General features: G+C 49.3%; 48 protein-coding genes. 18 read left to right on the top strand and 30 right to left on the bottom strand.

Annotated elements, in window-relative coordinates:
- Nucleotides 1-97 precede the first annotated feature (97 nt).
- Nucleotides 98-1456 (top strand): hypothetical protein, encoded by a 1359-nt coding sequence (locus tag EKK48_00240; protein ID RTL45807.1) that lies wholly within the window; start codon nt 98-100, stop codon nt 1454-1456.
- A gap of 11 nt (nt 1457-1467) precedes the next feature.
- Here the strand turns inward: EKK48_00240 and EKK48_00235 are convergent, their stop codons facing one another.
- From EKK48_00235 to EKK48_00215, 5 genes are all read right to left on the bottom strand, one after another.
- Nucleotides 1468-2394, bottom strand: a complete 927-nt coding sequence (locus EKK48_00235; protein ID RTL45806.1) for a hypothetical protein — start codon at nt 2392-2394, stop codon at nt 1468-1470.
- A 21-nt stretch (nt 2395-2415) separates the two neighbouring features.
- Nucleotides 2416-3543 carry an acyltransferase gene (locus EKK48_00230; protein RTL45805.1) on the bottom strand — a complete coding sequence of 376 codons (1128 nt, stop codon included), beginning with the start codon at nt 3541-3543 and terminating at the stop codon, nt 2416-2418.
- Nucleotides 3544-3734: 191 nt separating this feature from the next.
- Nucleotides 3735-4052 (bottom strand): hypothetical protein, encoded by a 318-nt coding sequence (locus EKK48_00225; GenBank protein RTL45804.1) that lies wholly within the window; start codon nt 4050-4052, stop codon nt 3735-3737.
- Between the two features lie 155 nt (nt 4053-4207).
- Nucleotides 4208-4483: a PqqD family protein gene (locus tag EKK48_00220; protein RTL45803.1), complete on the bottom strand. Its 276-nt coding sequence runs from the start codon at nt 4481-4483 to the stop codon at nt 4208-4210.
- Nucleotides 4484-4569: 86 nt separating this feature from the next.
- On the bottom strand, nt 4570-5916 hold the full coding sequence (locus EKK48_00215; GenBank protein ID RTL45802.1) for a hypothetical protein: 1347 nt from the start codon (nt 5914-5916) through the stop codon (nt 4570-4572).
- Nucleotides 5917-5998: 82 nt separating this feature from the next.
- On the opposite strand from EKK48_00215, the gene EKK48_00210 reads away from it, so the two are divergent.
- Nucleotides 5999-6205: a hypothetical protein gene (locus EKK48_00210; GenBank protein RTL45801.1), complete on the top strand. Its 207-nt coding sequence runs from the start codon at nt 5999-6001 to the stop codon at nt 6203-6205.
- A gap of 9 nt (nt 6206-6214) precedes the next feature.
- Entirely contained in the window at nt 6215-7219 is a 1005-nt protein-coding gene (locus EKK48_00205; GenBank protein ID RTL45800.1) for a hypothetical protein, read from the top strand.
- Here EKK48_00205 and EKK48_00200 read toward each other — a convergent pair.
- The gene (locus EKK48_00200; protein RTL45799.1) at nt 7191-8579 is read right to left on the bottom strand and encodes a glycosyltransferase family 1 protein; all 1389 of its coding nucleotides are present in this window, start codon (nt 8577-8579) and stop codon (nt 7191-7193) included. The two genes, EKK48_00205 and EKK48_00200, sit on opposite strands and share 29 nt — an antisense overlap.
- A gap of 824 nt (nt 8580-9403) precedes the next feature.
- Between EKK48_00200 and EKK48_00195 the strand changes: the two genes are divergently transcribed.
- Nucleotides 9404-10576, top strand: coding sequence for an acyltransferase (locus tag EKK48_00195; GenBank protein ID RTL45798.1), 1173 nt, complete (start codon nt 9404-9406; stop codon nt 10574-10576).
- Between the two features lie 53 nt (nt 10577-10629).
- Here EKK48_00195 and EKK48_00190 read toward each other — a convergent pair whose 3' ends face one another.
- The 3 genes from EKK48_00190 to EKK48_00180 form a co-directional block, all read right to left on the bottom strand.
- A complete protein-coding gene (locus EKK48_00190; GenBank protein RTL45797.1) occupies nt 10630-11301 on the bottom strand; it encodes a hypothetical protein in 672 nt (223 codons plus the stop codon).
- A 55-nt stretch (nt 11302-11356) separates the two neighbouring features.
- Nucleotides 11357-11626, bottom strand: coding sequence for a hypothetical protein (locus EKK48_00185; GenBank protein ID RTL45796.1), 270 nt, complete (start codon nt 11624-11626; stop codon nt 11357-11359).
- Nucleotides 11627-12238: 612 nt separating this feature from the next.
- On the bottom strand, nt 12239-12601 hold the full coding sequence (locus EKK48_00180) for an HU family DNA-binding protein (GenBank protein ID RTL45795.1): 363 nt from the start codon (nt 12599-12601) through the stop codon (nt 12239-12241).
- A gap of 152 nt (nt 12602-12753) precedes the next feature.
- Here EKK48_00180 and EKK48_00175 point away from each other — a divergent pair, with 152 nt between their 5' ends.
- Genes EKK48_00175 through EKK48_00165 form a run of 3 tightly spaced genes read left to right on the top strand, consistent with a single transcriptional unit; the run spans nt 12754 to nt 16300 of the window.
- Nucleotides 12754-14457 (top strand): PucR family transcriptional regulator, encoded by a 1704-nt coding sequence (locus EKK48_00175; protein ID RTL45794.1) that lies wholly within the window; start codon nt 12754-12756, stop codon nt 14455-14457.
- The gene (locus tag EKK48_00170; GenBank protein RTL45793.1) at nt 14454-15167 is read left to right on the top strand and encodes a class I SAM-dependent methyltransferase; all 714 of its coding nucleotides are present in this window, start codon (nt 14454-14456) and stop codon (nt 15165-15167) included. Before EKK48_00175 ends, EKK48_00170 begins: the two co-directional genes overlap by 4 nt.
- The gene (locus tag EKK48_00165) at nt 15164-16300 is read left to right on the top strand and encodes an ABC transporter ATP-binding protein (protein RTL45792.1); all 1137 of its coding nucleotides are present in this window, start codon (nt 15164-15166) and stop codon (nt 16298-16300) included. The genes EKK48_00170 and EKK48_00165 overlap by 4 nt, the downstream gene beginning before the upstream one ends.
- Here EKK48_00165 and EKK48_00160 read toward each other — a convergent pair.
- Nucleotides 16263-17279 (bottom strand): glycosyltransferase, encoded by a 1017-nt coding sequence (locus tag EKK48_00160; protein ID RTL45791.1) that lies wholly within the window; start codon nt 17277-17279, stop codon nt 16263-16265. The genes EKK48_00165 and EKK48_00160 overlap by 38 nt on opposite strands.
- A gap of 181 nt (nt 17280-17460) precedes the next feature.
- On the opposite strand from EKK48_00160, the gene EKK48_00155 reads away from it, so the two are divergent.
- Entirely contained in the window at nt 17461-19158 is a 1698-nt protein-coding gene (locus tag EKK48_00155; GenBank protein ID RTL45790.1) for a hypothetical protein, read from the top strand.
- On the opposite strand, the gene EKK48_00150 is transcribed toward EKK48_00155, so the two are convergent.
- Entirely contained in the window at nt 19155-20390 is a 1236-nt protein-coding gene (locus tag EKK48_00150) for a glycosyltransferase (GenBank protein RTL45789.1), read from the bottom strand. The two genes, EKK48_00155 and EKK48_00150, sit on opposite strands and share 4 nt — an antisense overlap.
- A 7-nt stretch (nt 20391-20397) precedes the next feature.
- Nucleotides 20398-21459: an extracellular solute-binding protein gene (locus tag EKK48_00145; GenBank protein ID RTL45788.1), complete on the bottom strand. Its 1062-nt coding sequence runs from the start codon at nt 21457-21459 to the stop codon at nt 20398-20400.
- Between the two features lie 329 nt (nt 21460-21788).
- Between EKK48_00145 and EKK48_00140 the strand changes: the two genes are divergently transcribed.
- Nucleotides 21789-22061, top strand: a complete 273-nt coding sequence (locus tag EKK48_00140; GenBank protein ID RTL46237.1) for a hypothetical protein — start codon at nt 21789-21791, stop codon at nt 22059-22061.
- A gap of 82 nt (nt 22062-22143) precedes the next feature.
- On the opposite strand, the gene EKK48_00135 is transcribed toward EKK48_00140, so the two are convergent.
- Entirely contained in the window at nt 22144-22893 is a 750-nt protein-coding gene (locus EKK48_00135; protein RTL45787.1) for a class I SAM-dependent methyltransferase, read from the bottom strand.
- 168 nt (nt 22894-23061) lie between these two features.
- Between EKK48_00135 and EKK48_00130 the strand changes: the two genes are divergently transcribed.
- The 3 genes from EKK48_00130 (at nt 23062) to EKK48_00120 (ending at nt 29212) form a co-directional block, all read left to right on the top strand.
- Nucleotides 23062-26796 (top strand): diguanylate cyclase, encoded by a 3735-nt coding sequence (locus EKK48_00130; protein RTL45786.1) that lies wholly within the window; start codon nt 23062-23064, stop codon nt 26794-26796.
- Between the two features lie 400 nt (nt 26797-27196).
- Nucleotides 27197-28360, top strand: a complete 1164-nt coding sequence (locus EKK48_00125) for a glycosyltransferase (protein ID RTL45785.1) — start codon at nt 27197-27199, stop codon at nt 28358-28360.
- A complete protein-coding gene (locus EKK48_00120; protein ID RTL45784.1) occupies nt 28361-29212 on the top strand; it encodes a hypothetical protein in 852 nt (283 codons plus the stop codon).
- 322 nt (nt 29213-29534) lie between these two features.
- Here the strand turns inward: EKK48_00120 and EKK48_00115 are convergent, their stop codons facing one another.
- From EKK48_00115 to EKK48_00095, 5 genes are all read right to left on the bottom strand, one after another.
- The gene (locus EKK48_00115; GenBank protein ID RTL45783.1) at nt 29535-30488 is read right to left on the bottom strand and encodes an SDR family oxidoreductase; all 954 of its coding nucleotides are present in this window, start codon (nt 30486-30488) and stop codon (nt 29535-29537) included.
- Entirely contained in the window at nt 30488-31894 is a 1407-nt protein-coding gene (locus EKK48_00110; protein RTL45782.1) for a UDP-glucose/GDP-mannose dehydrogenase family protein, read from the bottom strand. Before EKK48_00110 ends, EKK48_00115 begins: the two co-directional genes overlap by 1 nt.
- A 172-nt stretch (nt 31895-32066) precedes the next feature.
- Nucleotides 32067-33455 (bottom strand): phosphomannomutase/phosphoglucomutase, encoded by a 1389-nt coding sequence (locus EKK48_00105; protein RTL45781.1) that lies wholly within the window; start codon nt 33453-33455, stop codon nt 32067-32069.
- Nucleotides 33456-33497: 42 nt separating this feature from the next.
- Entirely contained in the window at nt 33498-33968 is a 471-nt protein-coding gene (locus tag EKK48_00100; protein ID RTL45780.1) for a hypothetical protein, read from the bottom strand.
- Between the two features lie 6 nt (nt 33969-33974).
- Nucleotides 33975-34928: a hypothetical protein gene (locus EKK48_00095; GenBank protein RTL45779.1), complete on the bottom strand. Its 954-nt coding sequence runs from the start codon at nt 34926-34928 to the stop codon at nt 33975-33977.
- A 466-nt stretch (nt 34929-35394) separates the two neighbouring features.
- On the opposite strand from EKK48_00095, the gene EKK48_00090 reads away from it, so the two are divergent.
- On the top strand, nt 35395-36630 hold the full coding sequence (locus tag EKK48_00090; GenBank protein RTL45778.1) for a hypothetical protein: 1236 nt from the start codon (nt 35395-35397) through the stop codon (nt 36628-36630).
- A 135-nt stretch (nt 36631-36765) separates the two neighbouring features.
- Here the strand turns inward: EKK48_00090 and EKK48_00085 are convergent, their stop codons facing one another.
- The 8 genes from EKK48_00085 to EKK48_00050 form a co-directional block, all read right to left on the bottom strand.
- Nucleotides 36766-37071, bottom strand: a complete 306-nt coding sequence (locus EKK48_00085; protein RTL45777.1) for a tetratricopeptide repeat protein — start codon at nt 37069-37071, stop codon at nt 36766-36768.
- 134 nt (nt 37072-37205) lie between these two features.
- Nucleotides 37206-37415: a hypothetical protein gene (locus EKK48_00080; GenBank protein RTL45776.1), complete on the bottom strand. Its 210-nt coding sequence runs from the start codon at nt 37413-37415 to the stop codon at nt 37206-37208.
- Nucleotides 37415-38533 (bottom strand): ABC transporter permease, encoded by a 1119-nt coding sequence (locus EKK48_00075; GenBank protein ID RTL45775.1) that lies wholly within the window; start codon nt 38531-38533, stop codon nt 37415-37417. Before EKK48_00075 ends, EKK48_00080 begins: the two co-directional genes overlap by 1 nt.
- Nucleotide 38534: 1 nt before the next feature.
- Nucleotides 38535-39503 (bottom strand): ABC transporter permease, encoded by a 969-nt coding sequence (locus EKK48_00070; protein ID RTL45774.1) that lies wholly within the window; start codon nt 39501-39503, stop codon nt 38535-38537.
- Nucleotides 39504-41591, bottom strand: coding sequence for an ABC transporter substrate-binding protein (locus EKK48_00065; GenBank protein ID RTL45773.1), 2088 nt, complete (start codon nt 41589-41591; stop codon nt 39504-39506). It lies immediately after the preceding gene.
- Nucleotides 41592-41611: 20 nt separating this feature from the next.
- Nucleotides 41612-43597 carry an ABC transporter substrate-binding protein gene (locus EKK48_00060; protein ID RTL45772.1) on the bottom strand — a complete coding sequence of 662 codons (1986 nt, stop codon included), beginning with the start codon at nt 43595-43597 and terminating at the stop codon, nt 41612-41614.
- A 186-nt stretch (nt 43598-43783) separates the two neighbouring features.
- Complete coding sequence (locus tag EKK48_00055) at nt 43784-46276, bottom strand: serine/threonine protein kinase (GenBank protein RTL45771.1); 2493 nt, start codon at nt 46274-46276, stop codon at nt 43784-43786.
- Nucleotides 46277-46386: 110 nt separating this feature from the next.
- Nucleotides 46387-47319: a hypothetical protein gene (locus EKK48_00050; protein RTL45770.1), complete on the bottom strand. Its 933-nt coding sequence runs from the start codon at nt 47317-47319 to the stop codon at nt 46387-46389.
- Nucleotides 47320-47900: 581 nt separating this feature from the next.
- On the opposite strand from EKK48_00050, the gene EKK48_00045 reads away from it, so the two are divergent.
- From EKK48_00045 to EKK48_00030, 4 genes are all read left to right on the top strand, one after another.
- Nucleotides 47901-48827 (top strand): hypothetical protein, encoded by a 927-nt coding sequence (locus EKK48_00045; GenBank protein ID RTL45769.1) that lies wholly within the window; start codon nt 47901-47903, stop codon nt 48825-48827.
- A 62-nt stretch (nt 48828-48889) separates the two neighbouring features.
- Nucleotides 48890-49204, top strand: coding sequence for a hypothetical protein (locus EKK48_00040; protein RTL45768.1), 315 nt, complete (start codon nt 48890-48892; stop codon nt 49202-49204).
- Nucleotides 49205-49687: 483 nt separating this feature from the next.
- Nucleotides 49688-51127, top strand: coding sequence for a PLP-dependent aminotransferase family protein (locus tag EKK48_00035; protein ID RTL45767.1), 1440 nt, complete (start codon nt 49688-49690; stop codon nt 51125-51127).
- 59 nt (nt 51128-51186) lie between these two features.
- Nucleotides 51187-52536: an FAD-binding oxidoreductase gene (locus tag EKK48_00030; protein RTL46236.1), complete on the top strand. Its 1350-nt coding sequence runs from the start codon at nt 51187-51189 to the stop codon at nt 52534-52536.
- 41 nt (nt 52537-52577) lie between these two features.
- Here the strand turns inward: EKK48_00030 and EKK48_00025 are convergent, their stop codons facing one another.
- From EKK48_00025 to EKK48_00010, 4 genes are all read right to left on the bottom strand, one after another.
- On the bottom strand, nt 52578-52964 hold the full coding sequence (locus EKK48_00025; GenBank protein RTL45766.1) for a type II toxin-antitoxin system PemK/MazF family toxin: 387 nt from the start codon (nt 52962-52964) through the stop codon (nt 52578-52580).
- Nucleotides 52965-53020: 56 nt separating this feature from the next.
- Entirely contained in the window at nt 53021-53266 is a 246-nt protein-coding gene (locus EKK48_00020) for a hypothetical protein (protein ID RTL45765.1), read from the bottom strand.
- A gap of 228 nt (nt 53267-53494) precedes the next feature.
- Nucleotides 53495-54025: a redoxin domain-containing protein gene (locus EKK48_00015; GenBank protein ID RTL45764.1), complete on the bottom strand. Its 531-nt coding sequence runs from the start codon at nt 54023-54025 to the stop codon at nt 53495-53497.
- 160 nt (nt 54026-54185) lie between these two features.
- Nucleotides 54186-55433, bottom strand: a complete 1248-nt coding sequence (locus tag EKK48_00010) for a hypothetical protein (protein ID RTL45763.1) — start codon at nt 55431-55433, stop codon at nt 54186-54188.
- 289 nt (nt 55434-55722) lie between these two features.
- Between EKK48_00010 and EKK48_00005 the strand changes: the two genes are divergently transcribed.
- Complete coding sequence (locus tag EKK48_00005) at nt 55723-57597, top strand: hypothetical protein (GenBank protein ID RTL45762.1); 1875 nt, start codon at nt 55723-55725, stop codon at nt 57595-57597.
- Nucleotides 57598-57671: the final 74 nt, after the last annotated feature.

The following is a 57671-nucleotide window of genomic DNA, read 5'->3' as shown; positions in this document are numbered from 1 at the left end:
CAACTACCCCTTTGTATCAGTTATGTTTACACTGCATTGCGTTCCGACAGGACAAATACACCTTCTGCAGACATGCGCTTTGACGCACTTTTGAGAGATGGACTTAACGAAATATTTGTTTAGGCAAAGTGGGAGCTCGTGGCGCATTTTTACGATGCCCGCGGTGAATCAACTCAGCCTTGCAGAGCGTTTGATGGCGTTTATGCTTGGACGTAGCTCATCGACCGACGCCATTCTGGCAAGCCAAACTGCCGAATCAGCCAATCTTTTTTTGCAAATGTTAATTGAGAACGAGCTGGGTGGTTACGTTCTGGAATCTATTTATTTGCTTAAGTTGGAAGCAATATTTCGCAAAATTTTCGTCACCCTGGATGGTGGCGAAGTTGATCTGTTTACGGCGATCTCACGTCAGTCAGCTCTCGAGGCTATCAAATTCGAAAAGTTCGACAACAAATTTGTTGATTTTCTTGATCTAACCGCAGCGCTTGGTTCGGAAATTATCTGGCTGAAAGGCATTGTCGCCAGTCGCACCTGTTACAGGGAACCAGCTCAAAGGCTTTCTGGTGATTTTGATTGTTTTTTGCAATCTCGATATTTGACTCACCTGAACGAAATTTTGGTCGCTGCTGGTTTTCACGTCATTCTTGATGACTACGGCTTTTGTAATCAGCTGGGAGTTGGGCCTGTTCTGGCTCTGGATAGTCTATTTCTCGTACCGAACGAAGAATTAGTGCCATCGGCGGTGGTTGGATATTTCAAGAATCGCTGTCCGATCGTTGATATCAAATTCAATCCACTCGATCGTGGTTTGAAAATGATTGAATTGGATCGCTTTCTCTCAGAAGTTGAGAGTGTTCCCTGGCGCGGTCGAACCTTTCTCTCACCCGGATTGCTAGATCAGCTTTTGATTTCGCTTACTCACCTGGAGAAAGATAGATTTATTGGATGGAAACAATTGTTGGACATCAAATTGCTAGCCGAAAAAATAAATCTGCATCCTCAAGGCTGGAAAGAATTTGTCAGACGATGTCAGGTTGAGGGCTTATCAACGGCATGCTGTGCTGGTCTGAGTTTGGCGCGCGAACGGCTTGGCCTGAGCGGAATTGATGACGTGATTAGCGAGACCGGCGCCACTGGTCAAAATATTTCGAAGCGCCTGCTTGCATTTACGGTCACACCACTTTTTTATTGGAATACAAGCAGCTTACCGATGTTGCTTGCAAACGCGGCGGTATCCGACGATTCGACGCGGAAGATGAATGTGCTCAGGCGTTCGTTTTTCCCCGATAAGTCTTTTCTTTCCGCTTACTATCTGGCAGGCCGAACAATGAACTTCGTTGATTATTTGCGAGCCTTGATCCTGCACTGGTTCGTTATATTATTGCCGGGCGGTGTGGTGCGCCGCACCTTTGGGCAGTTGATCTGGCCTGAAAGACAAATCGGATCGTCAGGCTGAGTGCTGTGCTTTCAGTGTGAGAGCTCAAACACAGTCAGCTCAGGACGTGAGCAAAATCGCAGTCGGGGAAAATGCCCTTCCATGCCTATTCCCCGATTAGTGTAGATATACGTGTTTCCTAGTTTGTGTAATCCAGCGTCGTACTTCTTGCCCTGTTTAGATTGAGTGATCAGGGCACCATAGAATGGCAGAGCAATTTGTCCACCGTGAGTATGTCCGCAAACATACAGATCGACATTATCTGTCTGTTTGTCCATGATGATGTCTGCATCTGGATTGTGATACATGACAATGGTCGGCATGTTTTTAGGAGCTGACTCAAGCACTGACTGGCATGAGGCGCCGGAATCTGCTCCGGCGATGCAAATATTGACGCCATCTACGTTTACGACCTTATGTCCTGACAAAATTTCGAGCTTGCTTTCCTCCAAAACGTTGACCGGGTGGAAAGCAAAATCCCAATCGCCTTTCACCGCAAAAGTTGGAGCAATCTTGGCAATTTTTGCTGCGAATTCGTTGAAGTTACTCTGTCCTTCTAAGGAATTCATTGCGTCGCCTGAAAAGAGAATGATTGCCGGCTTCTCCTTTTCAATTTCTCTTACAACGCGATCTTCCAGTCGTTTCACCTTGTCGCAATGCATGTCCGAGACTTGCACTATTTTGATCGGCGCATGATCTGCAGGAAAGTTGGCGAGCCCAATTTTTACGTGAGTGACTTCTAGCCAGTAAGGTTCTACGAAATACGCATATGCAATACAGGCAAAACTGAAGCCTGTAAGGATGAGCACAAGTACGCCGGTGGCACCTAACTTTGGCCGAATTTTCTCGGGCACAATGAAGGGGCGCAGCAGTATGAAGGCTGCGGCAATATAAAGGGCGGCTACACTTCCCATCACCGCTAATATAACGATCCAGTCTTCAGCTCTTGCAACGTGCATGTGGTTACCGTAAGTGTGTGCTTATTTGTGGAGTAAGTGCAGCACCGCACCAACAGTCAAAAGTAGTGGTGACACTGCCGCCAAAATCAAATCGATTGAACGATGCTTAAACTTGTTTTGCAGAGCCAGTATCCGTTTCTCGAATAATTCCCAGCTCAATGCACCGAGCAAAATCGACAGAGCGGCACTGATTGCAAATGACAATGGAACGAAGTGCTGGAGAGCAAATTTGCTCAAATACCAATATATCACCAGACAGACAGGCAGATGAATCAAATAGATTCCGTAACTTACCTTTCCTACATAAGCCAGAGGGTTGAGTGCGGGAGCGTCTTTGCACTTTGTAGTGCATAGCCAGACGATCAGCGCGCATGCTGTTGAATAGAGAGGACCATAAGGACAGAATCTGCCCAATACTGAGGCTGCAAGCAACACTGCTGCAGAGCAGAGAATAGTCGGCGTTTTGAATCTGTTTAGAAAGGCAGTCACTGGTCCGAAGTTCATCGCCATCAAAGAGCCGATGATTAATGATATGAAGGCTGCATTGCAGAAATATGGCTCGTTGGATCCTAATGAGGCGTATCGCACCATATATAGTGACGTTGCGATGAGGAATACTTGTCGTAGCATCTTACTTTTGGTTGCGATAAGAAGTAGCGGCAAAAGGCAATAAAACTGCTCTTCGACCGAGATACTCCAGAGGTGATTGATGCCAATGCCGTCGCCATGATTGTGGGTTAGTGTCACAAAGAATGGAAACTCGGACAACGTCTTTGCCACCATAGAGCCGTGATTTTTCAAGAAGACGCCCGTTTTCATGAGTAATGCGCAGGGCAGCAGCACGGCGAAGTATGCAGGCAAGATTCTCAAGCAACGGCGCTTCAGGAAACAAGTGATGTCGACGTGCCCATGTTCCTTTTCGTCGCGCAACAAAATGGATGTAATCAAATAGCCACTCAAGACGCAAAAGAGCCCTACACCGTAAGCTCCAATGCTCCATCCGCCGTCAGTGGTGTATTTCTGTGTATGGCTGAGTATGACGATAAGGCAAGCGATTGCTCGCAGGCAGTCAAGCGCTTGCACCCGTTGATTTGTATCGCCGACGGGTGCTGTTGTTTCATTTTGAATAGTTTCTGTGACCGCAATCATCTCTAGGTGTTCATCGATGAGATAACACTCTATCACCAAACCCTTGAGAACACACAAGTGTAGCTCAAGGGCTGATTTATTGATTTGATCCGCTATGCCACGCGAATTTATACTGAACCAATTGATGGACAGTCAGCTCAAACGCCTAGTGAAATCCAGTGCCGCTTAGTTTCTAAGCAGCTTTCCGCAAACTAACCCCAGCCGCCGTTGTCTTCGGGAGCTTGAGGAGCTTGTTTCTGGGTGTTGCTAGGAACTGTTTTTCCAGCAGGTCCGGTGGTACCACCAGTTGCTGGATTTCTCAGTGGCGCATGGCTATCATGGAAGTGCTGCGTACTGTTTACCGCGAGTGCGGGAGGTACGAGGAACTTATCGATGATTTTTGGTGCTGCTACAAGGGAGCCTGCTAGAGCTGCCTTTTGTACCAGCTTAGTAAGGAATTCTTTGCGGCTAAGACTTTCGTCGCAAGCAGTTGTATTGACATCTGCTTCTTGTCTCAAATTATCAGGCATTTCGTTTATCCATTTCACTAGGAAGCATTTTCGAACAGATTAACTATAGTACTTCGACTTTTAACCTGCAACTATCTCCGAAGTCGATCTTGAGCGCATGACAAGTGTCTGGCATTGAAAGTCCCTGTTCATCAGGGTTTGCGGACGCTTAGAAATTAAGCACTTGTATCGGAAACGAGACCACCCTGTGCAAAATCATTTAACAGTTCGCAAATAGCAGGCTGAATCTCGGCGGCTGTTGAGTCGGAGCTGTAAGCCAGAACCTGGCTCACTATCTCGTCAACGGAATGCTCTCCATCGCAGAACTCCCAGGCAATAGCAGCCAGAGGAGTAATTGTGTGGGCCCAATCACTTTGCTTACTGAAGATCACAACATGACCATCAGGAAGCATTTTCGTTTGGACATCAGGATTTCGTTTAGGTCTCATCATGCAATTCTCACCGATGCTTGGTTTTGCCCCAGTTTACGATGTCAGCATGATCTTTTGATGAGAGGGACTAAAGCTTTTCTGGACTTCTAAGTGCGACTGAGCAGATTTGCGACTTCAAAAGATTTGATTGAAGTGCCTTTGTCGCTGTGCGTCATAGACCATACAAAGCCGGAAGAGGTGTGAACGGATGGTGGCAAATCATAGCCTCTGCTGATCGCATCGAGATTCTCAACAAAATCAAGCCCAGGCACGTCTACGATCAGATCAGGAAGCGACAGCCTCGTAACGGTTTTTCGTGTCTCAGATGTTTGTTGATCAGCATCGATATAAATAGGATTACAAATCAACTTTTTGAAGGTCGGGAATCTTCTAAACTCCGACGCCAGCAGGTTTGCAACGATATCCACCTGGGTACGAACGGCAGATGAATCGATGCTGCCTTCAGAAAAGCGTTCACTGTCATTTATATATACGGCTCCGCGAATCGGCGACGCGCACTTGGTTTTGGCGAGGAGTATTTGTTTGTCGGCTGATACCAGCGGTGGGCCGTTTTCATCCTGAATCAGCATGAACGCTTGTTGGCGAAGTTGAGCCTGCTTCGATTTTTGATCGATGGTGGCTTTTTCTTGCAAGCCCCGATCTTCAAAGAAGTCGTTGAGGCTAAATATCTCTTTGCAAGTGGTGTGAGAAAAGGCCGAAAGAAAAATGAAGCGGCTGGAATGCGACAAAATTTGACTCAAACCTTTGTCGAGTTTTGCCAGCATTGACCTGATTTGAGCCGAACAAATCAGGGTCGCATCCAGAAAGCCATTGCCGAGCAGATGAATCAATTGATCGAATATAGTGATTCTGTATACAAACGATTTCCAGTTCGATTCAATGAGTGCCGTAGCGCATGCCAGTCTGTTCAGTTCACACTCGATGAACCTGGTCACCGCTAAGTGATCAGCCATGGCAAGCCCCATACTTAGAATCGGTCTTGGTTTGTAGTCGGCGAATGTTTTGTCTCTTTGTAATGATGCTGGAGAGACATGCGTGACAACGGCTGAACTTGCTTCTGCGAGCCAGATTCTTTCATGCTCTCGCGGTTCGAGCAGAGGCACATTGATAACGATATTTCTTTGTTCTGCTGCAACTTCAGGCAGCAAGGTTACTGGACAGAGCAGATCATTCTCGCGAAACAAGCGCAACTCGTTCAATGATTTTTGAAGGGTGGCGTAGCCCACACAGCCATTGCTATACCACGGTTCGCCGGTCAAAATTTCTGCCCAGATCGGATGGGCGTCGGAGAATGGTGTGGCATCGAGTTGTTGCAGGTGCCCATTTTTCAGGAGAGCGGCGCATAGCGGCATCAGTGCTTGTAGCTGTTCGAATTGCCCGAGCGACAATCCGTCCAGGGCAATAATGGCAACTCGTTCTTCTATCTCTGGCATAAAGCTCTGGTGCAACCGTTTTTTTATCTGGTTTAGTTTAGACTAGACTATTCAAATGAGTTGAGTTTTCATGGAAGGCACTATGAGTGGTGACGGCGCTTCTGAAAAAGTACTTTCACGTCAAGAAGAAGCCGATGAGCTGCCCTTTTTTTTGCGTGCCTGGTGGCTGCGCAATTTTATTGAAAATGAAGGTCTGGTGTGGACCAAAGAATCAGGAGTAACGTCTCCCCTCTGGTCGCTGCACTCTGATCCTCTGTGCGACGTCGGTACCGTCGATCAAAGCTATTAGTTGGTTGTGATGTCGAGTAGAGTACTTATTTTGTCGTCGCCCGAAGATGCCCACGCCGTGCGGGTGGCACAACATTTGAGCGAATGGGACGCGAGCGTCACTTACTGGAAATTTGAACCGTTCGTCCATGATTGCAAGCTTGAATTTGTTACGGATGAGGGCCAACGCGTCTTTAGGTTCAATCAAGATGGTCGCTCTATAGACGTTTCGTCTTTTGATTCGATCTGGTTCCGGAGACCAGGAGCCCCACAATCAAAACGCTTTTTTCAGCCATGGGTATCTGCAGTTGTCGAAACCGAGGCTCACAACGCTTTGTATGGCATGCTTTACTCCATGCCCTGTCTCTGGGTGAATTACCCGGCTCGTGATGCGGCGGCTTCGTTAAAACTCTTTCAGCTTGAGGTGGCGAAAACCCTGGGCATATCTGTCCCGGAAACCATCGTCACAAACGACCCTGAGTTTGCGAGAGCCTTTTACGAAAAGCACAAAGGGCAAGTGATCTATAAGTTGGTGACGGAGAAGAGCAATTTTTTTCTGCCCCAATTCGAGTTTCCGCATGGTATTCCTACCTTGCCCGTGCGAGAGGTGGATTTAGCTCATCTCGATCAGGTCCGTCACGCACCACATTTGTTTCAGCAGAAGATTGAGAAAAATGCCGACATCAGAGTTACTGTGATTGGTAAAAAGCTCTTTGCTTTTCATATTGAAAGTCAGTCCGGTTCTGGAAAATTGGATTGGCGAACCGACTACGATGTGCCCATGCGAGTCTGTGAATTGCCAGATCAGCTCTCGGAGAAGTGTTTGCAATTGCTGCGCCGGCTCGGGCTTAATTACGGGGCGATAGATTTTTGTCTGGATACCGAGGGGCGTTATGTCTTTCTGGAAATCAATCCCGCCGGCCAATATATGTGGCTTGAGAATTTGACTAAAGTGCCCCTGTCGAAAGAGCTAGCCCTTCTCCTTGCCGGAAAAAGCGAAGCTCTGGTCAGCTATGAATCGGCCGCGTTTGCTTAGCGGTTGATGTCAGTTTGCTGTAGGCCTGCTCAATGCCGCGAGCGGTTTTTTCAATGGTGAAATTCTGAAGAACGTGTTGTCGTCCAGCTTCACCTAATGTCGAGGCATAGTTCGGATCTGAAATCAAGCGCTTCAAAGCTTCTGTGATTGCGTCGGCATTATTCATCGGTACAAGCAGACCGACTGACTGACTATTTACGATTTCCGGTACGCCACCGCCATTGGTTGCAACGACGGGTCTGCCGGCCGACATTGCTTCAACGATAACTTGTCCAAAGGGTTCTCCGGTTGTTGACGCATGCACTACTATGTCCAACTCGTCTAGTACCTGGGCGACGTCTTCTCTGAATCCGGTAAATTCGACAACCTCGTCTAGCAGCAGATCTGTTGCTAATTGTCGAATCTGCTTTTCATAAGCCTGTTCATCAAACATTGCCGAACCGACAATTTTGAACCGAACTTCCGGAAACTGGCGGTTGATTTGCTGGGCGGCCTGCAGAAAAATGTGTTGCCCCTTCCAGGGACTGATTCTGCCGATGATACCAATCGTGGTGTTACCATCTTTTCGTTTGCTCATCTGCCTGTGCAGCAGCGCCTGGGCTAACGGTGTACCATCATGAACGACGATCTCATGCCCGTTCGTTTTCACCTGGTTGTCATTGAGGGATGAGAGAGTGGCATAGGAGTTGGCGATGACGAGATCTGGAATGATTTTGGCTGAGAGTTTAAATGTGGACGCTACTTTGGCCGGTAAATAGTCACCGTCGATGCGGTCACGAATGTGCCAGATCAGCGGAACTCCAGCTAATTTTGCTGATATCCCGGCAATCACGTCAGATTTCAATGAATTGGTGTGAACAATGTCGATTTTGTTTTCGCGTATGAACTTGAAGACTTTCCAGATTTGCGATACGACAAGCTCAATTTTTTTCAGTTTGAAGATGGAATTAACGCCCAGAGATTCTTTCCGCGTTTCCAGCACTTCGTTATCCATCTCTAAAAGATGTGTGGTTACAGAAGAGTCAGTGAGAAGTGATTGCAGTGGACCTTTCGAAAATAGCAATACATGCGGCTCGACTGCACTACGGTCGATGACTCGCAACAGGTTCAATAATGCAATTTCGCCCCCACTCAGCTTCGCTGTGTGATCGACATAGAGAACACGCAGTGGTCGGTGTGTCTCAACCATAAATGACCAGTGCACCGTTCTGCACAAGTCCGTGTCCTTGCAGGGTGATTCGTTCGTCGGAACTCTCCCAGTCACTGGTGATTTGCATTTGATGGTAATGCTTGCCATCGTGGATGGTAGCAGTACCTGGTTTATAAGAGTGATAGTAAGCTTTTTCGTCAGAAAGGGCATCAGATTTCGCGAACTGCTCGTCGCTCAGTTGAGTAACTTCCCAGATATTGAGACCGGTGCCTTGACGCGGTGCGGTAATTGGAAGGGTGAATGACATTGTGCTGTCGAAGTCGGCAGAGCCTGGCGGGTCCCAATTCAAATCGAGATATTGCAAATCGACGTGCACGTTGTAGGCAATTTTGGAGAAGTCTGAAGGACCGCAATAAATGTTGAAACCGGGCAAGGCAAGGTCGTCTCGAAAGACAACTGGGCGTTTGAATTGAGCGGAGAAGGCTGTCAAAAGCTTCTCATAGAGCCAACCAAAGTGCCTCTTGAGGATCGGATTCATCTGTTTTGCGGTGGCATAGTAGAGAGCTTGCGGCTTGTAATAGGAAATACCTGCACCGAACCGATAGCGCTCTTCGTCCCACAGCGGTTTGAGTTCGTGAACAGAAAGTCTGACTCGATCGCACTCGTCGGCGCTCAAAACTGGAATTTCTTGAAGTAGTTGCAGTTGCATGGGTTCGACCGAAACTGAAAATGAGTTGGAATCAGAGTTGCGATTCCGCCTGATCTCATGGCTCCTCGCCCTGTTCTCGTGGCTTCTCGCAGTCATCTATGATCGCGCTTATCCCGACTCTTGTGTTTGGCTGTAACGAAGATGAGTAGTTTATTACCTCTCGAATTGAGGACACTACTCCGGTCACCGGTGAGCCAAACCGTATCGGACTCCTCTGTTGACAACATCAATAAATGCTAATCTACTCTGGCATTCCGTTTGAGCAGGTTCTCATGATTTTGGTCCAAGAATCATGCGAGCATAATTCGTTCTAAAGGATGTTTCAATGCCTACTGTCGAAAAGTCCACCGTTGTCGCCAAAATACGACCCGTTGCGCCTGGTTCCATCGCCAACAAGAGTCAATCTGCGTCGACGAGCCATCTGCCAGCCCTGGACGGTTTGCGTGGTCTGGCAATAGCGCTCGTTTTGATTACGCACTGCGAGAATGCTCTTCACTGGACACCACAGTCTGATTTTTTTGTGAAAGCTGTGCACAAAGTCGTTTGTTTCTCGACTTGCGGAGTTGACTTGTTTTTTGTTCTGTCAGGTTTTCTGATCACAGGAATTTTGCTTCGTTCTAAAAATTCTGCCAACTATTTTAAAAGCTTCTATGTTCGTCGCGCTTTGCGAATATTCCCTTTGTACTATCTTGCATTAGCCCTGATTTGGTGTGGCATAAAAATTTGGGGCGAGCCCCCCGACGCACTCATGGGTATGCCTGCCGACAGAACCTGGCTCTGGTTCTACGGTACAAATATCTTGATGACGCTCAGACACACCTGGACCTATTCTTCACTGAATCATTTCTGGTCGCTGGCGGTTGAAGAACACTTCTATCTGGTGTGGCCTTTTCTGGTGATGGCTTTGGAGACTGGACCATTGCTTTGGTTCTGTCTCGCTGCTGTGCCAGCCTCATTGCTTATTCGGGCTGCTTTCGTGTATCCACTGCACAACGAACTTGCTGCTTACGTACTTACTATTTGTCGGGTCGATTCACTTCTCATTGGTTGTTTCATTGCCATAGTCGCTTATTTAAGAGGACCTGAAATACTTAAAAGATCCGCCGTTGCAGTGGCTCTCGGCATGGCTGTGCTGGTGCCTATTTTCATCGGTGTCGTGCCGCATGCGTCGAATACAGATCGTATTTGGGGTCCAACAATATTTGCCCTATTGTTTGCTTCATTGTTGGTTTTGACTCTGACAAGGACGGAGTGCAAGCACTTCTTCGAGAATCGTGTTTTGAGGGTCTTGGGAAAGTACAGCTATGGACTTTATATTTACCACTTTATAGTTATCGTAGGGCTGGAACACCTCTGGAGCTGGAACGCACTACCACCGGTGCCAAATTATTTGCTCTTTCTTTTTGTTGCCTCGGCCTGCTCTATGCTTATCGCTGTAACCAGCTATCAGCTCTACGAGGTGCATTTCCTCAAGTTGAAGAAATACTTTCAGGCTTGAATTTGGATGCACACTGCGTAGTTTGACATGGGATGAATCTGATGGAAGTGGTGCTACTTGATGAAGTACATCTTGTTTGGCAACTTTTCGCAGTCGAGCGCGTATCCGCCTGCCAGATCTGAAAATTGATCGCCTATGTTCATGACGATTTTGAAGCCCATCTGTTCGATCTGTTTGCGCACGGCTGTCTTGTATTCTTCTGCCGGAGGTCCGCCGTGGTGGTCTCTAAGATAGAGACCGTCGTAAGAGACCTGGTCTTTGACTAAATTGATAATCGTCGGTTTTCGATCTGGTTCCGGTCGTCCGGTGATGAGAAATACGGCAAATCCTTCCTGCCTGCACCACTTGAGCAGCTCATAAGTCGGCTTCAAGACCGGCGCTTTCGACTCCTTAACCCATTGATCGAATACGTCCCAACTCCTGACCGGATGGAGCCTGAAATGGGGACGATTGTCGAGGAGCGTTTCATCAATGTCTGAGACAACAGCCAGATTGTTTTCGCCGGGATGTTCTCTTTTGTAGTTCGTACAGAACTTTTTCGCTGAGTTGATGGCGTTAGTAAACTCTCTTCTGTACTGAGTCGTCTCTGTAAATTTCAGCCCCTCTTCGTAACTGCTCGTCGAAGTAGGCGCGGGCGGTACCGTAATTTCAGAGCAAGGACAAGCTATCGCTGAGCTGTGCAGCGATAAAAGAGCAATTGAAAAAGAAAGAAGCATCTTACGCATGTGCAGATCGTATCAAGCTGCACAAGCATTGAGGGGCGATGTAACGAATTCTCGTTCAGCCTCGACCAGACATGTTTACGCCGCGACCGGCTGCATAGGTTTGGCTTCCGGCAACAATCTTCTCTTTACGAGTTGATTTGCGAATTTCTATGGTGCATTGTTCCATTGGTGATTCGACCGGGCAACCTTCGTATGCGCCCCAGTATGTCGAACCGACTTTTTTCTTTGGACCTTTTGATTCCGGCAGAAAGCGATGTGGTTCGGAAACAACCAGAAGAAGCACGAATGCCACCACGCCGACTAATGCAAACAGAAAAATATCCATAAATCACCGTTATGAGACAAAGGTCTGTCACCGAACCCGTTTCTCAGCTGGAAATCAGACGCCGACCTTTCGGTCGAATCCCGTATGGTCGGGTGGCGCTTGATTTGCTGGAGAAATCAAGTGATCGTAGATTAAGCTATTGATTAGGGTCTGTCCATGGTGATTTCCTCACCTGAACCAAAATTCACGAACAAAAAAGGCACGGCTTTGAGACCGTGCCCTTGAGAATGCTGTAAATGCGGCTAGCGCTTCATTATTTCCACTAGATCACTGTACATTCCGGCTATTTCGGCAGTGATTTTAGAAGTCAAAGGGTTTTCCTGAGAGTGTTTGGTAAATTCTTCTGCTTTTAGCTCGAAGATGCCGATCAGGCGCTGGTTGAAGTTCTTGACGTGTTCGTTCATTGAATTGCTTTCTAGGCAGGCTGGGTTGCTAATGGAGAGGCGTGACTCGCTTTCGAGAGTGAATTAATTCTGTCTCAAAAGCTCGCTAACCACAATAGGAAAATTGAAAAAAGTGGCTGCCCATCTCACATTTAATCAGTGATATATCGGACGTATGCATAAAGGGCTCCTTTCGGAGCCCTTTTGCGCAATTTCTCAGTCGCTGTTGTTAGCGCTTTTTGGCTTTGGAAGCCTTGCTTGCTGTTTTCTTCTTGGGAGACTTCGTTCCCGGAGCCTGGTAGCTCTTAAGTTTGGAACGACCATCAACAACGTCCTTCAGCTCCTGACCGGCGCGGAAGGCTGGTACACGGCTGGAAGGGATGCGTAGCGGTGCCAACGTTCTAGGATTCCGGCCTGTTCTGGCTTGACGGGTGCGCCGTTCAAAAGTGCCAAAGCCGACCAGGGTGACTTTTTCACCCTTGCTCAAGGCGCCTGTGATCGAATGCAGAATGCCCGTTAAGGTCATTCCCACTTCGGTCTTGGGTTGTCCTGTCATTTCCGCGATTTCGCTGATTAGCTCAGCTCGATTCATTTTGTTTCCTCCTTTTGGACACAAAACCAGCTAGAGGGCTTCCAAACGCGGATGTTATCACTGGCTAATGTCTTCTTTCAAGGGCTACCAGGCTAGATCTGCAGAATTTTAGAGGCGAGTGTATATGCGCAGATGTCGATTTAACGCGGACCATGCTCGATAATGGTAGTGTCGATGGCGAGAAAGATATGCTCGACGCTCAGTTATCTCACCAACCCACTCTGCGCCAACTCCTCAACACTGAGGCGTTGGCAGAAGCACAGGTGATTTACGGGGAAGATTTGATAGATCGTCCTGTGGTGCAGGTCGTCTCTGCTTTGAGTCCGCCACCTCGCCCGGGCTCCCTCGCTGTCTGTAGGATTGAGACATTGCTCGGTCTCGAGGCCAGTGCTTTGAGCGGGCTGTCGGCATTGGCTGTGATTAAGCCAAGTTCCGCCGACAGTCATACGCCGGTAAATGCTGGTACGGCGGCTGTGCCGAGTCCTTCGCCGGTCAACCTGGGCGGTGCCGATGCTGCGCTGAAAAGAATCTCCAAGCTGTGTACAGAGGAAGAAGTACCACTAATTCTCATTCCGGGCTTTGGCGATCCAACCCAGGTGGCTGAAGATGTTCGGCTTTCATTCTTACGCGAGCTGAAATTGACCAGTGCGCGTTTGCAATCAGCATTGCTGTCCCTTCTTCTGGATGAAGGTTTGGAAGGGCTTGTTGAGGAGTTCAGTAATCGACTCAACAGACCGGTCGTGGTTGAGACTGCCGACTTCAAAGTTTTAGCTTCCCGCAATATGGGTGCAACTCCGGTCAGTCAGCAGCGCTCACTGGAAGAAGAGGCATCGAAAGCGGTGCGCCGGCGTGTGTCGATTCATGAGAAGTCGCAGAATCAAGATTTCTTTCTCGCTCCTATAAAAGTAGGCAGGAGGTTAGTTCTTCCAGTATTGCTGAGTGATACGTTGGTCGGATATATAGCAGCAATGGTGCGCCCCAACGATGATCTGGAAATGATTGGTGAATACTTGCAGGCTGCAGCGGTTGCCGTCATGGTCGAATTCAGTCAACGCAGGCGTGATGGAACTGTATTCACTGTCACCCAGCAGAGCCTTTTGAAAGATTTGTTGTCGGGCAACAGCCTCTCGGCCTCAGACCAGGAGAGATTGGAGCGCTACTATGGCTTCGATCTTTGTGACGGTCTTTGTACTTTCGCTGTGGAGTCCGCCGTCACCGGTGGCAGTGGCACAAACAAGAATTTTCTGGAAGACGGATTTGCATCGACTGAGATTGAAGGCACGCGCGTATTCGTTGTTCCGTTCTTCGAAAAGAATGGTACTACCTGGCAGCAAGAAGCGCAGAGTCTGATTGAGAAGATTAAGGTCACTGCAGGCGGTATTGTCAATTCGAAAATTCAGCTGGGTGCGGCGAGAATAGTTCAGACAATTGTTGATCTGCCCGAAGCTTATCGTGAAGCCAGGCAGGCCTTGATCATAGGTTCTATGGTGCATGGTGATAAGGATTTTGTTATTGGTTATGGTGAGCTGGGAATCAGACGACTGCTCTACCTGATGATCGATCATCCTGAACTCGATCGTTTCTACGAGGAAAACCTGGCGCCACTTGAAGCATATGACACCGAGTGGGAGAGTGAACTGGTCGAAAGTTTGCGAGTCTATTTAGATCAGGGAGCAAATCTGAATTCGGCTGCCCGAGCACTTTTCATTCACCGTCATACCCTCCGTTATCGACTGGAACAGATTGCTGACATTCTCAAGGTTGATATTGATTCGCAAGAAGTGTTGCTCAATTTGCAAATTGCTTATTTGATTCGCGATATGAAAAACAACATAAGAGGCAAGGGGAGAGCATGAACGGCACCGGTGCTTATGTAGGTTCAGAACTGGATCTATTTGCTAAAGCGATTCGATGGAAAAAGTATTTTCGTTCGACTTTCAGCCGGTTTTTAAAGGGGGACGTGCTCGAGGTTGGAGCTGGCTTGGGCGGAACGACCGAAATATTATGTGACGGTTCGCAGAACAGTTGGTTATGTCTTGAACCAGATCAAGAAATGACTGAGTCGATAAGAAGAAAGATTTCCGCTGGTGAATTGCCTGCTTGTTGTCGGGCCCAGGCCGGTTTTCGCAGCGAGTTACCAGAGACTGCGCTGTTCGATGCGATCTTGTACATTGATGTGCTTGAGCACATTGAGAACGATAAAGAAGAAGCATTGGGAGCAGTCGGTCATTTGAGAACCGGTGGACATTTGATTGTTTTATCGCCCGCGCATCAGTTCCTTTATTCGCCGTTCGACAAAGCAATTGGGCACTACCGGCGGTATTCTTTAGAGGAACTGCGGTCTGCCATACCAGCCAGCCTGGAGCCGGTTTCGCTCCGTTATCTCGATTCTGTCGGGCTGTTCGCCTCTCTCGGAAATCGCATGTTGTTGCGCCAGTCCATGCCCACTGAAGACCAGATTTTGTTTTGGGATAGAGTTCTAATTCCTGTTTCACAGATAGTCGATCCTATCTTGGGATATCAGTTTGGCAAGACAGTCGTTGGTATTTGGAAGAAAGGGGCATGATCGAAAGCAAGACTGTTGAGAGCGGACCTCGATCTGCGACAACAAATGCCGTTGAAGTAGTGCACGTAACGAAGAGGTTTGGCTCAAATCTGGCCGCCAATGATATCAATCTGGCGATCGGTGACGGTGAGTTCTTTAGTTTTTTAGGTCCGTCTGGTTGTGGTAAAACAACGCTTCTGCGCATGATAGGTGGATTCGAACATCCGACAGAAGGCACCATATCCATCGCTGGTGTGAACATGTTGTCTGTGCCGCCGCACAAGCGTCCTGTCAACATGGTCTTTCAAAATTATGCGCTTTTCCCTCATTTGACAATAGGAGAGAATGTTGCATTTGGCCTTAAAACAAAGAAGATGCTCTCGAGTTCTGAAATAGCTCAGCGCGTAAAGGATGCGCTTGAGTTGGTTCGTTTGGGACAGTTTATCGACCGATTGCCGGCACAGATTTCAGGCGGGCAGCAGCAGCGTGTGGCTCTTGCGCGGGCGATAGTCAACGATCCCAAAGTGTTGTTGCTTGATGAGCCACTCTCGGCTCTAGATCCACAGATTCGAGAAGAGATGCAAGTCGAGTTAGCGCGCCTGCAAAAACGTCTTGGTATGACTTTTATTATGGTTACTCACGATCAAAACGAAGCTCTTGCTCTTTCCAGTCGGATTGCGGTTTTCTGTCAGGGCAATCTAGAGCAAGTGGCCACGCCCGAGATGATTTACAAATCTCCTGCGACTTTGTTTGTAGCGAAATTCATCGGGCAGACCAATGTCATTGAAGGTGAAATCGTTGATTCTGTCGACCAGTGTTACAGGCTTTTGACTGCGACTGGTTTGGAGCTTTGTGCCACCATAAGAGGTGATCGGCTTCCAACTGGCACAAGAGTAGCTGCACTGGTTAAACCAGCTGCCGTTAACTTTGTGGATGACGATTTCAGTCCGTCACAAACCGGAAAAGTTTTGCCGGTGCAGATTATTAACCGCAGCTTCCAGGGCACCTGTACGGAGTATATAGTCAGTGTTAATGGTGGCACCGAGTTGAGGCTGTCTGCAGTCAATCCGATAGTTGAATCTGACAGAAAAACGTTGGACGGCAACGCTCGAGTTTTTATCTCGGCTGATGCGTGCGATGTACTGCCTTTGTGATTGTGCCTGCGTTTGACGATTCTCGTTCAGCACGTAATTCAGCTTGATTGGAAACAAAAATTGGCGATGTCAACTCTCGCAAGCTTAGTGCCTTCGTCTGGTTCACGATCTGGAAGAAGATGCACGAAGTCGCTGCGATCAAGGCGGTTAGACCTACGAGCACCGCAGTTGATACCAGCAGCAGCGGATAGTTCTGTCCGGAAACCAGGAGGACCGTATAGATTCCTGCAAGGCAAGATACTGCCGCGAAGAGAAAGAATGACAGGATAATCGAACGGATTGCGATGCGCTCTGAGAACGGCAATAACATTCTAAATCCATGCGAAACGAGACTGACTAGCGTCATTTTGCTTGTGCCGTGATACCGAGAACCTCTGGCCAGCGGTATGTTGTAACGATTGATCGGTAAGGCTAGCAAGGACGAGGAATAGCAATAGTCAAAGAATGGGTGGAAGAGAATGTTTTTCACTACCCAGCCTCTGTAGGCGGCGAAATTTCCATTGCGCACGACTGTGCCTGTGAGAGTGCTGAAAAACAGCTTGAAAAAGAAGTAAAGCGTTTTGAACAGCAGGCTTTCGTTGCGCTTCGTTCTTTGAGCCAGGCATACCGAATGCAAATTGTGCTCGTGTTCGAGTAACGGATAGAGCAGGCTTGGAATATCTTCCGGTCTATCTTCGCCATCGCAGTCGAGTGTGACGACAAAGTCCTCCTCTGCAATCGATAGGGACATCTTCCTAAGACCGAAGACGAGGGCTCCCTGGTGACCCAGGTTGTACGGAGCTGTCACCACTTGGACGTCTGGACTACCGGTTAGCGCTTCCAGCTCAACATCTTGCCCGCCAGAATCGTCGATTACGACGAAACGCAAAGACAAATGTGGCAGCTCTTTGGAAGCGATTAATTTTGCTCTTTTTTGCAGCTCTGCAAAAGACTGATAGTCGTAGAAGCAGGGCACGAATAGCCAGAGAACTTTGCGCATAGTCGATTGAGATCCAGGTCGATTTTGTGCCAGATGACAAGCTTAGGGCATATCAAGCGGAATAAGACTCATTTTGGCATAGTTGTTACATGTAACTGGATGAAAAGAGTTCAATTGAAGAATCGGTCCGGATAGTACAAAATCACCTGCTCAGGGAAAATATTGCCGCAGGTTTTGACTTTTGCAAGTTCAACTAAAAACAAAGTCCGTCGTCACCGATAATGAGTCTTCTTTAAGAGTTGATTCCGCTCCGTCAAAAATCGAGTGGTTCTTATCGATTTTCGTTGGTCTAGTTGTGGCTGCGGCGATTTACGGCTCGATTTTCTCGCACTATTTCAATGCTCCGGCCGGAAGATTCTTCTCTGGAGCGATTCAATTCGATCAGCAGTACTACATGGTGCTGGCTCGTTCCGTTTTTGATTTTGGAAATGGAATTGTTTATTCGAATCCGTTTTCATTAAGTCCCACTCAGTTCTACTACTCTCATTTATTCATCTTGGCCGTCGGCTGGCTGCATCATCTGACCAAAGTAGATATTTCGGTGTTGTTTCACTCTATTGGCGCTATTTGCACCGTAACGATGTTTGTCAGTCTGTTTGCGTTCGTAGCCTCGATTGAAAAGTCGAGGAAGTGGCGTACCTGGATGTTTCTCTTCTGTGGTCTCTCCGGTGGTGTCGGCTGGGTGTTCGCCCTTGCTCAGCAGTTGAAGGCTGGTGTCGCTGGCGCACCACTGCAAGATTTTGGCGATCTGACTTTGAACGCGTTGCTACAACGCGGGGAGTGGTTAGATAGTGTCGCTCAGAGCGGAATTTTTGCTAACGAAGCTTACTATCACACTCTTATGTTCGCAGGGCTTGCCTTGCTGGCGAAAAACAGAGTGCGCAGCTTCGCCTTGTGCCTAGCCATCATGTGGTGGTCACATCCGTTCTATGGTGTTGAATTGACAGCTATCGCTGCGTGTTTTGTGATGTTTACTTGCCTGGAGGCTCCTTCCAGCGCTTTTGCCACCTTGAAGAAATACGCGGTCTGCGCGGTGCCCACCGTTCTGGGATTGGGATACTATCTGGGTTTTCTAAACACAATTGCCGAGCATCGCGACCTCGTAGAGTACTGGAAAACGATCAATTGCAAAGTGACTCTCAAGTCGTATCCGGCTCATTACCATTTCTTCTTGCTTTTGCCACCGCTTCTGGTGCTAACTAACCGCACGCGAGCCAGATGGTTGTGGGTAACAAATGAAGGTCGATTGCTGAGTGCGTTTGTGCTCAGTGTATTTGCGCTCATGAATCACAACTGGATCATGGTCACCACTCAACCCGCGCACTTCTCTCGCGGATATTTGCTGGTTGGTCTGATCTTGCTCTCTTTCAAATTGCTGCAACAGCTGCCCCAGTCCAATTGGGCTGCTAGAGTTGTCTGCTCCAATGTTTTCCTGGCTTTGTGGCTTGTCTTTTCGATCCCGGACAATGTCATCAACATCTATAAATGGACTTACAACCTGACCGGTTATCATCCGTATACAACCACTGCGACGAGTTGGATGCCAAACCAGCTGGAAGATGTTCGTAAATACTTGCTTGCCTCGAACCAGAAGGCGCCTCTGATTGCAAGCAAAATTGAATATCAGTACATGCAGCAATATCTGATGCGCACGACTGGTTCGCGCTGTTATGTCTCGCATGTAGCCACGCCTTCCTTTCAGGAAAAGACTGCGGATATGATTCGCTACATGGGCGGAAACGATCCAGGCTTTATAGATCGGTACCATCCGGACTATTTGATTATGAACGCGAACGATGAGTCGCACCATGCAAACGATCCAAGAATCAAGCTCTTGATTCGTGGCACTGATTTCGCCTTCTACAAAGTGTTGCCCTAGACTGGCGCGGCTGCGGGATTCCAGTTCAAAATCTGCTCAACAGCATCGACGCGCTTATCCCACGTCTGCTCGCCAGCCCAAGCTACTCGAGCCCTGCTGCCAGCGCTGGCGTTGCCCGTGCCGGCGTCCCCGTTGCTCGGGGCATTGACGGTAATCTGTTTACTTTCCTCAATTGCCACGGTTACCAGGCTTGTGAATCGACCGGTGTTATCGGCAATATGAATCAGGTCCCTTAAGTCTCTGAAGCCGGCACAGGCTGTTGAAACGATCGGCTTGCCGGTAGCCATGTATTCATACATTTTGATTGGGTCGAGCGATTCTGTAAATGGACTCACCACATGTGGTGTTATACAGATATCGAATGCGCTCATATATGCTGGCAGCTGTTCGTAAGGGCGCGCCCCAAAAATGTGCACGTTTGGCAACTCTGTCAGTCTGCGGGTGTTTTCGGCGGTGAGAGAATTCGGTCCGATGAAAACGAAGTTGATAGACCGCAGTTTGCCGGCGCTCTCAATAACCAACTCAACATCCAGCCTGTCTTCGTGAAGAGTGCCGATGTATCCAGCTATCGAACCTTCCAGCTTCATCTCGGACGGTGTTGCTGTCTGGACAAGCGATTCCGGCAAGTAGGGTTTTAGTTTTACACCGTTTCGAATCAGGTGAATGCTCTTGCTTCGGTCCCGCTTGTTCTTCAGGAGGTCCTCGCTGCAAACGATTACTTCATCGGCGTTGTGCAGCATCCATTCATCGTCTGCTTTCACTTGCGCCAGTATATGTGGTGGCACAGAGGCATGCGACCAATCATCGGTGATGTCGTAGATCAATTTTGTGGAATTCTCATAGGGCAGAAGATGGCAGTATGACTGATTGTTGACCCAGGTAATGTAATTCTTCCATCCCAGTTTTTTGATTGCTGCCGATACACACTGCACGAAGAGGCGTTCATTAAGCTTACGTCCGACAACATTTGGCAGCGGTTTAAAAGGTTTCAGCGCATACAGCTTCATCTCCTTGCCTGCTGGTCTGAAGAGCGTGCCGAGCGGGGCGTTAACCGATTTGATTCCCTGTATGTTCCAGAGATCTGTAGGTGGACCTACCCAGAGAATTTCAGCTTGCGGGTGCCGTGCCAGTAGTTGAGCGCAGATGATCTGGTTGCGGCGCCAGACGTTGTCCCAGTGTTCGAGTGAGATGAAGAGAATTTGCTCGCTCTGCCGTTCTTGTATTGCTGTCATTCGACCCTCAAGAGCATTTCAGTTCGGTCCAGAACTGATCGTAGATAAATATAGCTTTTCCTATGTCGCCCAGCTCTTCGCAATTTGCCATTACATCTGGTGGCGGGTAGAGGTTTGGATCTTTTGCAACATTGGTTGGAATCAGTTTGAATGCTGCCTGATTGGGAGTAGCATAACGCGTGTAAGAGGCAGTAGCGGCAGCAACTTGCGGCTCCAGCATGTAATTGATCCATTTGTAAGCGTTTTCAACGTGTGGCGCGCCGTTGGGAATGCAGAGACTGTCCAGCCAGATGGAAGTGCCGTTTTGAGGAATTACATATTTGACGTCCGCATTCTCTCGCTGGGCTTGATAGGCATCACCACTGTAAACCAGCGACAACCAGCTGTCGCCTGACGTCAGCTGAACGATCACTTGATCTGAGGTATAACACATGGTCAAAGGTTTTTGGGAGATCAGTGCCTCTGCGCCAGACTTGATCTGGCTCGGCTCGGTGGAATTGAATGAATTTCCCTGCCGCTTCATAGACATACCAATCGTCTCTCTAGCATCGTCAAGAAGCGTCATGCGATGTGCAAATTTATCGTTCCAAAAAATGTTGGTATCGACAGGCCAGTCTTTCTTCGCTATTGCAGCTGAGTTGAAGCCGATGCCCGTTGTTCCCCAGGTGTAGGGAATGGAGTGCTCAAGCCCGGGATCGAATTTGGGATTGCGGAATCGCTCCATTATGTTTCCGAAATTCCTGATTCTGGAATGGTCGACAACATCTAGCTTGTTCAATTTCTTCAGTTGCTTGACCATGTAACTTGTCGGCACGATGATGTCATAGTCAGACGCACCAGCTTGCAACTTCGCCAGTAATGCTTCGTTTGAAGCAAAAGTGTCATAGACGACCCTGATACCATAGCGGCGTTCAAATTCAGGAATTGTAGAGGGATGCAAATAGTCGGCCCAGCTGTAAATGTTGAGCTGGTTTTTTGTTTTGATTTGACTCTTGTTCTGACTGCATGAGGAAAGCCCGACACCAAATGCGGTGCTAAGAGTCGCTTTGAGAAATTGCCGCCTGTTCATCTACGTCAAACTCTGCCAGGAGCAATATTTTAAGACACACAACCATCGCTGTGTCTGTTGACAAGCTCGTCCGCAGTGCGCGCTGTAGGTCACTTACAGTCGACATGAAAAGCCCTTAAAACCCACCAGATTTCATCTTGGACCTGGAATATTGAACCCAAATCCGTGTCGTCCCGATCGCTCAAAAGCGCCATCAATAGAGACATTCTCCAAATTGCTCGCGTGACACGATGTTGAGGACCGACCCAATTAACTGAGGCAGTGGAACCAGACTTCAGAGCGTTCCGTCATCGAGCCTGTCGAGGAGGACCAAAGTTATGCAGCAAAATATGGAACAGAAGTTTGAACCGCCGGTTGGTGAAGGGCAGCAAAACGTAGAGACAAAGTCTGCCAAGAAGCGAGGCGAACGTGGATTCGCAGCGATGGACCCGGCCCAGCAGAAGTCGATCGCAAGTAAAGGTGGACAGGCTGTCAGCCAGAATCGCGATCATATGTCCCAGATCGGACGTAAGGGTGGCGAGGCCGTAAGCCAGAATCGGGAGCACATGTCAGCGATTGGACGCAAAGGCGGCGAAGCCGGCGGTAAATCTGGCAATCGCTAAGCTATAGCCGTTTTTATGCTGGAAGCACACCGTCCGTGTGCTTCTTTTGCTTGTCATCATATTCACCAAATATGGTGTGAGACTATTTACCCAGGTGGGCGCAGACAAAGCGGCTTCCTGAGCCGAATTCTTCGAATTTTGTGATGGTCCAGTCTTTAAACAGCTTTTCCAGTTCTTTGTCCGGGAAATAGCGTAACAACATACCCTGTCGTGCTTTATCCGTATAAATGTGGGAGCCGTCAGCCAGTTCGAAATATTCCCCGGGTCCGGTTCCTACTTTGTCAAAGCAGCCGATGAATCCGCCCCTCGGAGTGAGAACTGTCTTCAGCTTGGCTATAGTTTCTTCCGCCAGATCGTATGTGAAGTGCTCAAAAATTGAGTTTGCCACGATTGCGTCGAATGAGCCCGGGGCGTAGTCCATTGTGGCTATGTCGCCGATGTCGAACTGTATAGTCAGATTTTCCTGTTCGGCCCATTGTTGACCGAGTTCCAGGGCATGCGCCGCTACATCGATGCCGGTCACTTTGAATCCCTGTCTGGCCAGAAAGATTGAGAGCCAGCCGCTTCCGCAGCCCAGGTCCAGAACGCGCTCCACTTTTCGCTCCAGAAGCCAGGCTGGAATCGATGGCAGGTAGGGCAAGTCCGGCATTTGCGTGTATGGAGTTTTCACCCCATTCCAGGCTCTATTCCAGAATTCGATGTTGTTTCTGTAGTTTTCTGACGACAAGAGAGCGTCGATTTTGCTCGTCGTTGCTGGCGTCGCGGAGTTGTCGCTTGTCATCTCGATGCTCTTAAGAAGGCGCAGAATCGCTACCTGCGCGAGGTTGCCCATGGTAGCACGGTAAAACTATACGCACTTAAATCGCCGGGGTCGAGGTTTACGTCTGATAAAGCACAAATTTTGACACTAAAATATGGATTGAAACTGTGTCTGTTTGGGTATCTAAAGTTATGGCGAGGGTACAATTACAGATTGATTAGTAGCTGTTAAGGTGGGCTTATGGCGGAGCCAGGCCGAACACAACTGCAGATGATGCTGGTTCAGCAAGCCGGTCCCGGCGCGCTGCCATTAAGCATTCTGGCGCAGGCAAAATTCTTACCGTTCATCAGAACTGTCGAGCAATTGGCGGTGGATGAGCGTCTTGCGCCTGTAATGGTCTACTGGTCGACGCATACAGCGGCGCGTTACCTTCCAAGTGGACCTCGTTTTCGAGAACTGATGAAGGATGCTTTCTGCGTCTCGACCTTCTCCGAAGACCGTGAGGAGCCACCAGACGAATGGTGTTTCCTGATTGAGAGCCGCGGTTTGTGCTTGATCGTCTATGGAATGCAAGCACTCGAGTCGCCAACGGCTGATAAATTTCAATGTTCTGGTTCAATGGACCCTCAAATTGTCCGGCAGGCTTTTAACTGGCTTCTGCCTACCTGGCAGCGGTTAGACCCGGCCGAGAGCAACCGTCTTGAAGATGCCCGGGTCAACCTTGGACCTTGCGGAAGTGCCCCGCCCTACATGCAAAGAATTCGCTCCGCCTGGCCTATCGTCAAAGCCTCGCCCATCCAGCAAAGCCTGATTTTGCAGCCGACTGACCTGAACGCCAGTAAAGACGAGGCGTTCCAGCATGACATTTCGACTCTGTTCTCTGAGTCAGGCAAAATTCAGCCCATCGCCATTGAGCCCGGGGGGAACCCGGGTCTAGCCGGGGCGAAATACCGACCTTATAAAGACAGCAGTCGCTCGCCCTCAGCCCCGCCGATGCCGATCCAGCAGGCGTTGTCATCAATGCCCCAGTTCGACCCAGCCGTCGCGGCTTCGACTATTCCAGCCCAGGAATTTGAAATTGATGAAGTCGAAGACGACGAAGAACTGAATCGGCGCATGCAGAAAATCGTCGAGGAAGACCACGACGGTGCAGATGATCAGCAGAACGCCACGCAGGCAGCAGTTTTTCCACCCGCCGCGCAGTCCATCATCAGTGACATCATCGGTCAGCTGCGGCATTCCAACGATCTCTCTTCTATTTTGCAGTTTGCTATCGAGACGCTCACCACAGTGGTTGGAGCCGAGCGCGGTCTGATCTGGCAGGTTGTTGGCGATCAATTGGCTGTAACCAACGAATTCGCCATGAGCGGACACACTTGCTTTGCCGGCAACCAACTGGGTTCGCAAGAGTCGACGGCAATCGTTCTCGAGTTCCTCTCTCGTTTCCCCGACGAGTCTGGGGCTGGTGTAATCAGCATTCCTGATACATCGCAGGACACAAACTTGCACAAAATGTCTCCGACGCTGTCATCTCTGATCGAACTGGGCGACGTGCGAGCGCGTCTGATGGTTCAGTTGCGTTCTCGCGGTATCTTTTCTGGATTTCTGGAGCTTCAACAGTGCGGAAAAATTCGCGACTGGAGCCATCAAGATGCAGTCATTTTGCAGTGCGTCGCTGAAATGCTCTCAGTTGTAGTTCAGCAGTCTTTCGACCAATCGAAAATCGAGATGGACGCGAAAGAAATGAAGCTGATTAACGAAATTGCCAGCTTATTCCGTGAGTCTCGGGGGCAGACCAGTCAGGAATCGCTCGTCAAGTCTGTAACTCTGGTAGCGGAGCATATGGGCTTTACGCATTCTCAGATCTATTTATACAGTCATGAAGAGAAGGAACTGATTCCCCAGATTCAAGACGGCAACAATGCCGCTGTGCCTTTGACTATGAAGGATGATCCCTTCGTAGCGGTGTTCGACTCAGGGCGAGGCAAGATCGTAAATGCTGAATTTACGCGTAAAGGTGATCCTTTCTTCGGGCATGATATGGCTCTGGTATTACCACTGGTGTCAGAAGGGGAGCGGCTCGGTGTAGTCGGCTTATGGCAGCGACTTCCGAATAAACCTCAGTTCAGACCACAAGACCGCGAACTGGGATTAACTATCGCCGGTCACCTTTCAAACGTTATTCGTGCAGATCAAGCTATTCAGCAAATCAGAGCCGATCAGTCGAGAGCTGACCTGATCAATAAAGTATCCAGCGAAATTCGTCAGTCGCTCAAGGAAGTAGACCAGATCATGGGCACGCTGGTAGGATCGTTGCAGGAATATTTTGATCTGGGATCTTGTGTCGTTTCTCTATACGATAATCAAACCGATCGCTTCTTTCAGTCGAAAACTGCTGGTCCGCTCACGCCACCGAAGCCTGAAAAAGACAAAGCAGATCGCAACGGTGATGCTAGAGGTCCGGATTCTCGAGGCGCTGATGCCAAAGACGAGCCGACTTTTGGCGAACAGCTTTTCCGTTGTATGAAGGAAGAATTGGCGGAAGGGCGAACCATATTTCTGACTGCGCATGAGTTGAAAAACAATCTCGCATACAACGACATTGTTGCGCCAGATTCCTTCAAGTCAGCGACTTTAGTGCCGCTTGTGCATGCCGGTAATTTCAAAGCGGCACTGGCTATGGTGTCATGTCACCGTCAACGACCGTTCGCTGAGAAGGATATGAAAATGGTGGCAGACCTGGCTGACCGAACTGCAGTTGTGGTTTCCCACGCTGAGCTGTTTGCGCAGGTAGAGCAGCAAGCTGTAACCGACCCAATGACGGGCTTGTTCAATCGTCGTTATTTCCAGGAACAGCTTGCTAAAGAAATCGATCGCTTTCAAAGATTTGGTCATGCCTTTTCGTTCATTATCGTTGACCTCGATTATCTGAAAAAGATCAACGACACTCTCGGGCACCACTTCGGAGACGTTGCCATTAAACACATTGCTAATGTGACAAAGCGCAGTGTTCGAGATGTTGATACTGTCGGCAGATTCGGTGGAGAAGAGTTTGTCGTGCTTCTGCCTGAAACAGATTTACAGCACGCCCGCATGGTGGCAGAGAGAATCTGCGCAGCAATCAGAGAAAAACCAATCGAAGATATCGGTACTATTACTGCTTCGGTTGGTCTGGCAACATTCCCGTATGACGCGCAAGATCGTGAAAAACTGTTCGAATTAGCTGACCAGGCCTTGTTCCTCGCTAAGCACAGAGGAAGGAATCAAGTCTGCTCCGTGGCTGAAGATTTGATGCCGAGCATCAAAGATGGTAATGCTCCGGTTCTGCAGGTCGATCGTATGCCACCAGCCCCAACTGCAGAGGGCGGTTTGATAGACCTCGAGATGGTCGCCGAAAAGGGCATTCTGGGTGTTTTTGCTCAGATTATGCGCGCCGTTGAAACGAAGGATGCCTACAGTGAAGAACGTTCACCACGCGCTTATGGATACGCAAGCCGAATCGCACAGGCTTTGCATCTCTCGAAAGAAGAAGCCGAAGTCGTGTCGCTGGCCGCAGTCATGAGCAATCTGGGCAAAATAGCGGTTCCAGAAGATGTTCTGCAAAAGAAAGGACCACTCACTCCTGAAGAGATGGAGATGATCAAGCGCAGCCCGGTCGTAGGCGCTAAGCTTCTGGAACCTGCGAAATTGTTGCATCGTGTTGGTCAAATCATCGAGGCTTATCACGAGCACTGGGATGGCAGCGGCTATCCCAAAGGCATGCGTGAAAACGAAATTCCGCCGGGCTCGCGTATAATCGCTCTCGTTGACGCTTATACGGCGATGACCAGTGATCGCCCTTACCGACCAAGCATGTCTAAAGAAGAGGCTCTCAAGGTCATTCAGGAGGGCGCTGGTAAGGAATGGGATCCGCGTCTCGTGAAGATCTTTGTTTCTATCATTCAGAAGGAAGGCGGTAAGTCTAAATCACAGTAGTTGTGATTGGTAGACTATGTTCTTCGCTATTGGAATGGTCTGGTCGACTATGTTGTACGTTGGGAGCTGGTAAATAGTACTCCGTGTCGCGCGTTATAGCAGTCCGGGTTGCACGTAATAGTAATCTGTGTCGCACACGGATATCACTGTGGTCAGTCGGCTATACACTACGTCACAATGTGTGTGGACAGTACGCTACCGTCCGTTATTGAGGTATTGCGCATTAGATGGCGCTTTGAACTGTTCAGCCATCAGGTGTCCTGAAAAATAGCTCTTTGCGGTGATGATGTTCGTCTGTTCTTTGTGTATATTGAGTGGCTGTTGTGCTTTGAAATGCGCTTGCCAGCTTGATTTTATGCATTTTTGATCATAATTCGAATATAGTCTACAGGGGAAGGCCGTGCGGGTTCTTTTGATCAGTCCATTAAAAGAATTGGACCCGCCCGGTGGCGATGTTACTTATACTGAGCTGCTTTTGGAAGATCCACCTGAAGGTGTTGTTTACGACACGTACGACGACGCCTTGAGGAAAGGTACATTGATCGAGCATGGGCGTTGGTCTTCGGCCGTGAGAGGACCTAATGCTTTTTCAGAACTCTTTTTGTGGTGCTTCTTGCGATTCGTGGATTGGTGTCGTCAGAGGCGGCTTCTCTTCTGGGAGCCATTTCGCTTCTTTTCAGTTAGTCCCGGCGCATATGACATCGTTCATTTGCATATGTTTGGTGTTCGTTTCGTCTCTCTGGACTGTCCGCTCGTCGTGAGCAATTCCGTTTCGCATCATTTTCTGTACCGTGACGCGAGAAATTTTTCAGAGATCAAGTTGAAACTAACCGAAGGAATGGAGATATTGCTTTGTGTTTTAACGGGACTGGTGCATCCATCATATCGATTGAAGGGCGCTGACGATGCTATCGCGTTCACTAAGTTCATGAGTGATTGGTACATCGAAAAGGGTCTCGTTCCAAGCTCTAAAGTTGATATTATCCCTCCGTATTTGCCTTTATCAGTGGCTGCTCGCGGCCACACAAATCCCCTGAAGATCGGCTTCGTTGCCAGAGATTTTGAGATCAAAGGCGGTCCGGCTGTTTTGGAAGCTTTCGAACTAGTGCGAAAAGTCTATCCTGATTGTGTGCTGCATATAGTCGGTTCGAAGCCGCAGCTATCGTCAGCTGTAGCGGCTGAGCGAAACATCATCTGGGAAGAGGCTGTCGACCGCGACACTCTGTTGAATGAGATTCTGCCGTCGATTACTGTGTTTGCTTATCCGACAAATTTCGACGGATTGCCGCTGATTTTGCTGCATGTTATGGCGCTTGGTATTCCATCAGTATGCAGCAACTATCCGCCCATAACAGAAATAGTTGAGCACGGTGTGGATGGATTGATATGTTCAACTCGCGAGAGAAAAGAACTTGCGGAAAACATAGTGACCTTGCTGAATCCAGCCGTTAACGAGCTTTATTCAGCCAATGTTTTGAAGCATTTTAATGAGCAATTTTCCGCACCAGTTGTAAAACCTAAACTGTCTATGGTGTATTCTCGCGCCATAAGCAAGGTGTCGTAGATGTCGCAGCATCAGTTCAACTCATTCTGGTACGGGAAGTCTTTGACACCATATGAGGTGCTATGTATCAAATCATTTCTGGATCACGGACATGCTTTCCGTCTCTACACATATGAAGAGATGGCGGTGCCTGTTGGTACTGAGTTGTGCGATGCCAACGAGATTGTGCCGCGAGACCAGGTCTTCTTTTACAACAGCGGTCCAGGAGCCGGTAGCGTAGCTGCTTTTGCCAATAAATTCCGCTATGCGCTACTAGCACAGCGTGGCGGCTGGTGGGTAGACATGGACATCATCTGCCTTTCTGCCGACATTCCTCAGTACGATTCTTTTTTCGCATTTGAGGAGGGCAAGCGAATAAACAACGGCATGCTCTATTTCCCGGCGGGCAGTGCCGTTATGCAAGCATGTTTGGAAGGAGCGGAGGCGAGCGGGCAGAATTTGGTCTGGGGGCAAACAGGTCCAAAACTGCTCACTGAAACTTTAGAAGGTTTTCATCTGTCCGAAAGCGCGCAACCCATCAGCCTTTGTTATGCGATCGAGTGGCATCAGTACTTATATTTCTGGGATCCAGCTTTGTTTGGCACTGTCGAAAGTGCGGTAAGCGCGTCTATTGTGGTTCATCTCTGGAACGAGATGATTCGTAGAATTGGTTTGAACAAACAAAAGGCGCCACCACCAGGTTCGTATTTGGACTATCTATGCAAGAGACATGCGATTGAATTTTCGCAGCCTCCGATCAGTGCAGTTGAGATTCATTTATTGCAGCAATTCATTCGCTTTCGGGGCGGTTTGGTGAGACGACTGACTGGAGAGCAGCGCTGGCTTCAATTTGGTCCCGTTTCTAAAACTTGATATTTACCTCTTGACCGGTTGTTAAGTGGTGGCTATGATGGATTCAGATCGAATGGTCCGGAACCCCTCTCCCAGCGGATGAACCTCACGGTTCCCGGGATAAGTCTCACCATGCGGGGCGAGGACACTAGGTCTAACGGAGTCGAATATTTCTCCGTCTCGAAAGAGCAAATTAGGAGCAGGCCCCTCTTTGCCCGGTGGGTGAACCGGAAGAGGGGCTTGATTGTATTTTCACGTGCACCAAATCTGGTGCTCGCCATGGAGCGCACCCGTCTCGGGTGCATTGCCGGAAACATGGAACGCACCCGTCTCGGGTGCATCACTACTTCTGCGCAGCAGCAAACTGCGGCAGATGCTCGCGATACCAGGCAATCGTCGTATTCAGCCCTTCCACCAGGTCTTTCTCCGGTGTCCAGTCGAGCAGTTTCTTGGCACGGGTAATGTCCGGCAAGCGACGCTTTGGATCATCTGTCGGTAGCGGTTCATAAACGATTTCGCTCTTGGAACCGGTGAGCTCCTTGATCAATGTGGCCAGTTCTGCAACCGTCCGCTCCTGCGGATTGCCGAGATTGACTGGTTCGTGGAATTTGACACCCATCAAGCGCACAATTCCTTCGACCAGATCTGAAACGTACTGGAAGCTGCGAGTTTGTGAACCTTCACCGTATATGGTGAGCGGCTTGTTTGTCAGGGCCTGGTGAATGAAATTGGATACGACACGGCCGTCATTGAATCTCAGGCGCGGTCCATAGCAATTGAAGATACGGATGATTCTCGAATCCAGATTATGTTTGTGGTGATAAGCCATGGTTATAGCTTCCGCGAAACGTTTGGCTTCGTCGTACACACCGCGAGGTCCGATCGGGTTGACGTGACCCCAATATGATTCGGGTTGTGGATGAACCTCAGGGTCTCCATAACATTCAGAGGTGCTCGCCAGGAAATATTTGGCGCCTTTGCTGAGAGCCAATCCCAGCGTGTTATGGGTGCCGAGTGAGTTCACCTTCAGTGTCTCGATTGGCAAATTCAAGTAATCGATCGGGCTTGCTGGCGATGCGAAGTGGATTACCCAGTCGAGATTTCCGGCAACGTGAATGTGATTGCTGACGTTGTGATGAATGAACTCGAATTTTGTGTTGGAGGTATGGCGGGCAATGTTCTGCAAATTGCCTGTAATCAGGTTGTCCATGACGACAACGCTGTGCCCATCTGCGATCATGCGATCTACGAGATGTGATCCGATGAAGCCGGCACCGCCTGTGATGAGTACTCTCATTAGTGTCCAATCCCCCTGTAAATCAAATCGGCACCGGTCACATCAGCTTCAAGCAGGGTATTGCGACCATCGATAATGAGTGGATAGCGCATGACTTTCGCCAGTGCTTTCCAATCTGTGCGAATGAATTCTTCCCATTCCGTGACCAGTACGAGTGCATCGGAATCGGTGGCGAGATGCACCAGCGTGTCGCAGTAGACCAGATCGAGATCTGGATTCATAGTGCGGCAAATTTCATTGGAAACAGGGTCGTACACCTTTACTGATGCGCCCATCTTCAAGAGTTGTCTGGCAATCGTTAAACTCGGAGCGTCTCTGAGGTCATCAGTGTTTGGTTTGAAGGAAAGTCCCATCAAACCTACTGTGCGCCCTTTCAAAATCTTCAAGTCTTCTTGCAGCTTTTTGATCACTACAAGACGCTGGCGAGCGTTGACTTCGCAGGTCGCTTCCAGCAGTGGTGTGGGATAGCTATATTCGCGAGCAACTTGTTGGAGCGCGCCAATATCTTTGCCGAAGCAGCTACCGCCCCAGCCAACGCCGGCGCTGAGGAAGTTCGAGCCGATGCGCTTGTCCAGCCCGATGCCGCGTACGATTTGACGAACATCGGCTCCGACTTTCTCGCAAAGTCCAGCGATTTCGTTGGCAAAACTGATCTTCAATGCAAGAAACGCGTTGGCGGAATACTTGATCAATTCAGCGCTCGGCACGTCAGTGATAACAAACGGCACGGTCGTGAAATTTGCCGGACGTGGAGCGTAAGCAGGAGCTTCGAATGTCTGACTCAAGATTGGCTTATAGAGTTGTTTCATCAGGCTTGCAGCCTGATCGTCTGAAGCGCCGACGACGATTCTGTCAGGATAGAAGGAGTCAGTTATCGCGCTTCCTTCTCTGAGAAATTCAGGATTGCTGACCACAGTGAAAGCGGGAGCGTTGGAACGACTGGCGTCAGCGCGAGAAGTGCCAGCCGCAACTGGTTGCACACTCTGAACGCCCTGGCTCACCAGCATTTCAACCCAGTTGCCCGAGCCGACTGGAACGGTAGATTTGTTAACGATAATGCGTCGTCTCGACGAGTCAAGCGAACGACCAATAGCGCGAGCTACAGCCATAACCTGAGACAGGTCTGACTCACCGTTCGAGAGCGGTGGTGTACCAACTGCGATAAAGATCACTTCTGATTTGGCGACGGCTTGTTCGATGCTGTCTGAAAACTTGAGAAAGCCTGAATTAATTGCATCAGTCAGCAACTCGTCTAATCCCGGTTCGAAGAATGGCGCTTTGCCTTGTTTAAGGCTTTCCAATTTTTCTCGATTTGAATCAACCGCTATGACCTGGTTGCCAAGACGCGCAAGCATGGCGCTGGTTACCAGTCCGACGTATCCGGCTCCGATTACAGAAATGTCCACTATGCAAATCCTATGGGTGAGTAGTCCGAAGACTTGAGACGATCAATGGCAGATTACCAGAGACCGGGCGCCTATCGGTCAAATAAACCCTAATGCTTACTAAATATTGGCCTCGATAGGCAATTATCGAAGGTCCACATTGAGTTGATGAAAAGCGTATTAGATTGCTCTGCTATGCCAGCAGCGCTAGAACCTCTTCTAATTTGGCATTCAGCACATCTTCGCTGTTTGCTTCGATGTTGATGCGGAGCAGAGGCTCTGTGTTGGAGCTGCGCACGTTCATCCACCAGTCCGGATATGTGATGGTGACGCCATCCAGGTGGTTTAGCTCCGCATTCTTGTGATGAGTTTCCAATTTGGAAATTGCCGCTGGAATGTCTTTTACTTTTCGATTTACTTCACCCGAGCGATATCGTTTGTCGATTGGAGCAATGATTTCACTGATTTTTTTGTCTGTTTCACTGAATACTTGCAGGCATTGCAACAGCGCGATCATGCCGGAATCCGCATACCAGTTGTCGCGGAAATAGAAGTGTCCACTGTGTTCGCCACCAAATATGATGTCTTCGTCGCGCATGATTTTCTTGATTAGAGAATGTCCTACGGGCGCTCTTCTCGGTTTGCCACTATGCGCGGTGATCACTTCGGGCACTGTCTGGCTGCAAACGACATTGTAGAGGATCGTCTGATGCGGATGGTGCTTCAATGTGTTGATTGCGACTAGCGCGGTAACGATGTCGCCGGTAACAAGATTCCCTTTTTCGTCGAGTATGAACATTCGATCGGCGTCACCGTCGAAGGCTACTCCGAGATCGCATTTGTGCTTCTTGACCGCTTCTTGCAAGTCGCGAATATTTTCCGGTTCGAGCGGGTTGGCCGGGTGATTTGGAAAGCTTCCGTCGAGTTCGAAATACAGGGGTACAATCTCGCAAGGCAGGTGTTTGAAGACTGGAGGAATAATTTTTCCGCCCATTCCGTTACCTGTGTCGATAGCGATTTTGAAGGGCTTGATTGATTTCGTATCAATAAATGAGAGGCAATGCGCCGCGAAATCTTCGAGAATGTCCCGCTCTATTCGGGTCGCGCCTGCTCGTGTTTGTGCGGACTTCGCATCGGTATAGCTACCACCGCTGCCACTGGGTCCACCGCTGCCACCGTTCATGATGGCGTCGCGAATCTGCGCCAATCCCGTTTCAAGAGACAGCGCTTCAGCGTTCTCTCTGGTAAATTTCATTCCGTTGTATTCAGCGGGGTTGTGCGATGCAGTTAGCATGATCCCGCCGTCATAGTGGTATTTTCCGACAGCGAAATAAAGCGCATCGGTGGATACTAATCCAATGTCGATGACTTGTGCGCCACCATCAGCGATGCCCTGTGCGAGCGCTTCGAAAAGTCGCGGTCCGCTGACGCGCATATCGCGCCCCAGTACGACTGTCCTGGCGTTTAGAAGCTTCACGAACTGCACGCCGACCTGATAAGCGAGTTCTTCATTCAACTCGGACGGATATAAGCCGCGGACATCATATCTTTTAAATACATCGTGAAGAGTGGCTGTTTTCATTCTGGCTCCGTCAAATTCGTTTCCTGCACACGGAAGTGCGCTCTATTTCTCATCCTTATTCTTTTTGTTAATGTCTTTGGCGAAATCTTCTAACCAGGCTCGGTCGCCATAATCTGACCGCCAAACAATAACAGATAATCGTTCAGCGTTTTCAGCCGCGTGCTGACTCATCTCCAGTTCGGCGTTTTTAGGGACAGATACGTGCTGAAATTGCTCTCTGCCAACTTCATGAGCATGTGGTTCGTTGACCGGCTCGTCAAGTGCGTGAAAGGAGATTTCTTCTATGCGCTGAGTCGCCTGTTCTCTCTTAACCTCTGCGTTCGGCAGGGCCGAAGTCACTGACCAGCGCCCGTTATCGGCTTCCAGTTGTTTCGCTACTGACTCCAGAAAGTCGGGACTCTGCCGCTCGAGCCTGTATAGCTCTTGAAATAGAACATCGGCTTCTGCCTTACCGTCGAGCACTTCCCAGGCTTTGCGCTTCAATTCGAGAGCTTTCAGCTCAATGTCGTTCATGCGGAATCAAGTATTCATCGCGTACTGTAGTTCGGGCTCAACTTCCAGTCCGAGTTCTGTTGTTACTTCCAGCAGCATTTGCTCTGCAATCAGCTCGCTTTCCGCAGGTTCAGACTCTGGTTCACGCTCGATCGGCAGCAATGCTTCGGTTCGATCCACAAGGCTGCGACGCTCTTCTTCCGTTAGATTTTCATAAGCGCGAAATTGGTGCGCGGTCGTCTTCCAGAATGACTCGCTGTTTTTCATAACGCTGAGCCTCATCGCACTATCCAGAACGATTTGATGGAAGAACAAAAGCTCACCTTTGCAGTTTTGCAATGCGGCATCACGTTCAACTGCAATGGCAAATCTGATGGCGGAGATGTACGCCGTTCGCGGTAGATTGACGTAGCGGAGCTCTCGTTCGAGCAGGATCATATCGCGATCAGTTTTATATGTCGGTTTTTCACTATCTTCAGAGAAGCTCTCGTGGTCGAGTACGGTGTCGTCCAGTGAATCTGCCGCCAGCTGTAAACGTGATTCGGCCAACTGTTTCATTACTACTTCCACTAATTCGTCGCCTGGGATGTCGAATTGCTCGTTGCGAATGAAACGAGCCGCAAGAATGGCAGCGATGGCGAATCCGCCCAGGCAGGTTATCCAAATGGTTTCGTGGGAATGGCTTGCTGAAATCGGGTGCTGCGGAGCCAGGACCATGAGGGCACAGTGCCAGAGTGAAAGTGCGACGGCGGCGACGAGCGCGACCATTCCCTTTCTCCTTGGAGCAATTTCAACTGCCGTGTACATCGCGAAAGCGGTACTGCACCAATCACTGACCGCCCACATTGCCAGTGACGGAATTAAAGTCGGCTTAATCAAACCTGCAATTATCGAGAATAGCTCTTGACTGGCTACAAATGCGGCCGTGGCACCAAACGGTGCAATCAACCAACGTAGCGGGGCTAATGAGTTTTTGTTCAAGCTTCGGCCGGTCCGGTTCTGATGAGTGCGTGGATATCAAGAATAGTAGCACCAAATATGCAAATGGGCGATTAGTTCAGTTGTAATCCATGCAACATTGCCGGCTGAATTTTGCTCAGAATGTCTAAACGCTGTTCAAGTTCCCTTTAACTTCAATCGTGATTGTCGGATCAAGTAAGTTGCTTTTACTGATCTAAATGAATTTGAAGAGGCACCATATTCGGTGCATCGTCGAATATTGTTCGGATCGGAAAACCTTCAAATGTTCGAGATGATAGTGCGCCACGATGCAAGATCATCATCCTTTATATTGTTACGTAAAATCAGCAGGCACTTCACTGAAACCAGATGCGATTTAAATTGAGTCGGGTATAACCGCTGTGCTAGTATTGCAAAAAACTTAGCTCATTTAATCCTAAGGAATCCCCCGAATCCCGTTCAGCCCCCAATAAGAGGCTTTAGATTAATGCGTCTAAAAAAACTAACTGGACTCAGGCAGTTGGCCCTGGGTCTATCCATATTGATTGCCGCGGCCACTCCTGCGTTAGCGCAGTCGAAGGGTGCTGTGGTGGGAGGCACGATTCCTGCTTCGGCATATGTGCCGAATGAGATCTTGGTCATGGCTCACCAGGGCGCTGACAAAGATGAGTGTTCACAAGCTTTGCGCGACGCTGATGGGACAATCGTTAAGACGATGTCGAATGGTCGTATCACTGCTTATCTAATCCGGGTTCCTGACGGCAAGATGCAGGACACCATGAAGAAGCTCTCGAAAAACAAAGAGCATTTTGATGCTGTCCAGGTAAATATGCGTGCTAAGAGCAATTCGAACGATCCCCTGTTCTCGCAGCAATATCAGCTGCCTCAGATGAACGTTCCGACCTCATGGCTCCTCAAGGGCGACGGTAGAGGCGTCTCAATTGGTGTGATCGATACGGGTGTAAACGGTTCGCAGAATGACCTCGCCGGACGCGTTGACAGAGGAATCAACATCATTACGAACGGTGCAGGAAACGTCGATCTCGCTTCGAATGGCTTCTATCACGGTACATTCGTTTCGACCTGCGCTGCTGCATCCACGAACAATTTCACTCTGGGCGCAGCTCCGGCGTATCGGTCGGTGATCATTCCCGTAGATTGCTTTAACGGGCAGCTCTACACTACTGATGCCGACGTCTTGAATTCGTTGTTCTATCTCGAGAGTCGCCATGTTCGGTTGATTAACTTGAGTGTCAATGCCGGAGTTCCATACACTTACGCAAATCAATCGGCTCACCCTGTTCTCTTTGCTGGGTTTGTGGATTTCTACAATTCAGGAGGTCTACTGTTTAACTCTGCAGGAAACGACGGACAGTTCGACTGCAGTCCTCGTACGCCTTATCTGATCGTCATCTCGGCGATCAACTCGAGCCAGCAACTGGCCAGCTTCTCGACCTATGGCTATCCGCTATGGTTCACTGCTGCTGGTGTGAATGTTGTCTCCAGTGACGTCAATAGCCAGCCGCTAACCGCCAGTGGAACTTCATTCTCCTGCCCGCTGTCTTGCGCTGTCGCTGCTCAGGTCTGGGCTCGACGTCCATTCCTGACCAACGCTCAGGTTCTCCAGATTCTGCGCAACACGGCAATCCAACCGCCAAGCTACAACATCAATTATTTCGGATACGGAATTCCGAATGCTGCTGCTGCGCTGGTAGGAAACTAGAGTTCGGTCGAAAGTCGGAACTAATTGTCAGGGCCAACCCCCGAGAGGGGTTGGCCCGTCATTATGGAGGACCCGCTCGCCATTATGGAGACTCGCCATTAAGGAGACCAGTCACTATCTACCAGTCCGCGTTGGTCAGGCGCTGACGTTACTGGCGTGATTGTTAAACGGACCCTGAGGTGGCAGGTTTGTTCCAGTGACTCGGCTCTTCATTTTGCCGATGCTTAATTTGAGCTTTTCGGACTCACGGTGTCGATCCATTTTGTCGTACACATCCGCCAGCTTTTCCATGCTTTCGGTCAGTCTGGGGTCACGCTCGCCGAAGTATTCAGCGATCTTCATGGCGGTGTACCAGCATGCTTCTGCCTCGCGAAAGTCACCCGCGGAGACAGCCGCTTCGCCTTCTCTGGCGTACTTGTCGTATATCGTCATCTCAGTCATATTTCCCCCTGGAGACCGGTGTGGTCTGGCACTTAAGCGGCTCAGACAAGGTTGTGAATCTCCCTGATTTAATGAGACAAGCAACCGTCGTCTCATGTTCCGCAAAAAGTGTAAGGAGTTCGTTAGTGAGCCCTTCAGGGCGTCTCTTTCGACGGGCGGTAGGCGGTACAGTCGAGCGCCGTGGGGCGTTCTGGCTTCAGGCAGTCTTCTGCGGAATTAAATTTGCAATCTTCACAGAGGAACTTTTGTGCGCCTATCCAGTGCTTAGCATTAAAAGCTGTGATTGCTAACGCCGCTGCCGCGACGGCTCCGCTAATTGCCCAATAGAGGATAGAAGTTTCCATTACCTGCCTTGCATTTTAGGATCGAGTACGTCGCGCAAGACGTCACCGACATTGTTGAAACAGAGAATCGTAACAAAGATAAGAAATCCAGGGGCGAGTAACCATGGTTGATCGACGAGTTCGTTCGCATTGTCTAGCGCCGCCTTCAGCATATTGCCCCAGCTCGCATCAGGTTGTTGAATGCCCAAGCCGATGAAACTCAAGCCGCTCTCTGAAAGAATAAAACTCGGCACTTGCAATGTTGCCGCCACGATTATAAAACTTGCTGTTTGAGGGATCACGTGTTTTACAACGTTGAGGAATTCAGCCATTCCCGCAGCGCGAGCTGCTTGCACGAACTCCTCTTCGCGAATTGAGAGCACCATGCCTCGCACTACGCGGGCGAGTCCAGCCCATCCTATGAAAGAGAGAATGACAGTGATCAGTGCGAAACGTTGAGAGCTGGTCATTTCAGGCGGTAGCATTGCTGCCAGTCCGATTAACAAGTAAAAGCTCGGAATGGACATGATTGCTTCTGCGACGCGCATCATGAAATTGTCTATCGCACCCCCGACAAAACCAGACATGCCACCATATACAATGCCTATGGGGAAGGCGATGAATAGTCCTAAGAATCCTATGGTCAAGCTTTTTTGAGCGCCAAAGAATAATCTGGAAAAATTGTCTCGGCCATTTATGTCAGATCCAAGCAAGAATAAATGACCCGGCTCCGAGACACCGAAGAGGTGGATGTCACCGGGGATAATGCCAAAGATCTTGTATGGCTCGCCTTTGATGAAAAGTCGTATCGGATAACCTTCGCCTGCGATTTCGGTGTAGCGCTGTTCGTAGGTCTCGTGGTTGAAGGTGCGCTCCACTTGCAAGACGTAAGGCGCGACCACTTCTCCTTTGACGTTGTGCCAGTGGATAATACTTGGCGGCGCATTCGCCACTTCGGCGTCATTAAAATCCATGCTGTACGGAGTTAGTGGGTCTGCAAATGCCGCACAGAAATAGAGAATTGCCAGAATGATCAAAGAGAAGCGCGCCAGCTTGTCTGCCCAGAGTCGGTCCCAGGGAGTCTTCCGTAAAGGCTCCCTGGCGACTGCAGGTTCGATTGTTGCTACGGCTGATTCCATATCATTCCAGCGTGATGCGAGGGTCGACAAATTTCAGCAAAACGTCAGCCAGCAAGTTGCCGGTGATCAGCATGATCGCACCCAGCATGAGTGAAGCCATGACCAGGTTCATGTCTTTAGTAAGAACGCCTTCCAGAGTCAGCCGTCCTAGCCCCGGATACGCAAGCACAGTTTCAGTCAGTGCAGCACCGCTCAGTAGAGATGCGAATTCGAATCCCAGAAGAGTGATCAGCGGATTGATGGCGTTGCGCAGGGCATGATGGTAGATGACAGTGTTTTCTGGTAATCCTTTTGCGCGCGCGGTGCGGACGTATTCAGCTCTTAAAACGTCGAGCAGATTCGCCCGCATTTGTCTCTGAATACCAGCCAGCGAAACAAAGGTAAGAACAGCGACTGGAATAATCAGGTGTGTTAATTCATCCAGCACCTGATGCAGTGGGTCGAGTTCGAAATAGTTTGAGCTGGTCAAACCGCCGATCGGCAGGAGATGTGTAGCTAACGCAAACATCAAAAACATCAGTGCAAGTAAAAATGTCGGCATCGACATTCCAACTGATGTTAATACGCCGAAAAATTTGTCCGAGAATTTTCCGCGGTTGACCGCAGCGATAACTCCGGCTGGAATTGCAATCAGCCAGGTGAACAAAATACTCAGAGCGCTTAATTTCAGTGTGTTTCCAGCGCGCTGCATAAGCAGATCGAAAACGTTGGCACCAGATGTGGATATGCCCAGGTCGCCGCGCACCAGGTTGGTAATCCAGATTCCGTACTGAACGACCGGCGGCTTGTCCAAGCCGAGTCGCTGTTCCTCTGCCTTGATAGCCGACAGGGAAATCGCGGGGTTCGCTCGTAAATGAGCCAGCGGATCAATTGGTGCCAATTTCAGCATCGTAAAACTCATTACTGAAATGATGAAGAGTAACGGCAGCGCCTGCAGAATTCGTTTGAGAATATAGATAGGCACCGACATTTAGTGAACCGCCTTCTTGATATAAATCTCTTCGATATTATGCAAACTGCCTTTGGGCGTATACCAGATACCAAGCGGCGTCGGCATGTAATTACCGACTTTATTTTTCATCGCCGTTATATCGAGCGTAGAATATAAGTAGATGAATGGAAGTTTTTCATAAGCAATTTGCTGATACATATCGAACCATTTCCTGCGCTGCGATGGTTCGAATGTGGTGGCACCGCGATCGAAACATTTGTCGATGACCTCTTCGAAATCGAGAGGGTCTTTGACCGCTACTTTGCCGTCGGGTCCAGCCAGGCGCTGATTGAATAAGTGCAGGCGTCCGTCACTTTTCCAAATATTGGCACCATTATATGGTTCGAGTTTGTCGCCGGTTAATCCCATAACAACGGCTTGCCATTCCAGACTGTTTTCAACTTTATCGATCATTATGTTGAAATCGATTGGTTGATAATTCGCTTTGATGCCGAGCTTTTTCAACTCGTTCACGATCATTACGCAGACACCGTCTCTAGTAGTGTTTCCGGCGTTTGTGATGAGAGTGAATTCGACTTGATGTCCATCCTTGTCGTAAAGCCATTCGCCTTTTCGTCTGAACCCGTCAGTTTGCAGCAGGTCTGCTGCTAGTTCCAAATCCTGTGGATAGCCTTCAAGGTTTTGGTCAAAGTAGATGGATGCCGGCGACTCGGCCGTGTACAAAGGCAATCCCACGCCGCGCAAAACATTGCTGATGATTGCTTTTCGGTTGATGGCATGGCTGATTGCCTGTCTGAAGCTTTTGCTTTCAAACCACTTCTGTTTGATCGGATCGACGTAATATTTCCCTTTCGCATCCTTTCGCTTATTCATGTTGAACATGAGAAACATTGTGCCGTCGTCGGGTCCGAGGTTGTACATTTTGTATCCGCCCTCAGCCTCGCGCTTTTTCATAGTCGCGGCATCTGAGCCGCGCACCGAGCGTATGTCTAGAAAATCAATTTCATTGCCGTAGAATTTCAAAATCTCAGTATTTTGATCCGGCACGATAACAACGTTGAATTTGTCTAGATAAGGCAATCGCCGACCGTGCCGATCAACCATTGCGTAGAGTGGATTCCGTGTCATTTCAACTCGTTGTGCAGGCAGATATCTGGACACTTTGAAGGGACCGCTGACAACAAGTTTTGACGGATCTGTGTTGACGTCCCAGAATTTTGAGAATTCAGCAATTGGTTTTCGCGTTATCGGTTCTAGGATGTGTTTTGGTGCGATAGCCACTCGAAGACCGTTCAAAATTGGTGCAAATGGCACCGTTGTGCGGAACTTTACAGTTAAGTCGTTGACTTTGATGACATCCGGGAATTTGCCGTTAACTGATAATACGTCTCGATAACTCGAGTTTCCGTAGCCTTTGCGCACAATGGTATCAAAGGTGAAAACAACGTCGTCTGCGGTCAGAGGATGTCCGTCAGACCATTTCAAGCCCTTTCTAAGAATGAATGTGATTTCTTTTTTGTCCGGACTGACGCTGAAGCTTTTAGCGAGTTTGGGATAGTAAACGCCGGTCCAGGGATCAGGTGCCAGAAGATCTTCGTACATGAGCTGTCCGATGCCATCACTTTCAGCGTCGGCAGATGCCCACTTGTTGAATGTTTTGGGACCCTGCCCGAATGAGCCGACATTGAATGTGCCGCCAAACTCGCCCGGTTCACCTCGCGCTTGCCAGAATTCCGCTATCGGTTTATCCGTTGAAGATGGAATGACTTTATCGGTTGTATCGGCTGATGCTGTAATCAGTTGGAATGGTGGCGGCTCCAGTGTCTTTGCGATGTGCGACATTGCCGCTTCCAATGTTTTGCTTGGGATTACGCCTGTACGGGCTGTCTCGCCGGTTTGTGCAGAGTCTGCTCCGTTTTGTTCAGAAGATCCTTTGGCAATTCGGTCGGTGGATGTCGAAGTTCCTCCAGTTTGTGCAGGATCTGCGCCGCTGTGAGAAACATTGTTACCGCCAGTCGCAGTCTTGACTGTCTTATCCGCGCCACATCCAGTCAGAATCACACTCGATGCTGTGAAGGCGATGATCAGCTGTGCAACTGGTCGCATGTTTACTCTGGGTTTCCTGTTCACTCGGGCGCTTTCCAAACCTCTTCAACGTTATGCACACCGTTGGTGTATTGCGACAATGTAGTCGGCGTGTAGTTTTTCAGGGTGTTTCGCGCGGCAACGATTGTCGAAGGTGTTACCAGATAAATGAACGGTGCTTCGTCATAAACGATCTGCTGATACTCGTCGTAAATTTGATGACGCTTCGCTTTATCCAGTGTCTGCGCACCTTCGCTGAAAAGCTGATCGAGCCGTTTCTCCCATGGACGAACATCAGACGCGGTGATTTTACCGGCATCGTCAGCCTGGCGCTGGTCGAACAAGTGCATGCGACCTGTCGACTTCCAGACATTAGCACCATCATTCGGTTCGAGCGCATCTCCCGGGGAGAGCCCTTCGAGGCAGCACTCCCAATCGCCGGAGTTGACTTTGTCGTTGAGTACATTGAAATCCAGTGGCGAAAGATTGATGGTGATGCCTAGCTTTTTCATATCGGTCACCATCATATTGCCGATGAACTCGTACAACGTGCTTCCCGCGGCTGCGAGCATGTTGATCTCGACTTTGTTTCCGTCCTTGTCATACAAAAATCCGTCAGCTTTCTTCTGAAATCCGGACTTTTGTAGCAGTGACATTGCGTAGTCCGGATCGTTTTTGAATGGCTTCAGCTTGGAGTTGAAGTAAGGGCTGGCGCTGGGCTCAGCCGTAAACAAAGTTGCGCCGATACCTTTGAAATAGCTGTCGACGATTTCTTGCCGATTGACTGCATGGTTGATCGCCTGTCTGAAATTAGTGTCGTTGAACCATTTCGATTTGATGGGATTGACGTATGGTTTATGCGTTTTTGAATTTTCTCTGCGGTTCATATTCATCATGATGAATATTGTGCCGATTGATGGTCCGAGGTTGTTCAGTTTGAAGTTCCCGGACTTTTGTTCTGTCAGCAGTTTGGAAACGTCGCGGGCTCGCACCGGTGTCAGATCTAACTCATTGCCTCTGAACTTGAGCAGATTTGTGTTCGGATCCGGCACGATCAGGAACATCAACCGTTCTAGATATGGCAAGCGTTTACCTTCAGCATTTACCATGTAGAAATTTTTTGTGGCTTGCAGTTCTACCCGCTGCGCAGGAACGAACCGCGCCAAAGTGTATGGTCCGCTCGTCACCAGTGTCTTCGGGTCGAGATCGGCTGCCCATAAATGTTGGAATGCTGCCTTGCCGTCTTTGCGTTTCAAAATTGGTTCGATTACATGTTGAGGGGCAATTGGTGTGCTGAGCTGCCTCAAGAATGGAGCGAATGTTTTCGGTGTGACGAATTTGTTGGTCAAATCGTCCACTACTGTTACAGTGGGCATCTTGCCGTCGACGCTGACTACATCTCTGATCGATGAGTTTCCGTAGCCCTCGGCGATCAATTTATTCCATGTAAAGGCGACATCTGCCGAGGTTATAGGTTTCCCATCAGACCATGTCAGACCTTTGCGTAATTTGGTGGTGTATGTGACACCATCGGGATCGACCTTGAAGCTCTCTGCCATGTCCGGAATTACTTCTCCGGTCCAGGGATCGACGGTCACCAGTCCGCCGAACAAGTGGCTGGCAAGCAGCGTCGAGCTGGTATCTTCCGCCGCCCAATAGTTGAATGTTTTTGGATCTGCGGAGATTATTGAGCGCACTAACGAGCCGCCGAACTTACCCACAGGAAATCGCCCCACTCTCATCTCTTCCCCATCAACCAGCTTTATTTTGTAGGGACCGGGGTTTGGTGGGTCGACAATTGCTAAAGGAGATTTGGAATTGCCTGCGTTTGACGAGGCACTTGACGTTGATGATATTGATGAGTTTTCGGATGATGTTGTTGTCGACGTTCCATTACTTGAAGCACCACCTTCGGTACCGGTCGGTACTTTGTCGGCACCGCAGCCGTATAGGCAAGGCATGGTCAACAAGGCTGACAGCATGAAGACTTTTAGCGCTTGAAACTGTCTGTGGTTGTTTAGGTTCATTTGTTCCGTCACCCGAATGCTGCTGCGGAAGCTTATTGGTTCTATTGATAACCGGTCTGAGGCTGTCCAATTCTAGAACATCTGAGGGTATTTATCCTCGTTGCTCATTGATTCCAAGGGGTGGGGCTGTCTGCTTGCAATGCGCCCACCGGTGTGTCTTCGGTTCCGTGCTCGCGTAGTTCGGTCTTACGATGTTTTGAACTGACTGAGATTCAAAGGGTGCAACAAGCCGTCCCAGATTCTCTTCGCGTCACGGTGAGTTTCGTAGTAAGCAGGCAAATTGTGCTGTTTCAGTCGCACATCGCTCAGATTGAACAAAACTTTTGCCGCTGCTTCACTCTCATTATTGTCCACAAACTTTTGCAATGCCAGGTTGAATTCCGCAGCAGCCAGATCCAGATCTTCGCTCTTTAACGCAATCAATCCGAGGCGGTTGTGAATGACACCTTCGTTGTAGAAGACTGCTCTCTTTATTGTTCGTTTCCGTTCCAGTTGCTCCCAGGCTTTGAGCGAACCATCCAACATCTCTGCTGTCAGTTCCGCTGTGGGCTTGGCGCCCATGACTGGTCTTTGCAGTTGAGGACTAAAGACCAGCATTGGAATTTGTTTCAATCCATTGGCTTCGCAACTGAGCAAAAACTGCGCTGCTTGATAATAAACCTTGGCTTTTAAACCAGGTGGAATATCGGTCAGTCCGTACAAAATCTGAAAAATCCTGATACCGGGCTTCAAGCGCTCGGGACTCATGGAGCTGAGTTCGAGCAGATTGCCCAGATTGGTTATTGCTAGTGGTGTACTGTTGACATTGTTCTCATGAAATCCAAAATTGGCTTGCAGTGCGAGGTTGTACGCCTTTACGGTGGCGCTGGTGCTGTCTGAAAAATTTCTGTCCAATTTCGTGCCGTCACCGCTCGACATGAGGCATTCAACAATAGCCGCTTGCAGCCCAGCGTTCTCCAGTGGCAGAGCAAACTTTCCCTGTATGGATGTGTTAATGGCCGTTTCAAACGCGTCGATTGCTTCGCCGTAATCGCCGGACTTCATGAAATAGAAGCCGTAACGTTGCACTAATTGATAAAACTCTTCGGGCCTGTAACTTTTGTGAGACTTAAGCAAGGTGTTGTAGAGCATGACATTCCGGTCATGAGCTTGCTCCGTATCGCCCAGCACTTTCAGGCTTTCCTTCAGAACCTCGTCTGATGATTTGCACTGAGCCGCCGTGGTGTCGACCATCTTCTCAGCAATTTCATTGCCGGATAAATTTCGTATCGGCAACAATTCTCTGTCCGATGGCGAAGGGTCTCCTGATGTGCTCAACCAGTAGTACCCGAATGATATGACGATAGTTCCCAGCACCGCAAGTAGTGGCATTGCGACCCAGAACAATTTTTTTGAAGATACGGCAGCTAATCTATTGTCGAGTTTTCTACCCTGGTCAGCGGCATTAATGCCCAGCTGAGCTGCAATTTTGAAGCCCTTTTGCGGTGCGTCGCTCAGAGTCATCAGATCGTCGCGCAGTTCGATCATGCTTTGATAGCGTTGATCGGGTACTTTCGCCATGCACTTTTGCAAGATCTGATCGAGTCTGAGCTTTAGACGCGGATCTGCTTCGATGTCGGTAAGTGCTGGTGTTGCGAGGTTTGTGTGCATGTACATCGTTTCCAGCACGTTCTTTCCTTCGTGCGGAACTCTGCCTGTAAGAGCCTCGTACATGAGGCATCCCATCGAATAGATGTCCGAGCGTGCGTCGAGCGGATTGCCCATGCACTGCTCGGGGCTCATGTAATAAGGGCTTCCGAAGACATCTCCAGTTGCCGTTAGCTTGAGAGACTCACTGCCTTCTCGCAATATTTTGGCGATACCAAAATCGACCACTTTGACGAAATCGGGATCATCATCGGCTTGCATCAGCATCACGTTGCTTGGTTTTAAATCGCGATGCACGATGCGTTGATCGTGGGCATGTGCCAGTGCCGAGCAGACCTGCAGAAATATGTGAATGCATCGAATCGGCTCAATTTGTCCGCAGTCTCTAATCTCTTCTGAGAGCGAGCGACCTTCCAGAAAGTCCATTGTTAGAAATGGTTGGTCGTCTTCTGTTACACCCATGTCCAGCACTGAGATTGCATTGATGTGATGCAGTCGGCTCGCTGCTTTCGCTTCCTGCTGGAACCGGCGAACCGCGTTTTCATCGGTGAGCAAGTGTGGATGCATGAGCTTCAGCGCCACTATTCGGTGCGTTAAAACGTGTCTGGCGCGGTAAACGGAACTCATTCCACCTTTACCTGCCAGCGACAAGATTTCGTAGCGCTCGGCTATCGTAGTTCCGATAAATCTGTCGGGCATGGGAGCCTGCATTGTTTCCTGCTGCTCTTCAGGCGTCGCAGCCGGATTGTCAACGCTCGTCCGCGCTAAAGGTGTCGCAGCCGGATTGTCAACGCTCGTCCGCGCTAAAGGTGTCGCAGCCGGATTGTCAACGCTGGTCTGTGCTAAGGGTGTCGCAGCCGGATTGTCAACGCTGGTCTGTGCTAAGGGTGTCGCAGCCGGATTGTCAGCGCTAGTCTGCGCTAAGGGTGTTGCAGCCGGATTGTCAATGCTAGTCTGCGCTGCAGGCGTTGCCTTCAGATTATCTAGTTTCGTCTTTGCGTTTTGATCTTTTGGAAATTGCTTCTGGTGCACAGTTTGACCTTAATCTAGGCTACCAGTGATAAAAACTCCTGCGCTCATATTAGCAGAGTGAGCGACTTCTCGCAGTCTTATCATGCCCATTCTGCTTATTAAGTGGCATCCTATTTTGGCAGCAAGATCTCACCTTCGAAATACTGAGAAGGCGGCGTGAGATCTACAGATGGAACGCCTTTTCGCGAAAGGATTTCGGGCAGAGTGGGGTTGTTTTGCATTTTGATAAAATGTGTGGAACCGGCGATAACAAGCACTTTCGAGTCTGGATTACGCTTCTCGTAACCCTCGATTACGTCAGCCCAGTTCGTGTCGCGCTGTGCCGCTGCGCCTTCTCCAGGATCTCCGCCGTAGTACAAATTGCCACCGTTCGGCTCAATGCATAGAACCTTGAGACCCGCGTCTTTCGCTGCTTTTATAAATTCCATGGTTTTGTTTGTCAACAGCTGGTCCTTGTTGACCGTATGCTCTAACCTCTCTCGAATGCGCTGCTCAGCTGAAGCTTCCTCGGGCGAGCCCTTTTGGGCGCTTAGATAGCCATCGACCATGGACTGTTGATTTTCTCGAAGTAGTTCAACTCCGACGGTGTCGACCCCGGCTTCTTTCAAAACAGGCAACGCTTTTTTAAAGCGCAGTGGGCTCGATTCATCCAAATGATCATCGCCCCAAAAAACAGTTTTACTGGCACCCAGTTTTTCGCTTACGCTGGTAAATGGGGGAGGGTTCTCTGTGTTCCAGCCTTTCGTGTTTTTACGGGCTGCATTCATGCCCGCACTTAAATCTTCCGTAGGTTCCGCACCGCCCGGAGTGGCGTCTGCTGAGGGTCGGACGGTGTCACCGCTCTGGGTAAGATGAAGTGGTGGAAGGACTCCTTCGGTGACCAGACGAGCACATTCTACTTTCGACCTATTAACCGGCGTCTCCGCAGTATTCTTTGTTTCATCAAGCAGACGAGACGACGCACTATCAAAACTTCGCGACTCAATTTTGTCCAGCTGCGTTTGTGCGACGCATGGGGATTTGTCACTAACTTTCTCACTCATTATTTTCCAGCCTTTTTATGACTCGAAAGAATGCGAAGAACCCAAAGGTTACGGTAAGAGAAGAGCGCTAGAACAGTAACCTTTTCTGCGACAGAATGCATGCTTCCTAAATTTTAGGGCATTCACACGCTTCGATTCGGATTCAGAACAGCGAGATTTAGATAAAGACCTAGAAAGTTAATTACTAGTATAAGAGTAGAACATAACCAAGTTGTTACGGTGAATCAGAGCTACTGACAGTCCGCGAGCGCATGGGGCTGCTCCGCCTTGGGAAATTATGCATCTCGTGACGTTTAGACTCTAAATGGAGTCAGCTCGTGCGTGGACTTGTCCAATTTTATTGTCTAAATTGAGTCCTCGTATTGCCTGATTAAGAAATCGTACCGCGACAAGATCGGTTGCCTATAGAAAATTCCAACTCGACCGATTTATTACGGATTGATTACAACAATCATTACTCTACGGGGGCACATATATAGTGGAACTAATAAAACATAGAAAGCAAAAAGAAAGAAAAGAAGCAAGAGAATGACCATGAACACCATAGCTAAATTCGAAATCGGCAGCATACCCCCACCGTAATGCGCATGAACAGCGACTGTTTTGTCGTAAACGCAACTAAATCGAAGAATGTCGCCATGTCGGCGATCTCACAGAATTCAAATCAAAATAAAAGGAGGGGCGCAATGCAATTGCCTAAATTGTTTGTGTCGTTAGTTTGTATTACATCACTGTCAGCCTGCACGGTTGTTGAACCGGGTCAGCGTGCCGTCAAGGTTTCGCTTGGTCAGATGGACCGTAACCTGTTAAATTCCGGCTTGCAATTCTTCAATCCGCTCACTGACAGAATCACTGAATATAGCGTCAAGCAGGATACGAAAGATGGACAAGCCGATCCTCTGACTTCAGACCAGCAGCCGATTAACATCAGCTACAAGGTGTTGTATCGAATTCCGGAAGGTCAGGTTCTGGTGCTCTACGAAAAGTATGCCGGCGATCCCTTTGACCGTCTTGTTGCTCCACAGGTGCAAGAAGCTTTCAGACAGGTTGTCTCGCAGTACAAAGCCGACGCTGCTACGAAGAACGTTAACGTGATCAAAAATCAGGTTTTAGCTATGGTTCGTGAAAACGTGAAGGGATTGGTTGAAGTCGTCGACATTCCAATTACACACGTTGGACTGCCGGAAGTGTTGCAGCAAGCCATTGCGCAGAAACAGGTAATGGAACAACAAGCTTTGCAGAAGTCCTATGAGTTGGATAAGGCGAGAAAAGAAGCTGAAATTACTGTTGCCAACGCGCAAGCTCAAGCTAAGTCAATCGAGTTGCAGAGCCAGGCTCTGCAGAAATCGCCAACACTTATCGAGTGGGAGCGCGTGAAAAAGTGGGACGGTGTGTTGCCTGACACTATGATTGTCTCCGGTGGCTCATCTGGTGGCTTCGCCACTATGTTGCAAATGCAGCTGCCCAAGCCGAAAGATGATGCAGCGCACCATGCTGCTAGTAAGTAATCATGGGCATAATTAGAGAAGAAGCAAGAAGAAGTAGTTAGAGAAGAGCAAGGAGAGAAACAATGATTGTCATAGAGCTGCTAGCTGGAATATTGATTGCCGTGGTAGTCATCACTGGAATCATGAAGGTAGCAGCTCCTATTGCAGATGCCTTCTCTGAGCGACTGAGACTCAAATTCCAGGAACTCGGTCCCGAACAGGAGCGCCAGTACCGCTTACGTTTGGAGTCGCTAGAGGAACAGGTTCGCCAGCTCCAGTCGCAGGTGACAAATTTGCAGGAAGTGGCGAACTTCAATACCGGCATCACGACTACATCAAACGCGGGCGAGGTCAAAGAAATCATCAGTTCTGAGGCTGCACAGCAACGGCACCATTGATTTAGCGAGCGCCATTGAATTAACGAGTTCAGGCCGATTTTCGGACTTTCGACCAAGGCCACGATCGATTTTGTGACAGGACCATTTAATCTTGGTGGTTCTCAAGTGGAATGGGTGCATACTCAATTTACCGAAGCGCGTCTTAAACGACCGCGACGGCGCTCCTCTTGCCCAATCTAATTAAGTTGTTCACCGCCCATTCTCTTAAGGAGGATTCGATGAAACACGCCCCCGCATCCCCTAGCCAGGCTGAGGTCGCCTCAGTGCCTGTTGCAGCCGGGACGGCTGCGCTCCAGCTGGACGTTTGTGATATTTTGGACATCTCCACCCGGGAGCATAAGTTTCTTGGGGTGAGTATCGAGCCGTTCAGTTACTGTTTTACTTGCAATATGTCTCTCCTCAAGGCTGTTGTAATGTCCATTTTTACGGATCTCGTTTCGAACTCGCCTGCAAGAGAACGCCCAAAGCCAGTACGAGCGTCTCATGCAGTTTTTCCCGATTAAACTGAACTCTGAACTGCCTGCGCCACTCTATCGGCAATTGGCCGATGCTTTCCGTGACGCAGTTTCGACCGGGTTGCTGAAGCAAGGCGATATCGTGCCGACGACAAGGAAATTGTCCGAAACCCTCGGTGTGTCTCGACAAACGGTAATCAGCGCCTATGAGCTGCTCGTTTCGCAGAACGTCCTGCAGACCAGCTCGAGTGGAACAACGGTCCTGGCTGCGCCAGACATCAAATCAGCACAGCCAGGTCCGTCCGACCAACCCCATGTTGATTTCTCCAGTCGGATCTCGGTGTTTGCTAAACGGGCCTGTCAGCTTGGCGAACCGAGTGAACTGGAAGATTTTTCCACCGGGGCACCTCCGATTTCGCAGTTTCCCATTAAGTTGTGGAGGCGGCATTTAGCCAAGCATGCGTTGCGGAATAGCGAGCTGCTACAGCCCTCGCAAGATTCATTTGGCTTACGCGCGCTGCGTGACGCCATCGCCGGATATCTCGGTCGGGCTCAGGGCATCGCATGCAGTGGCGAGCAAATTTCAATTCATTCGGGTGGGCATCCGACTCTTGAATTTATCGTCAAGCTTTTAATCGATCCTGGCGATCGTGTCGTCGTGGAAGACCCGGGAAACGCCGGTTCGCGTCGTATCTTTTCTGCTCATCAGGCGGAGTTGATTCCCGTGCCGGTAGATTCTGATGGTATCGATGTCGAAAAACTGTTCGCCATCAAAGATGATGTGAAGTTGCTGTTCATCAGTCCGTCGCATCAACAGCCAACCGGAGCAGTGTTGTCTCCCTCGCGCCGCGATGCGCTTTTGAACTGGGCCAACGAGCGCGATGTAATAATCATAGAGAATCACTATGACAGCGAATTTCGTTATACCTCGCGACCGATGCCCGCTTTATTCGGCAGCAACAACCAGCGCGTCATCTACATGTCTACTTTCTGGAAGGTACTGGGACCGGTTGTGCGCAACGGCTTTACGGTGCTGCCGAAGGACCTTTTGCCTGTTGCGAAATCTGTGCGGCAGGTTGCCGAGCGCGATGCACTTTCTTTGATCGAGCAACATGCGATGGCTGATTTTATCGAGGATGGCGATCTTGAGCGTACGATAAAGAGAAATAAAACAGTTTATCTAGAGCGCCGTAATGTCTTGATTGCGGCTCTGGGAGACAGGCTTTCTCGTCATGTCTATTTCTCGAAGGAAGCGGCTGGACTGCATCAGTACATTCGCTTTGACGACTATAAAACTCAAACGGAGATCATGGAGCTGGCTCGCGCAGCGGCACTGCCTCTGATACCAATTGATAGTTACTATCTCAACCCACGAATATCTAATGAATACGTGGTACCGTTTGCTCAAATGACACCACGAGAAATCAATGACTCGGTGCAATCTTTTACCCAGGGTTTTTTCAGTTGAACAAAGCGTTGCCTCTTGATTTGAATTCAGAAATCGTCAGGTGCTTTCCGGCTGACTTTATGACCGTCGCGCCCGAAGATCTGGCTGAATATGGACGCGACTGGACTCGAGTATACGACCCCGCACCAGCTGCGATAGTGTTTCCGCGAACCACCGATGAAGTGGCTGCCTTTTTGCGACTATGCAGTGAGCATGGTGTCGCCGTTGTGCCATCCGGCGGAAGGACCGGTCTTTCCGGAGGCGCAGTAGCCGCAAACGGCGAAGTCGTCCTGTCCTTGGCACGTATGAACAAAATCTTCCCCGTTGACCTGCTTTCCTCGACCGTGCGTGTCCAGGCTGGCGCTATCACTCAAGCTGTGCATGAACATTGTGCACCTTTGGGTTTGACGTGGCCGATTGATTTCGCTTCGAAAGGGTCCAGTCACGTCGGGGGAAACATATCCACAAATGCCGGTGGGCAGCGCGTGATTCGCTATGGCTTGACTCGCAATTGGGTTAATGGCTTGCAGGTTGTCACCATTGGTGGTGACATTTTAGAGTTGAATGGTTCGTTGCAGAAAAACAACACGGGGATGGAACTTTCGCAGCTCTTTATCGGCACGGAGGGAACTCTCGGCATCATCACCGAAGCTACGCTCAGGCTTACTTCTTTGCCGATCCACACCGAACTGTTTTTCTTTGCTACTAGCAGTTTGGCTGCATCTCTCGAGCTGCTGAAACACACTAAGTTGAATGGACCATTCACTATTCTCACGTTCGAATATTTGACCAATGATTGCCTCGAGAGCGTGCTCAAATTTAGCCAACGCAAAAGTCCATTCGCGTCTGCAGCCCACAGTTATATTCTGCTTGAAGTCGAGTGCGCCGAGAGTGCAGAACAGAAGCAGAAACTTGACGAGTGGATGCAAATCGCTCTCGAAAATGATTTGATCGTAGATGGTGTTCTTGCCCATTCACACGAGGAGCGCAATGATCTCTGGGCATTGCGTGAGCTGGTCAGCGAAAGCCTGGCTGCTCAAGGACTGGTCTATAAGAATGATATTGCTCTGCCGATTGCGAAATTGGACGAGTTTGCAACTGAGATGCAGGCGCTCCTTTCAAGCAATTATCCGCACTTGAAATTATTTCTCTTCGGTCATTTGGGTGATGGAAACTTTCACGTCAATTTTTTGAAGCCACCGCAGATGGAGAAATCTGAGTTCCTTGATATCTGTCACGCCGCAGATACAGAGATGTTCGAAACCGTGAGGAAGTTCGGTGGCAGCGTTTCGGCCGAGCACGGAATTGGACTACTGAAGAAGGCGGCACTAAGCTACAGTCGAACACCTGCTGAACTCGCCATTTTCAGGCAGATCAAGAAAGCGCTAGATCCTCAAAATTTGCTCAACCCGGGTAAGATTTTTGATTGAGTTTCGTCGAATGGGTGCCTGTATGGACTGGTAAAGATTGACTAGGCTGTAGGATCGGCTATCGCTCGCCTAACACCTCTTATGATTTGTTCTTGATATTTTGCGCCGATCGGGCTGCCGAGAGCACCGCTTCCTAATAGTGACTTATCTATAGTTGTTACCTGATCGCAGCGCACGATTGAGTTGCGCTTCAAGCCCCCCTCTCCGGCTGGCAGAAGTACGTGTACAAGTGGATGTGCTCTAAACTTAGCTGATGACGTTGTGGGTACAACGATAATGTCATTGCAGCTTTTGTTTCTACCATTAGGCGATATTACAATCGCCGTTCTGGGTTGATGTGGATCATTTGGTTGATTAGGCAGGTTGACCCAGTAGACCTCGCCAATCTGTGGGAACGATGCAGGCGGAAAAGGCCGATTTGATGTCATTTTTTAGCCTCTCTCCCTGTTTTCAATTCGGAACTCGGTCGTAATTTTCCCGGACCTTATTCTCGCCAAATAGCTCTAGCAGCTTCAGTTGTTATTGCGGTCCAGGATGGATCCTTTAGCGCGTCTGCATGTTGAGAGTAGTAGTGCTCATCGAATGCATCGCGTAGTTCTTGTTTCCATAGCTGCAAGGCTTGCTCGAACACCGAACTTCTAGACACGCCGCCTTCCGTCGAGTTCTGAACAAAATTGTCAACTATCTTCAAGAGTTCAGGGTCTATGGAGACCGTCACTTTTTCTTTCACTTGTTTAGCCTCTCAACTCATCCACTGTAACCTTCAGCTTCGCTTCAGTGGTAATACTCATAGTATGGCTTATGGTCATACTAGGCGCAAGACCACCTCACGTTAAAACCGCATTCTAATCTGGCACCGCTCGAACCGAATGACAGAATAGGCACAATGCGGAAGGTGCTACTAAGGTTGTGCAAATCGCATCACGGGTAAGCTTATCCGGAAATCCAGCAGCGTCTACTAAATAGTCGGGGCGTTGCACAGCGCCTGCACGGCCTGCTCTGTTTGCTCATAGTCACCTTCACCGGCGTGAGCATAGACAAGCTTTCCAGTTTTATCGAACAGCATCAGATTTGGCCAGTATTGATTGTGATAGAGGTTCCAGATTGCATGATCATTGTCTATTGCGACTGGATACTCGACACCAAGCCGCTGCGCTGTTTTCTCAATCAGTTTTGGGTCTCGCTCTTCCTCGAACTCCGGAGTGTGCACCCCAACTACCACCAGTCCTCGATCTTTATACCGCCGATGCAATTCAGAAATATGCGGAACCGCCGCCAGGCAGTTAGAGCAGCGAGACGTATAAAAGTCGACCAGCACCACTTTTCCTCGGAGGTCATCTTGTCCTACAGCTTTTCCGCGCAGCCAGGCTGTCGCGCCTTTGAAGCCCGGTATCCGTTCTGGTGCATTGGCATTGGCATTGGCACTGCATTTGGTGTATATGGCGACGCAGCTAGCGATCAGTGTCAACAAAAGCTTTTTAGATACCATAATGATTTCCTTCTTGAAAGACGGTTTCCGATCGCACCTCCTTCAAGACTCTGCTCAGCAGCGTATCAGGAGACTGTCGGAGTGTATGCGCAGCAGCGCTCCATACAATTCTCACCGAAGCTTGTGAAATATTTCTGGAGTGCTTCTTTGGGCTGCCAGTTTACTTCTCTGGATGCAATTCAAAAAACTCGAAGTCTTTGAGTTTGGCTGCTGCCGCGACTTCGAATGCATCTCCTTTGGAGTGTCTGTCATTGAAGAAAGCATTCAAATGCTTCTCTGATTCTTTAAAATCTTTGCGCAGGAAATTTTTCACAGCGACCCAAAAGTCAATGTTAGTGAACATTACTCTTGCTTTGTCATCTTCGGATGCTTTGTCTGACAAAAGGTATTCCGTTACAGTTTTTGGATCATGACCGGCAATACAAGATTTCGATTCGTCTACCTTCGGCGGAGCACTGTGTTTTCCGTTTAGCTGTTCGTTCAGCCACGCATACATGGGCAGCATGTCGCGGTATTCTCTTTCGGTCGGGTCCGCTGTGTCTTTCGGCCAGTGTGAACCATTCAGAACGTCTTCCAGAGCTTTCGTCTTTGTTCTGAAATTTGGTTCGCCAAGTGCAAGACCTAATTCATAAGCGCGAACCATTGCCCAGTTTCGTGTGTTCAGATTTTTTGCCGGAATAATTGCATGGCTACTGCCGTCCTGCGAATCTCTCATTTTGCTGAGAGCCTGGGCGCAATCTTTGAGGATTTTCTGGGCTTGGTCGACATTGCCGTTTTTCAGGTTCTCATTTATTGTGTTAATGGCGACCGTATCGTGGAACTGGTACTCGTTTCCGAGTTGCTCTGGACCATAAACATCGGCGGCTGTAAGCTTTTCACCTATCTCAGGATACGCCGTCGAATAAAGAACAACACCCTCTTTCGCGCCCTCGGGAAACCAGCAAACTTCTTGCACCGCGTCGTCGCGGGTGTATCCCAATCCGACTGATACGTATACTGGTTCTTTGGTCGGTTTTATTTGAACCTTGTGAGAAGACCAACCGCCGTAGATGTCGCCATAAACATCGTCATAGATGCGCTCTTGCAGGTATCCGGGCTTGTCGAATTTGACGAAGCCGACGACAGAGCCTTCGTATCGCATCAGACTGTTCGTTTTGACATCTTTGGTTCGCTTCGGGTCAACAAAATTGCTTGCTGGCAAGGTCCAGTCGCTGGTTTCACCGGTTGGATTGAAGTTGATTCGCTTAATCGAAGCAGAATCTGATGGCCCCGCTGGGCTGCCAATTGGACGTGATTTCGAGATAGGCGGCAGCCGCTTTTTGTCTACCTCTTTTATGTTGCCGCAAGAACTTGTACAGACGAGTGCGGCGAGCAGAATGAAGGCGGTGCGATTGCGTGCCGTTTTCATGCAGATTAGATCTCCTCAGCGGCTCGACCTTACTTATTTTACTTTGTCGGCAAACATTAAGCCTGGGCGCATTTAGTCTGGGCGCATTAAGTCTGTCAGGGCTTGTCTTAATTGATGTTGACAACTGTCTGGATTCTGTTACACTGCTTTTGCCCATAAATATATACCTGCTCTCCAGTGGCTCGGCTGCTATCGCAATTCGATAGTCGCAAAAACATCGGCTCCAATTTCCCGGAGTCGCAGAGTTCGTTGTGTGAGCGCACCTTCAGCCTCGACAAGAGCCCTTACTATGCCACCAACCACCGCCGATACTACCGATCGTGTTCAGCAGACAGTCAGTCGCATCGAGAGCGCCAATCAGAATGGTCACATTGATGCCCAACGGCTTCACCAGGAACTGTTCGCGCTTCGTCAGCAAGATTCAACGAATGGAAAGGTAGACAAGGAAACGTTCAAAAACGACCTGGCTGCCGTTACTAAGCAGTTGCACAAAGATGGCATATTGCCAAACTTAGATATTGTTGAAACTGGCGATACGAACTTTGCATATCGCGGAATCAGTACAGCAAGCACTTCTCCCGTTGATGGAAGTGCCAGCCTCGTGACCAAAGCTCATGGCACCACATTTACTTACGACAAAGACAACCACGTTCAATCATGGACCACCAAAAGTGGTGACACCTGGAAATATGATGCCAAAGATGGCAAGTATCATGAATACGAAAACGGCAAGGAAACAAGAAAGTCCACTGACGATGTAGTTACTATTAACGCCAAGGGGCGTGAAACTCTCAGCCATGCAGACGGAAGTTCTACCACTATCTCACCATGGGGTGGCACAATCGACCGCGACGCGAACGGCTTGATCACTCACGAAACCAATCGCAACTCCTCTAAAACTTTTGAATATAAAGACGGCGAACTTTCTGCGATGACCGTCGAGCGCGATGGAAAGAAGGTTTCCTATGCGAAAGCCGATGACGGAAAATTCTATTCGTCTGCCGATCCGGATCACAAAAAACCATTAGACATTTCGCTGGATCCGAAGCAGGAAGGCGCAGTCAAAATCACTGACAAGTCCGGCGCCACTACTGAGGAAGGATGGGCTGGAACGGTCGTTCACTGGGATAAGGACCAGCATCTTACATCGATTGAATACAGCAATGGCAACAAGGCTTCCGGTTTCTCTTACGATGCAAGCAATCAATTGACTGGTTTTTCTATGACAGGAAAAGATGGTAAGACGCATTCGTATAAATCGGAAAACGGAATGGTCTCCATCGACGGAGCCACTCCAATTGCCGGCACACTGAGCGCTTCGGACTCTGGACGTCTAACCGTCACTCAAACCGGAGACGGCAGTGATGCTCAATTCAAATCAATTGACTTCAGGCTTGGCGGTAGCGAAGTTGTTTCGGCCAAATTTGGCGATAAGACAATGCCCACTGAAATCATCAATGGTGGTGGCAAGATAAGCCGTTTCAAGTATGACCAGAATGGCAGTTTGACTGAGATTGACGCATACGGCTATCAGCTTCACAGAGATAACGGTCAGTGGCTTGACGGCAACAACAAATCTGCGGATGTAGTGCCACTGGTTGAGCCGAACGGCACGTTCAGTGTTATTCACGGCGACGGATCTTATGAGCAATGGAGTGCCGGTGGCGTTCACACTGAGTCCATTCCTGATACTGCCGATGCGATTGCTAAGGAAGCCAAGGAAGTCGAAGACAGCAGAGCCGCCGCCATCGCCGATGCGGCTGCCGGAAACGGCACCGACGCCACGGGTGCAGTCAATGGTGATCCAAATCTTGCAGCAACCATTTGTCGTGACGCCAAGCTTGTAGCCCGACGTATGGATTCACATGGACTCTGCCTTAAGGGCGTAGCTACGGCTCTCGACATGGCCGGCACCGGCAACATTCACGGTGGATCTGCCTATATGGCGGCAGGTCGTCTCGCTCGTGATAATCAATTTCAGGAGATTCCTGAAAACAGCAAACTGAAACCCGGCGACATTGTTGTGCACGGCACGACTCGCACCAACCCTCATGGGCATATTCTTGTTTATCTCGGAAATGGCATGGAGGCAAGCGACCACATTGGACCGTTGACCGACATGGACTACGGAAGTTTTACCCGAGTATTCAGACCAGTCGGCTAGCCATGGAACGCACTCGTCCCGAGTGCCCGGAACGCCATTCGTCCCGCCTAGCCATGGAACGCACTCGTCCCGAG

This window comes from Candidatus Melainabacteria bacterium (assembly GCA_003963305.1).
Taxonomy (GTDB): Bacteria; Cyanobacteriota; Vampirovibrionia; order Obscuribacterales; family Obscuribacteraceae; genus PALSA-1081.
This window is presented reverse-complemented; position numbering and strand designations above follow the sequence as displayed.

Bases quoted from the DNA above. Each gene is read 5' to 3' on its own strand.
- EKK48_00240 (RTL45807.1), top strand. From the start codon at position 98: ATGGACTTAACGAAATATTTGTTTAGGCAAAGTGGGAGCTCGTGGCGC.
- EKK48_00235 (RTL45806.1), bottom strand. From the start codon at position 2,394: ATGCACGTTGCAAGAGCTGAAGACTGGATCGTTATATTAGCGGTGATG.
- EKK48_00230 (RTL45805.1), bottom strand. From the start codon at position 3,543: ATGATTGCGGTCACAGAAACTATTCAAAATGAAACAACAGCACCCGTC.
- EKK48_00225 (RTL45804.1), bottom strand. From the start codon at position 4,052: ATGCCTGATAATTTGAGACAAGAAGCAGATGTCAATACAACTGCTTGC.
- EKK48_00220 (RTL45803.1), bottom strand. From the start codon at position 4,483: ATGATGAGACCTAAACGAAATCCTGATGTCCAAACGAAAATGCTTCCT.
- EKK48_00215 (RTL45802.1), bottom strand. From the start codon at position 5,916: ATGCCAGAGATAGAAGAACGAGTTGCCATTATTGCCCTGGACGGATTG.
- EKK48_00210 (RTL45801.1), top strand. From the start codon at position 5,999: ATGAGTGGTGACGGCGCTTCTGAAAAAGTACTTTCACGTCAAGAAGAA.
- EKK48_00205 (RTL45800.1), top strand. From the start codon at position 6,215: ATGTCGAGTAGAGTACTTATTTTGTCGTCGCCCGAAGATGCCCACGCC.
- EKK48_00200 (RTL45799.1), bottom strand. From the start codon at position 8,579: ATGCCCTTTCTGACGAAAAAGCTTACTATCACTCTTATAAACCAGGTA.
- EKK48_00195 (RTL45798.1), top strand. From the start codon at position 9,404: ATGCCTACTGTCGAAAAGTCCACCGTTGTCGCCAAAATACGACCCGTT.
- EKK48_00190 (RTL45797.1), bottom strand. From the start codon at position 11,301: ATGCGTAAGATGCTTCTTTCTTTTTCAATTGCTCTTTTATCGCTGCAC.
- EKK48_00185 (RTL45796.1), bottom strand. From the start codon at position 11,626: ATGGATATTTTTCTGTTTGCATTAGTCGGCGTGGTGGCATTCGTGCTT.
- EKK48_00180 (RTL45795.1), bottom strand. From the start codon at position 12,601: ATGAATCGAGCTGAGCTAATCAGCGAAATCGCGGAAATGACAGGACAA.
- EKK48_00175 (RTL45794.1), top strand. From the start codon at position 12,754: ATGCTCGATAATGGTAGTGTCGATGGCGAGAAAGATATGCTCGACGCT.
- EKK48_00170 (RTL45793.1), top strand. From the start codon at position 14,454: ATGAACGGCACCGGTGCTTATGTAGGTTCAGAACTGGATCTATTTGCT.
- EKK48_00165 (RTL45792.1), top strand. From the start codon at position 15,164: ATGATCGAAAGCAAGACTGTTGAGAGCGGACCTCGATCTGCGACAACA.
- EKK48_00160 (RTL45791.1), bottom strand. From the start codon at position 17,279: ATGCGCAAAGTTCTCTGGCTATTCGTGCCCTGCTTCTACGACTATCAG.
- EKK48_00150 (RTL45789.1), bottom strand. From the start codon at position 20,390: ATGACAGCAATACAAGAACGGCAGAGCGAGCAAATTCTCTTCATCTCA.
- EKK48_00145 (RTL45788.1), bottom strand. From the start codon at position 21,459: ATGAACAGGCGGCAATTTCTCAAAGCGACTCTTAGCACCGCATTTGGT.
- EKK48_00140 (RTL46237.1), top strand. From the start codon at position 21,789: ATGGAACAGAAGTTTGAACCGCCGGTTGGTGAAGGGCAGCAAAACGTA.
- EKK48_00135 (RTL45787.1), bottom strand. From the start codon at position 22,893: ATGGGCAACCTCGCGCAGGTAGCGATTCTGCGCCTTCTTAAGAGCATC.
- EKK48_00130 (RTL45786.1), top strand. From the start codon at position 23,062: ATGGCGGAGCCAGGCCGAACACAACTGCAGATGATGCTGGTTCAGCAA.
- EKK48_00120 (RTL45784.1), top strand. From the start codon at position 28,361: ATGTCGCAGCATCAGTTCAACTCATTCTGGTACGGGAAGTCTTTGACA.
- EKK48_00115 (RTL45783.1), bottom strand. From the start codon at position 30,488: ATGAGAGTACTCATCACAGGCGGTGCCGGCTTCATCGGATCACATCTC.
- EKK48_00105 (RTL45781.1), bottom strand. From the start codon at position 33,455: ATGAAAACAGCCACTCTTCACGATGTATTTAAAAGATATGATGTCCGC.
- EKK48_00100 (RTL45780.1), bottom strand. From the start codon at position 33,968: ATGAACGACATTGAGCTGAAAGCTCTCGAATTGAAGCGCAAAGCCTGG.
- EKK48_00090 (RTL45778.1), top strand. From the start codon at position 35,395: ATGCGTCTAAAAAAACTAACTGGACTCAGGCAGTTGGCCCTGGGTCTA.
- EKK48_00085 (RTL45777.1), bottom strand. From the start codon at position 37,071: ATGACTGAGATGACGATATACGACAAGTACGCCAGAGAAGGCGAAGCG.
- EKK48_00080 (RTL45776.1), bottom strand. From the start codon at position 37,415: ATGGAAACTTCTATCCTCTATTGGGCAATTAGCGGAGCCGTCGCGGCA.
- EKK48_00075 (RTL45775.1), bottom strand. From the start codon at position 38,533: ATGGAATCAGCCGTAGCAACAATCGAACCTGCAGTCGCCAGGGAGCCT.
- EKK48_00070 (RTL45774.1), bottom strand. From the start codon at position 39,503: ATGTCGGTGCCTATCTATATTCTCAAACGAATTCTGCAGGCGCTGCCG.
- EKK48_00065 (RTL45773.1), bottom strand. From the start codon at position 41,591: ATGCGACCAGTTGCACAGCTGATCATCGCCTTCACAGCATCGAGTGTG.
- EKK48_00060 (RTL45772.1), bottom strand. From the start codon at position 43,597: ATGAACCTAAACAACCACAGACAGTTTCAAGCGCTAAAAGTCTTCATG.
- EKK48_00050 (RTL45770.1), bottom strand. From the start codon at position 47,319: ATGAGTGAGAAAGTTAGTGACAAATCCCCATGCGTCGCACAAACGCAG.
- EKK48_00045 (RTL45769.1), top strand. From the start codon at position 47,901: ATGCGCATGAACAGCGACTGTTTTGTCGTAAACGCAACTAAATCGAAG.
- EKK48_00040 (RTL45768.1), top strand. From the start codon at position 48,890: ATGATTGTCATAGAGCTGCTAGCTGGAATATTGATTGCCGTGGTAGTC.
- EKK48_00035 (RTL45767.1), top strand. From the start codon at position 49,688: ATGCAGTTTTTCCCGATTAAACTGAACTCTGAACTGCCTGCGCCACTC.
- EKK48_00030 (RTL46236.1), top strand. From the start codon at position 51,187: ATGACCGTCGCGCCCGAAGATCTGGCTGAATATGGACGCGACTGGACT.
- EKK48_00025 (RTL45766.1), bottom strand. From the start codon at position 52,964: ATGACATCAAATCGGCCTTTTCCGCCTGCATCGTTCCCACAGATTGGC.
- EKK48_00015 (RTL45764.1), bottom strand. From the start codon at position 54,025: ATGGTATCTAAAAAGCTTTTGTTGACACTGATCGCTAGCTGCGTCGCC.
- EKK48_00010 (RTL45763.1), bottom strand. From the start codon at position 55,433: ATGAAAACGGCACGCAATCGCACCGCCTTCATTCTGCTCGCCGCACTC.
- EKK48_00005 (RTL45762.1), top strand. From the start codon at position 55,723: ATGCCACCAACCACCGCCGATACTACCGATCGTGTTCAGCAGACAGTC.